We start from the raw sequence: 54,804 nt of genomic DNA, 5'->3' as shown, positions 1-54,804 counted from the left end.
CTGGACCCGGCACGCCGCCGGGTACGTCACCCCGCAGGCACCCGCCCGTCCCGACCCCGTGGACGTCTGGCCCCCGCAGGACGCCGTCCCGGTGGACCTGAGCGGCTTCTACCCCGAGCTCGCCGACCGCGGCTACGGCTACGGCACGGCCTTCCAGGGGCTGCGCGCCCTGTGGCGGTCCGGCGACGAGGCCCACGGCGAGGTCGAGCTGCCCGAGCGGGTACCGCACTCCGCGGACGGTTTCGCCGTCCACCCGGCCCTGCTCGACGCCGCGCTGCACCCGATCCTGGCGCTGGTCCTGCCCGACGGCCCCGGACAGGCGATGCTGCCCTACTCCTGGTCCGGGGTCGCGGGCCACGCCCGTGTCGCGGGCCGGGTCCGGGTCCACGTGGCCCGCATCAGCGACACCGAGGTGTCGGTGACGGTCACCGCGGCCGACGGCGAGCCCCTGCTCACCGTCGACTCGCTGGCCCTGATGCCGGCCTCCGCCGACCAGCTCACCCGGGGCTCCCTCGCCGACTCCCTGTTCGCCGTGCGCTGGACGCCGCTGGAGCAGGGCCCGCAGGGGGCGGCCGGTCCTGGCGACGTCGTGCACATCGAGACGCGCGAACACCCCGACACGCCCACGGCGGCCCGGGCGTACGCCCGTGAGGCGCTGGAGCTGGTGCAGCGCCGGCTGAGCGACCACCACGACCGTCCGCTGGTCCTCGTCACCAGGAACGCCGTGGCGGCCCTCCCCGGCGAGACGCCCGACCCGGCGCTCGCCCCGGTCTGGGGTCTGGTGCGCTCCGCACAGGGCGAGCACGCCGGCCAGTTCGTGCTCGTGGACACCGACGGCAGCCAGGAGTCGCAGCGCGCTCTCGACACCCTCGACGTCCTCGACCCGAACCTGCCCGAACTCGTGCTGCGCCGGGGCACCGCCCACGCGCCGCGGCTGACCCCGCTGCCCGCCCCGGCCGGCACGGCCCACACCTGGGACCCGGACGGAACGGTCCTGCTCACCGGGGCCACCGGCGGTCTGGGCGCCATGCTCGCCCGGCACCTGGTCACCGAGCACGGTGTGCGCAACCTGCTGCTGCTCAGCCGTTCCGGCGCCGCCGACCTGGCCGCCGAGCTGTCCGGGCTCGGCGCCCGCGTCACCCAGGCGGCCTGCGACGTCTCCGACCGCGACGCGCTGGCCGAGCAGCTCGCGCGGATCCCCGAGGAGGCTCCGCTCACGTCCGTCGTACACATGGCGGGCGTGCTCGACGACACCACCGTGGAGCTGTTGACGCCGGAGCGGATCGACCGCGTGTTCGCGCCCAAGGCCGACGCGGCCTGGCATCTGCACGAACTCACCAAGGACCGGAACCTGTCGGCCTTCGTGCTGTACTCCTCGGTCGTGGGCGTCCTCGGCAACGCGGGCCAGGCGAACTACGCCGCCGCCAACGCCTTCCTCAACGCGCTGGCCGAGCACCGCGCGGCGGCGGGGCTGCCCGCCCTGTCGCTGGCCTGGGGCCCGTGGCAGACCGGCATGGCCAGCACACTCGGCCACAGCGACCTGGCGCGCTTCCGCCGCCACGGCATGGCTCCGCTGGCGGCCGAGCGGGGCATGGCGCTGTTCGACGCCTCGCTCGCCGTGGACGAGACGCTGCAACTGCCCGTGCAGATCGACCGGGGCGCCCTGGAGCAGGACACCGTGCCCGCGCTGCTGCACAGCCTGGTCCGGCCCGCGGCGCCCGCCCCGGCCGGGCCGGCCGCCGCGGCCGAGCCGCAGGAGAGCGGGGCGTCACCGATGGCCGCCAAGCTCGCCGGTCTCTCCCCGGAGGAACAGCGGGAGGAACTCGTGGCCCTGCTGCTGGAGACGGCGGCCGTCGTGCTGGGCTACCCCTCCGCCGACGACATCGACGCCGACATGTCGTTCCAGGAGATCGGCTTCGACTCCCTCAGCGGCGTCGAGTTCCGCAACCAGGTCAAGCAGGACACGGGCGTCCACATCCCGGCCACGGTGATCTACAACTACCCGACGCCCGCCGCGCTGGCGGAGCGGGTGCGGGAGCTGCTGTTCCCCGAGCCGGAGCAGGACGCGCAGGACACCGCCGGCGACCCGGCCGACGCCACGGGCGAACCCGGCGGACCGGCCGGGCCGGCCGAGCTGGACGACCTGGACGACCTGGACGAGATCGACGACCTCGACATCGAGGCACTCGTGCAGCGGGCGAATTCCGAATGATCACGTCAGTGCCCGGTGTGCCTGACCTGGAAGTGGTGGAGAGATGAAGCCGGAAGACCTGAAGGCCGTGCGTACGTTCGTCAAGGAGCATCTCGACGGCCGGCACACGGAGTTCGACGCGCTCGAGGACAAGCCGACGGACGTCTACGAGAGGTTCCGCGAGACCGGACTGGCCAACTGGTGGCTGCCCGAGGAACTGGGCGGCCGCGGACTGACCCTCGAGGACAGCGTCGAGATCGTCAACGAGCTCTCCTACGGCGACGCGGGAGTGGCGTTCACGCTGTTCATCTCGGTCCTCGGCACCAGCATCGTGCAGCTGTACGGCTCGGAGGAGCTCAAGGCCCGCCATCTGGCGCCGATGGCCGAACGCGGCTCCTTCTGCGCGACGCTCGGCAGCGAGCGGACGGCGGGCAGCGAACTCGCCAAGATCGAGACGGTCGTGGCGGCCGAGGGGGACGAACTCGTCGTCACGGGAGAGAAGTTCTTCTCCACCAACACCGACTTCGCCGACTTCCTCGTCGTCGTCGCCCGCTCGGCCGAGGACCCCGAGGCGTACCACGCCGTGCTGGTCCCGCGCGACACCCCCGGCGTGGAGATCGTGAGGCGCTGGGACGTCATCGGCCTGCGCGCCTCGCACACCTACGAGGTCAGCCTCAAGGGCTGCCGCGTGCCGGCCGCGAACCGCCTCGAGGGCTCGGGCCTGCGGCTGCTGGAGATCGGACTGAACGCCAGCCGCATCCTCATCGCCGCCACCGCGATCGGGATCGCCCGCCGGGTCCGGGACCACTGCATGACCTACGCCAAGGGCAAGCCGTTCCGCGACGGCACCCTCCTGGACAGCCCCGTGTTCGCGCAGCGGCTCGGCCAGATGGAGATGCAGATCGACGTCATGAAGAGCCACTGCCTGCGCGCCGCGCGCGAGTACGACGCCGTCATGGCCGACCCCGGCGCCCCCGCGCTCTTCCACCGCCAGGGCACCCTCAAGTCGGCGCTGACCGCGAAGATGTTCTGCGGCCAGGCCGGCTGGGAGGTGGCCGGCACCGGCTCGGAGATGTTCGGCGGCCTCGGCTACACGCACGACCTGCCCATCGGCAAACTGCTGCGCGACATCCGCTACGTCTCCCTCGTGGAGGGCGGCGACGACGTCCTGCGCGAGCTCCTCTTCAGCCGCTACGTCATCCCCGTACCGCGCCGCTCCTAGGGGGCTCGCCGATCATGCCGGGCTCCCGGCGCCCGGCACCGCGCCCCGCCGCGTTGTCGCCAGTCGCCGCCCCCCACTCTCGGCTTCGCTCGAGCGGGGGAGTCGGCAACCGGCGACAACGCGGCAGACGTGCGTGCCAGACCCCGTGACGCCGACATGATCCAAACGACAGGCCCCAGCCCCCGGGCGGGTCCGCCGGCCCGGGGGCGGATCCGCCCCGGAGGCGCGTACCCCGGCGGCTGCGGACGATGTGATCTCCGCCCGCGGCCCGGCTCGGGGTGGCGTTGGAACGCCGTGCGGCCCGGACGCGTGGCACACTGCGGGCAGTTATGTTCCGAATGCCCGGTACACCCGAAGTGGCCGTCGACCGGTCGCGCGGGTCCGCTCGCCGGGCGGGTGCTTCCGGGAGGGCGTCCCGATGACATGGCTGCCGACCGTCGCGGGCATGGGACTCGTCCTGGGCACACTGCGGGACGTCTTCCACACCCTCTGGCATCCGACCCGGCACGGCGGGCTGAGCCGGCTGGTGATGACGTCCCTGTGGTGGCTCTCCAACCGTCTGGCCCGGCGGCACCGGGCCGCCGGGCTGACGGGCCCCCTCGGCATGGTCGCCGTCGTCGCCGTCTGGTCCCTGCTCCTGGCCGTCGGGTGGGCCCTGATCTACTGGCCGCACATGCCCGAGCACTTCTCGTACGCCACGGACCTGTCCCCGCGCGAGCACTCGGGCTGGCTCGACGCCTTCTACCTGTCGATGGTCACCCTCGCCACGCTCGGACTCGGCGACATCGCCCCGGCCACCGGCTGGCTCCGCGTCGTCGCCCCCGTGGAGGCCCTCACCGGGTTCGCCCTGCTCTCGGCGACCGTGGCGTGGATCCTCGGCATCTACCCGGCCCTGGCCAGGCGCAGAGCCCTCGCCCTGCGCCTGTCCCACCTGCGCCGCAGCCGCGTCCCCGCGCAGGCCCTCGACTCCGACGGCGGCGCCGCGCTCCTGGACGGCCTCGCCACCGCGGTCTCGGTCGTCTCCGTCGACTTCATGCAGTACCCGGAGTCCTACTACTTCTACGACGCCGACGACAACACCTCCCTGCCGCTGCAGCTCGGCCACGCGATCACGCTGTCCGCGCAGGCCGCGGCAGCCACCCACCCCGACGTGCGCCTCGCCGGGGCGATCCTGCGGACCGCCCTGGACGACCTCGCCGTGATCCTCGACGACCGGTTCCTCCACACCGGCGAGGACACCGGCCACGTCATGACCGCGTACGCCGCGGACCACGGACCCAGCCGCTCCTGAGCGGGCCCGCGCGCCGCCCGCGGGCAGCTCTGCGACCAGGCCCGCGTCCTGGCGCACACGGCGTGAGCGTGAGCGCGCGCAGGCCGGCCACGAAGTCGCTGTGGCGGACGTCAGTTGACGGGCGGTGCTTCCGCGGCAAGAGTTTCCGGGAGCCGGTGCGACACCGAGGCCCCGATACCAAGACCCACGCTCTCCGGCCCGCCACCCCCTCCACCCCCAAGGGACCCCCATGCCCGACGACCTCCTCCACTTCCGCGCCGCCGGCACGAGCCTCGTCCTGGACTTCACCGGTGCCCTGCTGCCTCGGGTCGTCCACTGGGGCGCGGACCTCGGTGACCTCGGCCGTGACGCCCTGGCCTGTCTGGCCCTCGCCGACGCGCAGCAGGTCGTGTCGTGCTCGATCGACGAGCCGGTGCCGCTCGGCGTGCTGCCGCAGCTGTCCGCCGGGTGGCTCGGCACCCCCGGGCTCACCGGCCATCGCGAGGGGCAGGACTTCTCGACGGCCTTCACCGTGCGGTCCGTACGCCCGGAGAGCGGCGAAGGCCCGGTCGCGCACAGGGTGGCCGTGGACGCCGTAGACGAGCACGCGCGGCTCGCCCTGGCCCTGGAGATCGAGGTGACCCGGTCGGGCCTGGTCCGGCAGCGGGCCACCCTCACCAACGGCGGCGGCCGCCCCTACACCCTGGACGGCTTGCTGCTGACCCTGCCCGTGCCCGGCCACGCCACCGAACTGCTCGACCTCACCGGCCGGCACCTGCGCGAACGCGCCCCGCAGCGCCATGAGTTCACGGTCGGCACGCACCTGCGGGAGAACCGGCGCGGCCGCACCGGGATCGACGCGACGCTCGTCCAGGTGGCGGGCGAGAACGGATTCGGCTTCCGCACCGGTGAGGTGTGGGGCCTGCATGTCGCCTGGAGCGGCAACCACCGCTCCCTGGCCGAGCGCACCCCGGCGGGCGTACGGCTGCTCGGCGGAGGCGAGAGCCTGCTGCCCGGCGAGATCCGGCTCGGCGCCGGCGAACGCTACGACTCGCCCTGGATCTACGGCTCGTACGGACGCGGCCTGGACGAACTCGCCGCGCGCTTCCACGGCTGTCTCCGCGACCGTGCGCACCACCCGCGCTCCCCGCGGCCGGTCACCCTCAACACCTGGGAGGCCGTCTACTTCCGGCACGACGTGGGCAGGCTGAAGGCCCTGGCCGACGCGGCGGCCGAGGCCGGGGCGGAGCGGTTCGTCCTCGACGACGGATGGTTCCGCGGCCGTCGCGACGACACCGCCGGGCTCGGCGACTGGTACGTCGACGAGGACGTCTGGCCCGGCGGACTGCATCCGCTGGTCGACCATGTGCACGCTCTGGGGCTGCAGTTCGGGCTCTGGTTCGAGCCGGAGATGGTCAACCCGGACTCCGACCTCGCCCGCGCCCACCCCGAGTGGATCATGGCCACGGGCGGACGCACCCCGCCGGCCGCCCGCCACCAGCAGGTCCTCGACCTCGGCCACCCCGAGGCCTACGCGTACGTACTGGAGCGCCTGGACGCGCTCGTCACCGAGTACCGCATCGCGTACATCAAGTGGGACCACAACCGCGATCTGGTCGAGGCGGGCCACTCTCCGCTCGGCACGCCCGGGGTGCACGCGCAGACCCTCGCCGTGTACCGGCTCATCGACGAACTGCGCGCACGCCACCCCGGCCTGGAGATCGAGTCCTGCTCCTCCGGGGGCGGCCGGATCGACCTGGGCATCCTGGAGCGCACCGACCGGGTGTGGACCAGCGACTGCATCGACGCCCTGGAGCGCCAGCAGATCCAGCGCTGGACCGGGCTCCTGCTGCCGCCCGAACTGCTCGGCTCACATGTGGCCGCACCCGTCGCCCACACCACCGGCCGGGCCCACACCCTGGACTTCCGTGCGGCGACCGCACTGTTCGGCCACTTCGGCATCGAGTGGGACCTCACCCTGGCCTCCGCCGGGGAGCGCGCCCGGCTCGCGGAGTGGGTCGCGGCGTACAAGCGGCTGCGGCCCCTGCTGCACTCCGGGACCGTCGTGCACGGCGACCACCCCGACCCCGCCCTGTGGCTGCACGGTGTCGTCGCGGCGGACCGGGCCCACGCGGTGTACGCCCTCGTCCAGACGGCCACGAGCGTGGAGTCCCCGCCGGGCCGCGTCCGCCTCCCCGGCCTGGACCCGGACGCCGTCTACCGCCTGGCCCCGCTCGCCCCCGGCGACCGCCCGGAAGGGCCGACCGGCTCGGAGCCGCCGTGGTGGGGGAGCGGCCGGGTGGAGCTGACCGGACACGTCCTGGAGACCGTCGGCGTCCAGGCCCCGGTGCTGTTCCCGGAGCGCGCGGTCCTGGTGGAGGCGCGCCGGGCCGGCACCTGAGGCGCCGGTGCGCGCTGTACGGCGCGCGTCTGTACGGCCCGTTTCCGTACGGCCGCGTCTGTTCGGCCCGTTTCCGTACGGCCGCGTCTGTTCGGCCCGTGTCCGTACGGCCCGTTTCCGTACGGCCGCGTCTGTTAGGCCCGTGTCCGTACGGCCCGCGTCCGTACGGCGCGCTCAGAGGGTCGCCGCGTGGTCCGGGACGTAGGTCTGCAGATCGCGCGGCGGGCGCTCGTAGCCGGTGGACTCCGGGCGCTCCGGCAGCTCGAGCACCGGCGGCGGAACCTCCTTGTAGGGCACGGAGTCCAGCAGATGGGCGATCATGTTGATCCGCGCGCGGCGCTTGTCGTCGCTCTCCACGACGTACCAGGGCGCCTCGGCGATGTCGGTGTGCACCATCATCTCGTCCTTGGCGCGGGAGTACGCCTCCCAGCGGGTGATCGACTCCAGGTCCATCGGGGACAGCTTCCACTGCCGCAGCGGATCCTCCAGCCGCTGCCGGAAGCGGTCCTGCTGCTCGGCGTCGCTCACCGAGAACCAGTACTTGCGCAGCAGGATCCCGTCCTCCGCCAGCATCCGCTCGAAGATCGGGCACTGGCGCAGGAACCGCTGGTACTCCTCCATGGTGCAGAAGCCCATCACATGCTCGACACCGGCCCGGTTGTACCAGGACCGGTCGAACAGCACGATCTCCCCGGCGGCCGGCAGCTGCTCGATGTAGCGCTGGAAGTACCACTGGCCGCGCTGGCGCTCGGTCGGCTTGGGCAGCGCCGCGATCCGCGCGACACGGGGATTGAGGTGCTCGGTGACCCGCTTGATGGTGCCGCCCTTGCCGGCGGCGTCCCGGCCCTCGAACACCACGACCAGGCGGGCGCCCTCCGTCCGCACCCACTCCTGCAGTTTCACCAACTCGGTCTGCAGCCGCAGCAGTTCACGCTCGTACGTCTTGCGGGGCAGCTTCGCCGTCCCCGTCGCCGCCTTCTTGTCGCCCATGACGCCGCTCCACTGCCGGTCGAACACCAGGACGCCACCGTACTTTCCCGCCCCGCGCCCCGCACCCGGACACCCCGCCTTCACCGGGACTTTGGGACAACGCCCCTTCCCGGCCGGTCACTTGGATCCGTCGCGTGCCGCCTCACGCCGGACTGTGCTGCCGTACGGCGGTGCCGGGCCCGGTCAGATGCGAGGTGAACCAGTCCCGGGCCAGCTCGGCGACCATGCCCAGCGTGCCGGGTTCGGTGAACAGGTGGGTCGCGCCGGGCACCACCGCGAGCCGGTGTTCGCAGTGCAGCCGGTCCGCCGCGAGCCGGTTCAGGCTGAGCACCTGCGTGTCGAGACCGCCGACGATCAGCAGCGTCGGCGCCCGCACCCGGGCCAGCGTGGCGGCGGAGGCGAGGTCGGGGCGGCCGCCGCGGGAGACGATCGCCAGGACGCCGTCGTCGTCGGCCGCGGCCTCCAGACACGCCGCCGCCCCGGTGCTGGCCCCGAAGTAGGCCACCGGCAGACCCGCCTCGCGGCGCAGCCAGTCGGCGCTGCCCCGCAGCCGCCGGGCCAGGAGCAGGGTGTCGAAGACATTGGCCCGGTCGCCCTCCTCGTCGTCGGTGAGCAGGTCGAGCAGCAGCGTGCCGAGGCCCGCCCGGTTCAGTTCGGCGGCGACGTACCGGTTGCGCGGACTGTGCCGGCTGCTGCCGCTGCCGTGGGCGAACGCCACGACGGCCGGGGCGCCGCCGGGCAACGCGAACCGCGCGGCGAGGCGCACACCGTCCAGGGGGATGTCCAGCTCGGGGTCGGCGGCCTCGCTTCGTCTGGGTGCGGGCCGCTTCTCGCGCTGTTCGGCGGCCCGTGACAGCAGCGTGGTGACCTCCGTGTCGGAGGTCTGGCCGAAGTCGCGGTACCAGGCGCCGACCGAGCCGAACGCGGCCGGCGCCTCCAGGCACAGCACGTCGTCGGCGACGTCGCGCAGCCGGGACAGCGTCCGGTCGGGGGCGACCGGCACGGCCAGCACGATCCGGGCGGCGCCCTGTCCGCGCACCACCCGGCACGCGGCCAGCGCGGTGGCGCCGGTGGCGAGGCCGTCGTCCACGACGACCACGGTCCGCCCGCGCACCGGGACGGGCGGACGCCCCACCCGGTAGGCGCCGACCCGCCGTTCCAGCTCGGCGCGCTCGCGCTCCTCCACCCGCGCCTGCTCGGCCGGGCTCACCCCGGTCGCGTCCAGCACGTCGTCGTTGAGGACCCGCACCCCGTGCTCGCCGATCGCGCCGAAGGCGAGCTCCGGCTGCCAGGGCACCCCGAGCTTGCGCACCACCAGCACGTCGAGCGGGGCGTCGAGGCCGCGGGCCACCTGGTAGGCGACCGGGATGCCGCCGCGCGGGAGCCCCAGCACGACCGCGTCCGCCCCGCGCAGGCCGTCGAGGGCGTCCGCCAGCCGGCGTCCGGCGTCCACGCGGTCGTCGAAGCGCATCCGGCCACCTCCTCGCGGGCCGGTCAGCCCGTCTTGTGGCCGCCCCAGCGCGGGCCGACCAGCTCCCATTCGCGGCCCCACAGGTCCAGGCGCCGCCTGTCCAGACGCCACCGCACGACGGCCCCGGCGCCCACGACCGTGCCGGAGAAGGCGATCGCGGCGGCCCCGCCGAGCAGACCGGCCTCGACGGAGGCCTCGGCGCTGGTGGGCGGTTCGGGGGCGAGCGTGCCCCGCGCGTCCTGCCAGACCACGACCGCGGACCCCGTCCTGTGCCCGCGCTCGACGAGGGCGACGCCGGTCCGCGTGGTGCCGTCCGGGGCGGTCCACCGCACCTTCGCCCTGACCCGGTCGGCGACGGTGCCCGCGTGCGGGCCGTCGGACGGGGCGTCGGCGAGGACCACCGCGCGTACGGGGGTGCGTTCGGCACGCTGCTCGGCGAACGAGGCGTCGGCGGCGCGGGCCACTAGGGCGCCGGTCACGATCCCGCCGACGAGGGCGATCAGCCACACGGCCAGCACGACCCAGGCCTCGACGAGGTCGTCACGCCGCCGCAGCGGATTCGTGCGCCACCGCCAGAGCCACCGCTTCGAGTACCCGCAGCCGTGCATCGGTTCGCACCTCTCTCCAAGGGTCACACTCCGCCGCGGCGGCGTCGAGCCCTGGCCCCGCTCCGCCGGGCGGGCCGGCGTGGCGGGGCCGGGTGTGCCGGGCCGGTGTTCGTCACCTGGTGACGGGTCCCGCCAGGTCCACGATGTCGTCGGCGGCCACGTCGTGCAGCCGGATGGCGAGGTCCTCCAGCGCGCGGCTCGCGGCGAGTTCGTCGCCGATCTCCGGGATGGGCCGGTCCATGGGGTTGCGCCGGGCGATGCCGCGCCCGATGACGCTGTCGGACTCGGCCGTGCCGCCCGTGGAAAGGACGGCCCGCGCCTGTGTGTCGTCGCCGCTCTCGGTGATGTAGATCTGCACGGTCCACTGCTTGGCTTCCATCGCGCTCACTCCTGTAGGGCCGCTCCCCCCTTCCCTCTCAGCGTGCGCCCCCGTGGCGCGGCGGTCCAGTTCCCCCGAACGGGTGTTGCGGACGCCCCGCCCCATGCGCTTAGACTGTCTGTACATACATTGGACTCACAGTCCAGACGGTGGGGGAGGAGGGCGGACAGCACATGGCCGGCGAGCAGGACCTGGAGCAGGAGCGGGACGCGATCATCGCCGCGCTCACCCCGGTCGTCGAAGGGATCGCGGCGACCTTCGGCCCCGTCTGCGAGGCCGTGCTGCACGACTACCGGCGGCCCGAGAAGTCCGTGGTCGCCGTGGCCGGTTCGGTGACGGGACGCACGGCCGGCGCGGCGATGAGCGAGATCGGCATGCGAGTCCTGGCGCGCGGCGACGAGGCCGCCGACGAGCTCGACTACCGCACCCGCACCCCCGACGGGCGGCTGGTCAAGTCGTCCACCGTCGTGCTGCGCGACTCCACCGGCGCGGTCTTCGGCGCCCTGTGCCTCAATCTCGACATCGGCGCGGTCTCCCAGGCCCACGCCCTGCTCGGCGCGCTCGCCGGACTGGGCGGCGCCCCCGCCGCCGACCTGCCCGTCACCACCTTCGCCCACGACATCGACTCCGTGATCGACGCCGTCGTCGACACCCACCAGCTCCACCGGCACCAGAACTGGGCCGGCCTGGACCGCGCCGCGAGACTGGACCTGTTCCGCAGCCTCGACGAGCGCGGCGTCTTCGCCGTACGCCGGTCCGTCGAGCAGGTCGCCGCCCGGCTCGGCATCTCCCGCGCCTCCGCCTACAACTACCTGTCCCAGGCCCGGGCCGCGGCACCCACCGACCCGGCCCCGGACCGGAAGGGAGCCCGCCCATGACGACCACCACCCCGCCCGTCACCCTCGACGACGTCCGCGCCGCCGCCACCCTCCTGGACGGCGTCGCCCATCGCACCCCCGTGCTGCGCTCACGCACCCTCGACGCCCTGACCGGCACCGAGGCCCACCTCAAGTGCGAGAACTTCCAGCGGGTGGGCGCCTTCAAGTTCCGCGGCGCCTTCAACGCCGTCTCACGCCTCACCGCCGGGCAGCGGGCGCGCGGCATCGCCGCCTACTCCTCCGGCAACCACGCCCAGGCCGTCGCCCTCGCCGCCCGTGAGCTGGGCACCACCGCGGTCATCGTCATGCCCGAGGACGCCCCGCGCTCCAAGCGGGAGGCGACCGAGGGCTACGGCGCCGAGATCGTCACCTACGACCGCTACAGCGGCGACCGTGTCGCCATCGCCGAGGCTCTGGCGGCGGAGCGCGGCCTCACCCTCATCCCGCCCTACGAGCACCCGCACATCATCGCCGGACAGGGCACCGCCGCCCTCGAGCTGCTGGAGGAGACGGGGCGGCTGGACTCCCTCGTCGTGCCGGTCGGCGGAGGCGGGCTGATCGCCGGGAGCGCCACCGCCGCCAAGGGGCTGTACCCCGGTACCCGGGTCGTCGGCGTCGAGCCGGAGGCCGGGGACGACACCAAGCGCTCCCTGGAGGCGGGCCGGCGCGTCAGCGTCCCGGTGCCGCACACCATCGCCGACGGACAGGCCCTGCACACACCCGGCGAGCTGACGTTCTCCCTCAACCGGCGACTGGTCGACGAGATCGTCCTGGTCACCGACGACGAGATACGGGCCGCGATGCGGTTCGCGTTCGAACGGCTCAAGATCGTCCTGGAGCCGAGCGGGGCCACGCCGCTGGCCGCACTGCTGACCGGCCGCATCGGCGGCGCCTCCCGCCGCACCGGACTCATCCTGTCGGGCGGCAACATCGACGCCGGCCGGTTCGCGCGGGTGTGCGCCGGAGGTGAGTGACCCCTCGTTCGAATGGCGGACTCGGGCTCCACGGGCGGACGATGAGAGGGAAGGGCCCGGCCCTCCGCGGAGCCGTTCCCGGCCCGGGAACGGGAGACGGGGACCGGACCCGGCCGTCGGGAGACGGCGGGAAGGAGGAGCGTCATGCTGGAGGCGAAGGCGCTCGACACGACCGATGATCGGCGCGAATTCCCCCACGGTCACCTCGAAGCGGTCCACCTGCAGGGGTGCGACTTCGCCGTGGCGACCTTCGAACCGGGCTGGCGCTGGTCCGAGCACATCGGCCCCCTCGCGGGCACCGACAGCTGCCAGATGAACCACAACGGCTACATCGCCCAGGGCCATCTGCACATCCGCATGGACGACGGCACCGAGAGCGACGTCGGCCCGGGCGACGTCTTCGTGTGCTCGCCGGGCCACGACGCATGGGTCGTCGGCGACGAGACCTGTATCGCCTACGACTTCGAGGGCCAGATGGCCAAGGAGTACGCCAAGGACAAGGAGGGCTGAGGCACAGGGGCGAGCCGGACAGGTGAGCCAGAGGGGCGAGACCGAGGTGCGATACAGCGGGGCCGGGCGGCAGTCCCTATGACCCCGGGTGTCCTCCGGCCGCTCACACGGGAAGCAACCGGCCGACCAGATCACCGAGTTGGCGCGCGGTGCGGCACTCGTGCATCTCCACCAGTCCGGCGTAGTCCGGCGCGGCCGAGTCACCCGTGCCCCACTGGGCGCGCGGCTCGGGGTTGAGCCAGTACACGCGGCGGGCCCGCCCGGCGATCCGGGAGAGCGCGGGGAGGTTCGGATCGGCCATGTTGGTCCGGGCGTCCCCCAGCACGAACACCGTCGTGCGCGGCCCGACCGCGTCGCCGTAGCGCTCCGCGAACTCGCCGAGCGCCATGCCGTAGTCGCTGCTGTCGTGCCAGCCGGCGATATGCGCCTCGGCGCGGATACGGGCGCCGAGCCCCTCGGGGTCGGCGCGGCCGTGCACCAGCAGCCCGGTCACCTCGTCGACCCGGTTGACGAAGGCGAACACCCGCACCTTGCTGAACTGGTCGTGCAGCGCCTGCACCAGCAGCATCGTGAAGTCCGAGAAGCCGGACACCGAACCCGACACATCGCACAGCAGCACCAGTTCCGGCCGGACCGGCCGGCGTCTGCGCAGCACCGGGCGCATCGGCACCCCGCCCGTGGACAGCGAGCCGCGCAGCGTCCGCCGCAGATCGATGCTGCCCCGCGCGGCCCGGCGCCGGCGCGCGGCCAGCCGGGTCGCCAGCTTGCGCGCCAACGGCCGCACGGTCCGGCGCAGTTCGGCGAGCCGGTCCTTGCCCGCGTACAGGAAGTCGACCCGGTCGGCGGTCGGGGCGACGGCCCGGCGGGCGATCTCGTCCCGGCCGCGCCGCTCGGCCACCCGGCGCCGTGCCTCGGCGGCCACCAGCCGGCGGAACTCCTCGATGCGCCGGCGGATCTCGTCCTCCAGCAGCCGGTCGGCGAACCCGGTCCGCGCGCCGCTCGCCCGTGCCTCGTCGCGGACCCGGGCCAGCAGCGTTTGCGGGCGCAGACGGTCCAGCGCCTGGGACGAGGACCAGCCGTCGGAGCCGGAGGAGCCGCCGTAGCCGCCGAAGCCGTCGACCGCCTCCACCGCGAGCCGGGCCATGGCCGCACGGTCGTCGGCCGCGAGCGCGGCGGCGAGCCGGTCGCGCAGCTCGTCCCGGTCCGCCGAGGACTCCTCGGGGCCGCCTACCGCCCGCGGGAAGTACAGGTCGAAGACCGGGTCGAACACCTGCCGCTGGGCGGGGGAGTGCAGCAGCGTGGCGGCCAGCCCCTCGCGCAGCACCTCGCGGTCGGTGAAGCCGAGTGAGGCCGCGGCCCGCGCGGCGTCCACGCTCTCGCCGGTGCCGATGCGCAGTCCGTGCGCGCGCAGCGCCGAGACGAGCCCGGTCAGCCGGGCCGTGACGTCCGCCGGGGCCGTCACACGGCGTCCAGGTCGAGCTTGGCGGCCGCCTTCAGCACGTCGTCCTGATGCTTGAGGACGACGCCGAGGGTGTCCCGTACGACAGTCTCGTCCAGGGTGTCCGCGCCGAGCGCGAGCAGAGTGCGCGCCCAGTCGATGGTCTCCGCGACCGACGGCACCTTCCTGAGGTCCATGGCGCGCAGCGCCCCCGCCACCCGCACCACGGACGCCGTGAGCGCCTCGTCCAGCTCGGGCACCTTCAGCCGGACGATGCGCCGCTCCAGCTCCTCGTCGGGGAATCCGATGTGCAGGAACAGACAGCGGCGGCGCAGCGCCTCGGACAGCTCGCGGCTGGCGTTCGAGGTGAGCACGACGAACGGGCGGCGGGTCGCGGTCACCGTGCCCAGCTCGGGCACGGTCACCTGGAAGTCGCTGAGCACCTCCAGGAGCAGGCCCTCCACCTCGACGTCGGCCTTGTCGGTCTCGTCGATCAGCAGCACCTTGGGATCGTCGCCCCGGATCGCGGTCAGCAGCGGGCGCGGGAGCAGGAACTCCTCGCTGAAGATGTCCGTACGGGCCTCGTCCCAGCTCTCGTCCCGGCCGGCGCTGATGCGCAGCAGCTGCTTGGCGTGGTTCCACTCGTACAGCGCGCGGGACTCGTCCACGCCCTCGTAGCACTGCAGCCGCACCAGCCGGGCACCCGCGACCGCCGCCACCGCCTTGGCCAGCTCGGTCTTGCCCACGCCCGCGGGCCCCTCGACCAGCAGGGGCTTGCCCAGCCGGTCGGCGAGGAACACCGTGGTGGCCACGGAGGGGGAGGCGAGGTACCCCGTCTCGGCGAGGCGGGCGGTGACGTCGTCGACGGAAGTGAACAACCGGGCCTCCGGCGGTCGGCAGCAGTGACTCCACCTATCTAAGCGCTTGTTCAGCACCGTGTCACTGCTTCACCGCCGCCGAGAGCGCCTACCCGCGCTCCAGGGCCGTGCAGACGCAGACCTTGTTGCCGTCCGGGTCGGCGAGCACCGTGTACGAGGGCGCGTTCGAGGTGTCGACGACCGTGCCGCCCGCGGCGACGGCCGCCGCGATCCGGGCGTCCGCCACCTCGGGCGCCAGCCACACGTCGAGGTGCCAGCGCTGGCGGGGTGTGTCATGTGGATCGGTGGGCTGGAACCACATACTCGGCACCCGGTCCGTGGGGTCGAAGACCGTGTCGTCCACGCTGTGGCCCGGCTCCCCGGTGAGCAGCGCGGACCAGAACGGCGCCAGCGCCGGCCGGTCGGCGGTGTCCAGCGCCAGCTCCACCTGCGCCACCTCACCGGGCACGGCCGTCAGTCCGTGCTCCTCGGCGAGGCCGCTGACCGTGCGGGCCAGCTCCACGTCCGCCGCGGTCACCCCGCGTGCCCCGGTCGTGCCGTCCACCGTGCACAGCGCGACGTCGACACCGCCCCGCCCCCAGCGGATCTCCGGCTCGCGCCCGGCATCGCCCGCCGCCTTCGCCACGGCGGCCACGAACACGGCCCCCGTCACCCGGTCCCCGACCCGGTACCGCGCGGCCAACGGCTGCGCCAGCTTCCGCCAGTCCCCGAGCCCTCCGGCCTCGATCTCCCGCAGCACTTCCCGATTGCTGAGCATCTCCATGGGGCCATGCTCCCAGCGAGGCGCTCCCGCGGTCGCCCCGACGCGGCGGGGCGGGGCTCATGGCGGGGGAGGGGCTGGGGGTGCGCGGGCGGCAGTGCTCCGGAGGCCGGGGGGAACGCTCGGGACGGCTGACCGAACGCCGGCGGCCCGCCTCCGGAAGTCGACGGCCACCCCTAGGGGACGTCTCGTCGATCAAGCCGGGCTCCCGGCGCCCGGCACCGCGCCTCGCCGCGTCGTCGTCAGTCGCCGACTCCCCCACTCCCGGCTTCGCTCGGGCGGGGGGACCCCCGTCGCGTCGACTCCTTCCTCCGCCTTGCGATGCACGGCACCGGACGCCGCTCGCTGATCCGGCCTGATCGACGAGACACCCCCCAGGCAGGACACCGGCGCGCCCCGCGGGCCGACGACGGCCGCGGATCAGCGGAACGCCTCCACATTGCGCAGCGCCCACTCCGCGTACGCCCGAGGCGCCCGCCCGAGGACCCTCTCCACGTCGGGGCTGATGCGCCGCTCCGCCTCGGTCGGTGCGCCGAGGATCGACAGGGTGGTGTCGACGACGGGCTCGGGCATGAACGCGGTCATCATCGCCCGAGCCGCCTCGCGGGAGAGCTCGACGAATCCCACCGGCTCGCCGAGCGCGTCCCCCAGCGCGGCCGCCTGCTGCCGGGGCGTGATGAGCGCAGGGCCGGTCAACTCATAGACGGCGCCCGCGTGTCCGCCCGAGCGGAGCGCCACCGCCGCGACCGCCGCGATGTCGTCCGGGTCCACCACCGGCAGCCCTACGTCCCCGAAGGGCGCGGCCACCGTCCGTGAGGTGCGCACCGGCTCGGCCCACGCGTAGGTGTTGGAGGCGAACCCGCCGGGCCGCAGGACGGTCCACTCCAGGCCGGACGCCCGTACGGCCTCCTCGACGGCGTGTGCGACCTGCCCGTGCGAGGCGGAGTCGGGGCGGGTCACCACGCCCTGCGACGACAGCAGCACCACCTTCTTCACCCCGCCCGCCGCGGCCGCCTCCAGTACCTCCGCCGTGGGCATGAGATGGGCGGTCGGCCCGCCGTTCTGCAGGAACAGTGCCGACGCGCCGTCGAACACCGGCCGCAGACTCGCCGCGTCCGTGAGATCCGCACGCCGGGCGAGGACGCCCTCCGGCACGTCCGCCACGGAGATCCCGCGCGAGGTCGCGGTCACCCGCTCACCGGCCGCCACCAGCTTCCGTACCAGCGACCGCCCCACGTTGCCGGTCGCACCCGTCACCACGATCATGTCCAACTCCCCTGTACCCAGCAGTGATCGATGGGCGGCCACCGGGGCGGGAACCGCTCCCCGTGGCGCCGGGGACGACGCTAACAGCGCCGATATAGTAGGTACCTAGAGGAAAGTGACTACCTCGGAGGGATGCGCATGGCCGCCGACCCGATGCCGATCGCGCCCGTCGGCGCCGACCCCCAGCTCGCCTGTCCGATCGCGCCGGTCGTGGACATCGTCTTCAGCCGCTGGACCACCCCGATCCTGTGGGCGCTGCACACCTACGGCCGCCAGCGGTTCGTCGAACTGGAGCGCCGCATCACCCGGATCACCCCGAAGGTCCTCACCCAGCGGCTGCGCCAACTCGAACGCGACGGACTGGTGGTGCGCACCTACCACCCCGAGGTCCCGCCGCGCGTCGAGTACGAGATCAGCGACCTCGGCCGCAGCCTCGCCCCGCTCTTCGCCCACCTCGCCGACTGGTCCGCCGAGAACCTGCCGGAGGTGGAACGGGCCCGCGAGGCGTACGACGCCGGCAGTTAGGGCCTGTCGTCCGGATCACGCCGGCGTCGACAGGCCCCCGTCCTCGACCAGCACCACTTCGAGTGTGCGCGGGCCGTGCACGCCCTCCACCCGGTCCAGTTCGATGTCGCTGGTCGCGGACGGCCCCGAGATCCAGGTCGACGGCCTTGCCGGATCGAGCCGTTCGAGGGCCTGCGGCACCGATCCGACGACCTGCTCGGGGACACGTACGACACAGATGTGATGGTCGGGGACCAGCGTGATCCGGCGCCGGCCCTGGTCGGGAGAGCCGTCCAGGACGATCGTGCCGGTCTCGGCGATCGCGACGGCGCAGCCGGTGACCACGCTGTCGACGCGGTCGAGTTCCTGCGGGGTGCTCTGCGCGCGGTCGGCGATCCGCTCGACGTCGGTCGCCGCCAGCCAGCCCGCGTCGAGACCGGGCGGCACCAGCACCGAGCCGGCCCCCCGCTCCGCGAGCAACCGGCCGATGAGCGAGGGAAGTCCGGCGGACGTGCAGCGGTGCACCACCGCACGGTAGTCCGCCAGGTTCTCCGCCAGCAGCTCCACCGTCTCCGCCACGCTCCGGTCACCGTGCTCCCGGAGATACCCCCGCTCGACCGGCGCGTCCTCGCCCGCCACATCGGCGAGCGCGCGCCGCACCCGGCCCAGGATCCGTTCCCTGCTGCTCACTCGGCCTCGTCCTTCCCGCCGTTCGTCCGCTGCCACCAGTCCCGGAACGGCTCCGCGGGTACGGCGGGCAGCTCACGGGACGCGCTCCACGCCCGCCCCGGCCCGGGCAGTGACCGCGGATGCAGCCGCCGGGTGGCCGAGGCCAGCCGCTGTCCGGCCCGCAGGGCGCCCGGCCGGGCCAGCGCCCAGCGGGCCGCCCGCATCGCGGCGCGCTCGGCGGCATGACCCTTGGCCGGCCTGAGCAGGACCCGGTTGCCCGCCCGGGTCACCGGACCGCCCTCGGCCACCCGCTCCCGCAGGTGCACCAGCACTTCGGGGATGTCGATGGCGACGGGGCAGACGTCGTAGCAGGCCCCGCACAGTGAGGAGGCGTAGGGCAGGGAGGCGTCGACGGCGCTTGCCGTGCCGCGGAGCTGGGGGCTGAGGATCGCGCCGATCGGGCCGGGGTAGACCGAGCCGTACGCATGCCCGCCGGCCCGTTCGTAGACCGGGCAGACGTTGAGGCAGGCGGAGCAGCGGATGCAGCGCAGGGCCTGACGGCCGACCTCGTCGGCGAGGGTGTCGGTGCGGCCGTTGTCGAGCAGGACGAGGTGGAAGACGCGCGGCCCGTCACCGTCGCTCGTACCGGTCCAGGTGCTCGTGTACGGGTTCATGCGCTCGGCCGTGGAGGAGCGGGGCAGGGTCTGCAGGAACACCTCCAGGTCCTGCCAGGTGGGGACGACCTTCTCGATGCCGACGACGGAGATCAGGGTGTCGGGCAGGGTGAGACACATCCGCCCGTTGCCCTCGGACTCGACGACGACGAGTGTGCCCGTGTCGGCGACCATGAAGTTGGCGCCGGAGACACCGACTTTGGCGCGCAGGAACTTCTCGCGCAGGTGCAGACGTGCCGCCTCGGCCAGTTCGGCCGGTGTGTCGGTGAGGCCCTCGGGGGCCGGGCGGCCCCACCGGCCCATCTCACGGACGAAGATGTCGCGGATCTCGGTGCGGTTGCGGTGGATGGCGGGGACGAGGATGTGCGAGGGCCGGTCCTCGCCCAGCTGCACGATGAGTTCGGCGAGATCGGTCTCGTAGGCGCGGATGCCGGCGGCTTCCAGCGCCTCGTTGAGCCCGATCTCCTGGGTGGCCATCGACTTGACCTTGACGACTTCCGACTCGCCGGTGGCCGCGACGAGTTCGACGACGATCCGGTTGGCCTCGTCGGCGTCGGCGGCCCAGTGCACGACGCCGCCCGCGGCGGTCACCGACTCCTCCAACTGCACGAGGTAGCGGTCGAGACGGCGGAGCGTGTGGTCCTTGATGCGCTTCCCGGCCTCCCGCAGCTCGGCCCAGTCGGACACCTCCGCCACCGCCCTGGCCCGCTTGGCCCGGATGGTGCGGGTGGCGTGCCGCAGGTTCCCGCGCAGCGTCTCGTCGCCGACCGCCTCCCGCGCGGCCGCCGGGAAGGCCGGCATCCCCAGATACGTCCCGCTCATGCCGCCGGCTCCTCCTCCGTGCTCGCCAGGATCTCCGCGAGGTGCACCGGCCGCATCCCGGTGCGCAGCCGGGCCATCGTGCCGCCGATGTGCATCAGACAGGAGTTGTCGGCCGCGCACAGCACCTCGGCGCCGGTCGACTCGGCGTTGCGCACCTTGTCCGTGCCCATCGCCGCCGACACGTCGGCGTTCTTCAGCGCGAACGTGCCGCCGAACCCGCAGCACTCCTCCGCGCCCGGCAGCTGCACCAGCTGAAGCCCCTTCACCGCCTCCAGCAGCCGCCGCGGCCGGTCCCCGAGACCCAGGCCGCGCAGGCCGTGACAGGTCGGGTGGTAGGTGACCCGGTGCGGGTAGTACGCGCCGACGTCCGTCACACCCAGCACGTCCACCAGGAACTCCGTCAGCTCGTACGTCTTCGGCACCACGGGCGCCAGCGTGGCCGCGAGCGCCTCCCCGCGGCCCTCGGCCCGTGCACGCTCGCCCATGCGCGGATACAGCTCCCGCACCATCGCCCCACACGACCCGGACGGCGTCACGATCGCCTCGTAGCCGCCGAAGACCTCCGCGAAGTGCCGGGCCAGCGGCTCGGCCTCGTGCCGGTAGCCGGTGTTGTAGTGCGCCTGCCCGCAGCAGGTCTGCCCCATCGGGAAGTCGACCTCCACACCCAGCCGGGTCAGCAGCTTCACCACAGCGCGGCCGGTGTCGGGATACAGCGTGTCGTTGACACAGGTCAGGAACAGGGCGACACGCATCGCGGCTCCTCGTGATCGGTCGTCGGACGGTTGCAGGTTAATGCGGCGGCCTGCCCCGGCCCACCGGCGGCACGAGCCCCGTGCGTTCGCGGACCGGTGGGGTCGCCCAGGCGTGGTCACCCCGCGGCGAGCCGCGCCTCCGCCTCGCGCCAGCGCGCCGTGCCGCCCTGGGGCTCGTACCGCGTGAGCGACTGCGTTCGGATGAGCAGCCGCCGCATGTCGGCGAGGTCGCCGACGAGCCCGTGCGCACGCGCCTGCACGAGTACGTTGCCCAGCGCGGCGCCCTCGGTCGGCCCGGCCACCACCGGCAGACCGCAGGCGTCGGCGGTGAGCTGGCACAGCAGGGCGTTGCGGGTGCCGCCGCCCACGACGTGGACGACGTCGACCGGGTGCCCGGCGAGCCGCTGGGCGTCCTTGACGGCCCGCCGGTGCGCCAGTGCGAGCGAGTCGAGGACGCAGCGCGTGACCTGCGCCGGAGTCTGCGGCACCGGCTGCCCCGACGCCCGGCAGGCCTCCGCGATCCGCTGCGGCATCCGCCCCGGCGCGAGGAACGCGGCGTCCCCGGCGTCCACGACAGACCGCAGTGCCGGCACTCCCGCGGCCTCCCGCAGCAGCCGCCCCAAGTCGTTCTGCCCCCAAGCGCGTTGGCACTCCTGGAGCAGCCACAGCCCCATGATGTTGCGCAGATAGCGGACGGTGCCGTCGAGGCCGAGCTCGTTGCTGAAGTTGGCCGCCCGGCTCTCCTCGGTCAGCACCGGAGCCTCCAGCTCCAGACCGGCCAGCGACCAGGTGCCGGTGCAGATGTAGGCGAACCGCTCGCCCGAGGCGGGCACCGCGGCCACCGCGGACGCCGTGTCGTGCGAGCCGACCGCCGTCACCGGCAAGGGACCGGCCAGCCCCGTCTCCTCCAGCACCTCCGCCCGCAACTCGCCCGCCCTGTCGCCCGGTTGCCGCAGCGGAGCGAACAGCCCGAGGTCGATCCCCAGCCGCCCGGCCACGTCATGGGCCCAGTCGCGGGTGCGCGGGTCGATCAGCTGGGTGGTGGAGGCATTGGTCAGCTCGGTGCCCTGCTCGCCGGTGAGCCAGTAGGCGATCAGGTCGGGCACCAGCAACAGGCGCCCGGCGAGGCTCAGTTGGCCGGTCCCCTGGGCGGCGGTGAGCTGGTACAGGGTGTTGAACGGCGCGTACTGGATCCCGGTGGCCGCGTACAGCTCGTCCGCCGGAACGGTCGCCCACACCTTCTCCGCGACCCCTTCCGTGCGGGAGTCGCGGTAGTGCACCGGGTTGCCGAGCAGGGCCCCGTCGGCGTCCAGCAGGCCGTAGTCGACGGCCCAGCCGTCGATGCCGACGGAATCCACCCGACCCGCTGCCCGCAGCCCGTCGAGCACTCCCGTGTACAGGCCGAGGACGTCCCAGCGCAGTCCCTCCGGCACCCGTACCGGCCGGTTCACGAACCGGTGCGCCTCGGTCAGCTCCAGCGAGTCGGGACCGACGCGGCCGACCATGACGCGCCCGCTGGACGCGCCCAGGTCGACCGCGGCGTACGCCTTCACGCGCGTCACCGCAGGAAGGCGGCGGCGACGCCGGCGTCGACCGGGATGTGCAGGCCGGTGGTGTGGGTCAGTTCCCCGCCGGTCAGGGCGAAGACGGCGTTCGCGACATGCTCGGGCAGCACCTCCCGCTTGAGGATGGTGCGCCGGGCGTAGAACTCGCCGAGCTTCTCCTCCTCGATGCCGTAGGTGGCGGCGCGCTGGGCGCCCCAGCCGCCGGCGAAGATCCCGGAGCCGCGTACGACTCCGTCGGGGTTGACGCCGTTGACGCGGACGCCGTGCTCACCCAACTCGGCGGCCAGCAGCCGCACCTGGTGGGCCTGGTCGGCCTTGGTGGCGGAGTAGGCGATGTTGTGGGGTCCGGCGAAGACGGCGTTCTTGGAGGCGATGTAGACGATGTCGCCGCCCAGCCCTTGCGCGATCATCACCCGGGCGGCCTCCCGGGAGACCAGGAAGGAACCGCGGGCCATGATGTCGTGCTGGAGGTCCCAGTCCCTGGCGGACGTCTCCAGCAGGGGCTTGGAGATGGAGATGCCGGCGTTGTTGACGACGAGGTCGACGCCGCCGAAGGCGAGCACGGCCGCCTTGAAGGCGGCGGCGATCTGCTCCTCGGACGTCACGTCGACGGTCACCGCGACGGCCCGGTCCGGCCCGCCCAGTTCCTCGGCGACCGCGGCGGCTTTGCCGCCGTCGAGGTCGGCGACGACGACACAGGCGCCCTCGGCGGCCAGCCGGTGCGCGACGGCCCTGCCGATCCCGCTGCCCGCCCCGGTCACCAGGGCGACCCGGGTGGCCAGTGCCTTCGGCTGCGGCATCCGCCGGAGCTTGGCCTCCTCCAGCGCCCAGTACTCGATGCGGAACTTCTCCGATTCCTCGATCGGCGCGTACGACGACACGGCCTCGGCCCCGCGCATGACGTTGACGGCGTTGACGTAGAACTCGCCGGCCACGCGGGCGGTCTGCTTGTCCTTGCCGAAGGAGAACATGCCGACGCCGGGGACCAGCACGATCGCCGGGTCGGCGCCGCGCATGGCGGGGGAGTCCGGCCGGGCGTGGCGCCGGTAGTAGGCGGCGTATTCCTCGCGGTACTCGGTGTGCAGTTCCTTCAGCCGCGAGACGGCCCGCTCCAGGGGCGCGTCCGGCGGCAGGTCGAGGACGAGCGGGCGCACCTTCGTGCGCAGGAAGTGGTCGGGGCAGGAGGTGCCGAGCGCGGCGAGGCGCGGGTGCTCGGCCCGGGAGAGGAAGTCGAGGACGGCCTCGGAGTCATGGAAGTGCCCCACCTGCGGGCGGTCCTGGGAGGCGATCGCCCGGATGTGCGGCGCGAGCGCGGCCGCCCGTTCCCGTCGCTCGGCCTCGGCGAGCGCCTCGTAGCCGTCGATCACGGGCCCGAACGGGTCGGCCCTGCCCTTCTCGGCGAGGAACCGCTCGGCCGTGCGGATGATGTGCAGGGAGTTGCGCTCGCACTCCTCGGCGGTGGCGCCCCAGGCGGTGATGCCGTGGCCGCCCAGAATGCAGCCGATCGCCCGCGGGTTGGCGGCCTTGACCGCGGCGATGTCCAGCCCCAGCTGGAATCCGGGCCGCCGCCACGGCACCCACACGACCTGGTCGCCGAAGCACTCGGCGGTGAGCTTCTCGCCGTCCGCCGCGCACGCGAGGGCGATGCCGGAGTCGGGGTGCAGATGGTCGACGTGGGGGGCGTCGACCAGTCCGTGCATGGCCGTGTCGATGGAGGGTGCGGCGCCGCCCCTGCCGTGCAGGCAGTAGTCGAACGCGGCGACCATCTCGTCCTCGCGCTCGACAACGGGGTAGACGTCGACGAGCGCCCGCAGCCGGTCCAGCCGCAGCACCGCGAGGCCGGACCCGGTGAGCGTGCCCAGGTCGCCTCCCGAGCCCTTGACCCACATCAGTTCCACGTCCCCGCCGGTCACGGGGTCGGTGGCGGTGCCCTTGGCGGAGGTGTTCCCGCCGGCGTAGTTGGTGTTACGGGGATCGGATCCGAGCCGATGCGAACGATCGAGCAGAGCGGCAGCTTCAGGGTGAAGCGTCATCGAATGTTCCTCACATGGGAAAAGGGACACGGACAGCCACGCCCTTCAGGGGCGCGCGGAACTGCGCGACGAGTCACGGACCGCCCGCGGTCCGAGGACGGCAGGAGGGGGCAGAGGTTCACGCCCCCCAACCGGCCTGCGACCCTCCCACCCGCTCGGCAACGATCTTCGAGGCCCACCCGGACCGGGCGTACGCGTCCAGGGGAGAGGGGTCCAGCCCCGACTCCTCCCGCACCTCCCGCAGCAGAGGCCGCACATCCGTGGCGTAGGCGTCCATGAGGACGGCGTTCGCCGCGAGCACATCACCGGAAGCCTGAGCCGCGGCCAGAGCCGATCGATCGACCAGCAGCGCCTTCGCCGTGGCCTCCTGGACATTCATCACCGAGCGGATGATCGCCGGGATCTTCGCCTCGATGTTGTGGCACTGATCGAGCATGAACGCGACCTCGGAGGTGAACCCCCCGCCCCGGACGACCTCGTACATGATCCGGAACAGCTGGAACGGATCGGCCGCGCCCACCATCAGGTCGTCGTCCGCGTAGAAACGGGAGTTGAAGTCGAAGCCGCCGAGCTTCCCCTCGCGCAACAGCGTGGCGACGATGAACTCGATGTTGGTGCCGGGCGCGTGGTGGCCGGTGTCGACGACGACCTGCGCCTTCGGCCCGAGCTTGAGGCAGTGCGCGTACGCCGTCCCCCAGTCGGGGACATCGGTCGTATAGAAGGCCGGCTCGAAGAACTTGTACTCCAGCAGCATCCGCTGCCCGTCCCCGAGCCGTTCGTACACCTCGGCGAGCCCCTCCGCGAGCCGGTCCTGGCGGGCGCGGATGTCGTCCTGGCCGGGATAGTTCGTGCCGTCGGCGAACCACAGCTTCAGATCTCTGGAACCGGTGGCGTCCATGATGTCGACGCACTCCAGCAGATGGTCGACCGCCTTGCGCCGCACCGCCGCGTCGGGATGGCAGATGCTGCCGAGCCGGTAGTCGTCGTCCTGGAACGTGTTGGAGTTGATCGCCCCGAGCCGCACCCCGCGGTCCTCGGCGTGCTCGGCCAGCGCCGCGTAGTCGTCGACCTCGTCCCAGGGGATGTGCAGGGCGACGGTCGGCGCCACGCCGGTGAACGCGTGGACCTGGGCGGCGTCGTCGAGCTTCTCGAACGGCGTACGCGGCACACCCGGCTGCGCGAACACCTTGAAACGGGTCCCCGAGTTCCCGTACGCCCACGACGGCGTCTCGACGGCCTGGGTCTTCAGCGCGGCCTTCACCGCGGCGAGGTCGGTCACTTCGGGCTCCTGCATCAGTCGGAAGACTCCTCGATGAAACGATTCAGAACGCGAAGCTATGGGCCCCCGAAGGGCGTGTCAACCCCTCTGTCCAGGCCCGTTCAACCGAGGCGGACCGGCCCTTCACCTTTCGAAAACTTTCGAGACGGACCCCATTGACGCCGTATGGCCGACGTGCCTAACGTCCCGGCCATCGGTTGAAACCTTTCACGGCGAAGGGTAGGGACGCTCGGCCTCGGTCGCCGAGGAGCCCCATGACCCAGGGGCAACGGCATATGGCCATCGGCAAGGACGGCGGGCTCGGCCTCGGCAGGCCCGCCGTCTTCGGCGCGAAGAGCATCGACCAGTTCAACTTCTCGCAGGGGGGCGGTACTTCACCATGCAGCGTGTCTGTTTCCTGCTCAAGGTCCGTGCGGACCGGCTCGACGAGTACCGCGAGCGCCACGCCGCGGTGTGGCCCGAGATGCTGGAGGCGCTGTCCGCCACCGGCTGGCGCAACTACTCCCTCTTCCTGCGCGACGACGGCCTCCTGGTCGGCTACCTGGAGACGGAGGACTTCCGGGCGGCCCTGGCCGGGATGGAGGCCACCGAGGTCAACGCCCGTTGGCAGCAGGAGATGGCGCCGTTCTTCGAGGCCCTCGACGGCGCACGCCCGGACGAGGCGATGAAGCCGCTGACGGAAGTCTTCCACCTCGCCTGAGCCGGAAGCCGGAAGCCGGAAGCCGGAAGCCGGAAGCCGGAAGCTGGAAGCCGGACCCGCCCTCCCGACCGTGCGGGACGACCCGGTGCCCGCCGGGCCCCTGAGGCGCAGCGCCCGGGGAACCACTCCGCGGGCCCCGCACGTCGTGGACTTCGCCCCGCCCGCCGGCCGGGGCCCGTCACTCCGGGACGGCGGTAGTGTGAAGGCCTTCCCGCCGCCCTCGTTCACCTGGAGGACTTCGCCCGATGGCCCAGTCGGTGGGTATCAAGGACGTCGCCCGAGCCGCCGGAGTCTCCGTCGGCACGGTGTCCAACGTCATCAACCGCCCGGACACCGTCGCCGCCGAGACCCGCGCACGGGTGCTCAGCGCGATCGACCGGCTCGGCTATGTGCGCAGCGAGTCCGCGCGGCAACTGCGGGCCGGCCGCAGCCGCATCATGGGGCTGCTCGTCCTCGACATGGGCAACCCCTTCTTCGTCGACGTGGCGCGCGGCGCCGAACGGGCCGCCCGCGAGGCCGGCCTCGGCGTGATGGTCTGCAACAGCGCCGAGAGCGTGAGCGAGGAGGCCGAGTACCTGTCCCTCTTCGCCGAGCAGCGCGTGCGGGGCGTCCTGCTCACCCCGGCGGACGCCACCGGCCGCAACATCGGCGCCTTCCGCCGGCACGGCATCCCGTTCGTGCTGGTGGACCGCGTGTCCGAGGGCACCAGCGAATGCTCGGTGTCAGTCGACGACGTGGCGGGAGGCGCGCTCGCGGTCCGCCACCTCATCGACGCCGGGCACCGCTCCCTCGCGTACGTCAGCGGCCCGCCCGGCTTCACCCAGGTCCGCGACCGCCGCATCGGCGCGCTGAACGCGCTCGCGGAGGCCGGGCTCGGCCCGGAACGCCTGCGTGAGATCCCCACCGAGCGCCTCGACGTCACCGCGGGCCGTGACGCCGGCGCCCGGCTGCTCGGCCTCGCCGACCGGCCCACCGCCGTCTTCTGCGCCAACGACCTGCTCGCCCTCGGGGTCCTCCAGGCGATGTACGCGGCCGGCGTCGACGTCCCCGGCGACCTCGCCATCGTCGGCTACGACGACATCGAGTTCGCCGCCGCGGCCGCCGTACCCCTCACCTCGGTCCGCCAGCCCGCCGTCACCATGGGCGCCCTCGCCGCGGAGCTCCTGCTGGAGGAGACCGAGGAGACCGGCAGCGCCCACGAGCACCGCCGGGTCGTCCTGCAGCCGGAGCTGGTGGTCCGCCGCTCCAGCCTCTCGGCCCGCTGAGCGGCGGTCCGGCGACCGTTCACGATCCCCGGGTGCGGCACCGGGCTGTCCGTGTGCTGGACTGGGGGTGACCTGCACGAGGAGCCTGCGATCCGGGCTCTCCGACCGCACCGGGAGCACCCTTGACCCTCAGCTACCGCCAGCCCGGCGTCGTCCTCACCGACCGCCGCTTCACCGTGCCGCTCGACCACGACGACCCCGCGGGCGAGACCATCGAGCTGTACGCCCGTGAGGTGGTCGCGAGCGACAAGGCGCACCAGGGCCTGCCGTGGCTGGTCTACCTCCAGGGCGGCCCCGGCTTCGGCGCCAACCGGTTCATCGGCAGGCCGGCCTGGCTCGGCCGCGCCCTGAAGGAGTTCCGGGTCCTGCTGCTGGACCAGCGCGGCACCGGCCACTCCACGCCCGCCAACCGCCAGACGCTCCCGCTGCGCGGTGGCCCCGCCGAGCAGGCCGACTACCTCACCCACTTCCGCGCCGACTCCATCGTCCGCGACTGCGAGGCCATCCGCCCCCAGGTCACCGGCGGCGCCAAGTGGACCGTCCTCGGGCAGAGCTTCGGCGGCTTCTGCACGGTCAACTACCTCTCCACCGCACCCGAGGGCCTGACCGCCGCCCTGATCACCGGCGGCCTGCCCTCCCTGCACGCCCACGCCGACGACGTCTACCGCGCCGCCTACCCGCGCGTCGAGCGCAAGGTCGCCGGCCACTACGCCCGCTACCCGCAGGACGTGGAGCGGGCGCGCGCCATCGCCGACCACCTCCTCCACCACGAGGTGACCCTCCCGGGCGGCTACCACCTCACCGTCGAGGCCTTCCAGTCCCTCGGCATCCTCCTCGGCGGCAGCGAGGGCAGCCACCGCCTGCACTTCCTGCTGGAGCACGCCTTCGTCCCCACCCCGCAGGGCCCGGCCCTCTCCGACGCCTTCCAGGAAGAGGTCCAGGGCCTCCTCTCCTACGCCGGCCACCCGCTGTACGCCCTCGTCCACGAGGCCATCTACGCCCAGGACGCCCGCCCCACCGCCTGGTCCGCCGAACGCGTCCGCGCCGAGTTCCCCCGGTTCGACGCCGCCAAGACCCTCACGGGTGACGGCCCCCTGCTGTTCACCGGCGAGACCATCCACCCCTGGATGTTCGACTGCGACCCGTCGCTGCGCCCCCTGCGCGAGACCGCGGACCTCCTCGCCGCGCGCACGGACTGGACACCGCTGTACGACGCCTCCCGCCTGGCGGCGAACGAGGTCCCGGTCGCGGCCGCGGTCTACCACGACGACATGTACGTCGACACGGCCCACTCCCTGGAGACGGCGAGGGCGATCCGGGGCCTGCGCACCTGGGTCACGGACGAGTTCGAGCACGACGGAGTGAGGGCGGGCGGCCCGAGGGTACTGGACCGGCTCCTGGCTCTCGTCCGGGACGAGGTGTAGAGCCCCGGGGGCGCGGGGGACTGCGCGACCAGCCACAACCAACCGGTGTCCGGCACAGGACAGTTACCCTACGGCGCTACTCTGCGCACATGACAGTGATCAACCAGCTCCAGCCGATGCCCGAGGACTGGACCCGCGCCCTCGCAGTGGTCGCCCACCCCGACGACCTCGAGTACGGCTGCTCGGCCGCGGTGGCCCAGTGGACGGACGCCGGCCGCGAGGTCGTCTATGTCCTGGCGACCCGCGGAGAGGCCGGCATCGACACCCTGGAGCCGGAGAAGTGCGGTCCGCTGCGCGAACAGGAGCAGCGGGCCAGTGCCGCGGTCGTCGGCGTCGGCACGGTGGAGTTCCTGGACCACCGCGACGGCGTCGTCGAGTACGGCACGGCCCTGCGCAGGGACATCGCCGCGGCGATCCGCCGCCACCGCCCCGAGCTGGTGATCACCCTCAACCACCGCGACACCTGGGGCGGCACCGCCTGGAACACGCCCGACCACGTGGCCGTGGGACGCGCCACCCTGGACGCCGCGGCCGACGCGGGCAACCGCTGGATCTTCCCCGAGCTGGCCGAGCGGGGCCTGAAGCCCTGGAACGGCGTCCGCTGGGTCGCCGTAGCGGGATCGAGCAGCCCCACCCACGCCGTGGAGGCGACGGCGGGCCTGGAGCGGGCGGTGCGCTCGCTGCTCGAACACCGCAGTTACATCGAGGCGCTGACCGACGAGGACCCGGAGACGTACGTCCGGAACTTCCTCACGGGCAACGCCGAGGCGGCCGCCGCCCGGTTCGGTGACCGGCCCGCGGTGGCCTTCGAGCTGTTCGGCCGGTGATAATCCGCGTACATCTTGATCACGAACGGGGGGAACGGTCGTGCACGACAAGGACGTTCAGGCGGCGGCGTTCGAGGAGCACCGCGGTCGTCTGCGCGCGGTGGCCTACCGCATGCTCGGCTCGCTGGCCGAGGCGGACGACGCCGTGCAGGAGACCTGGCTGAAGTACCACGGGGCCGACGTCACCGAGGTGCGCAACCTCGGCGGCTGGCTGACGACCGTGATCAGCCGGACCTGCCTCAGCATGCTGCGCTCGCGCGCCTCGCGGCGTGAGCAGTCCATGGACGAGACGTTCGTGCCCGACCCCGTCGTGCGGCCGCTGTCGGAGATCGACCCGGAGCGGGAGGTCCTGCACGCCGACTCGGTGGGTCTGGCCCTGCTGGTGGTGCTGGAGAACCTGGAGCCCGCCGAGCGCCTGGCGTTCGTGCTGCACGACATGTTCGCCGTGCCGTTCGACGAGATCGCCCCGGTCGTGGAGCGCAGCCCGGACGCCACCCGGCAGCTCGCCAGCCGGGCCCGGCGGCGGGTGCGCGGGGCCTCCCCGTCCGCCGACCCGGACCTGGGCCGGCAGCGCAAGGTCCTGGACGCCTTCCTGGCGGCCGCGCGCGGCGGCGACTTCGACGCGCTGCTCGCCGTCCTCGACCCGGACGTCGTGCTGCGCGCCGACTCCGGCCCGCTGGTGCGCGGCGCGGCCGCGTCCAAGGTCGTGCGCGGCGCCCGGACGGTCGCGGAACAGGCGATCCTCTTCCGGCAGTTCGCGCCGAACGCGCGCCTTCTGCTGCTCAACGACGGGGTCGGGGTGGCCAATGTGGTGGACGGGCAGGTGATCTCCCTGATGGGCGTCACCGTCTCCGACGGCCGTATCTCCGAGATGTTCATCCTGGCCGACCCCGAGCGGCTCGCCCGCCTCGACATCCCTTCCTTCGCCCGGGACTGAGGGGGCGTCAGACGGACTCCGGGGTGCGGTGCGGGTCCACCACCCGCCCGTCCGGCAGGAGTTCACCTGTGTCGTCGAAGACGATCGTGCCGTTGCACAGCAGGCTCCAGCCCTGCTCGGGGCGGGCCGTGACGACGGCCGCGGTGTGGTGGTGCGGGCTCTCGGCGGTGGGGCAGGGCGGCTGATGGCTGCACATGACGTCGTCTCCTCGATCCGGTGGGACTCCAGCGGCGACCCGGTTCCTCACCCCAGTGGTAGCGGAGCTTGTTTTCGCCCGGATGAGAGGACCCCCACAAGTGGGGAGACTCAGCGGTGAGTTCGCGCCTCGGCGGGCGCCGGGCCCGCCGCCGGAGCGGTCCTCCTGCGCAGCCGCAGCCGTAGCCCCTCGGGCATCAGGGTGAGCCGCTCGGCGACCCGCAGCCGGTAACCGGGGTCGGGCACCAGCTCGTAGCGGCGCAGCAGCAGCCCGAGCACCAGCGTGGCCTCGTGCAGCGCGAACTGGCGCCCGATGCAGGCCCGCGCGCCCGTGCCGAAGGGCTTGAAGGTGTGCGGGGGACGCGCGCGTACGGCCGCGGCGTCGAAGCGGTCGGGGTCGAACCGCTCGGCGTCCGGCCCCCACGCCCGCGGATCGCGGTGCAGGGACCCGGTGAGCACCAGCGCCCACGCGCCGCGCCGCATCGGATACGTCCCCGCGAGTACGGTGTCCCGCCGGGCCTCGCGGGCGAACGCGGGCGCCGTCGGCCACAGCCGCAGCGACTCGTCCAGCACCCGGCGTACGTACCGCAGCCTGGCCACCTGCTCGTACCCGGGCGTCCCGGCGTCACCCCACACCCGGTCCACCTCCGCGCGGGCGCGGTCGGCGATCCGGGGGTGCAGGGCCAGGTAATGCAGGGCGAAGGACAGCGCGCCGGAGGTGGTCTCGTGGCCCGCGACCAGGAAGGTGATCACCTGGCGCCGGACGTTCTCCGCGGACAGCCGCTCACCGGTCCCGGGATGCGCGGTGTCGAGCATCCGGTCCAGCAGGTCGCCCCCGCCGCTCGCCCCGGACGCCCGCCGGGCCCGCACCAGATCGTCGACCGTGCGGTTCAGGTACGCGATGTCGGCGGCGTTGCGCCGCGCGGCCCGTCGGACGAGCAGCGGCGAGGGCACGGTGTTCAGCCGCTGGGCGTGACTGAGGGTGCCCACCATCGCGGTGACGAAGGGGTGCGGCCGGTCGCGTTCGAAGGAGCCGAAGTCATGGCCGAAGCCGGTGCGGGCGATCGTCTCCAGCGTCAGCTTGGTCATGTCCCCGGGCACGTCCACGGACTCCCCGGCGGCCGCTCGCGCGTCCCAGTGGCCCGTCAGCCGCGCGGCCACGTCCAGCATCATCGGGTGGTAGCCCGCCATCGCCTCGCGGCTGAAGCCGGGCGCGAGCACGTCGTGCGCCAACTGCCAGTTCGGCTCATGGTTGTACGCCGTGAACAGCCCGTCCCCGGCGACCGGCCGCAGGTTGGCTATGCCGAGCCCCACATGCTTGGCGAACCGCGACTCGTCCGCCAGCTCGGCGACCAGGTCCGCGCCCCACACGAACACGAACTCCCGGCCGAACGCCCGCCGCCGGAAGATCGGCCCCAGCTCGCGGCCGATGCGCGTCGAGTCCTGGAGCGGCGTGCGCGGGCCGACCCCGAGGACATCGCCCAGCAGGGGGAGCCGGCGGGGCGGGTGCGGGATGCGGTGCAGCTCGGGCCAGCCCTGCTCGGCGCTGCGGAATCCCCGGGGCAGCCCGTCCGGTCCCCGCTCGGTCGCCGTCTCCGCCATGACGCGATCTCCCTTGATCCAACGACAGGTCGAGCCTGTTGTACGCGGGTTCAACAGGGAGTCCAGTCTCGGCCCGTTGTTGAACCGACGTCAAGTAAAGTGCGGCCATGGCCGCGAACCAGGGTGAGCGAACACGTCGTCGGCTCAGCACCGAGGAGCGCCGGGAGCAGCTGCTGTCGGTCGGGGCGAGGCTGTTCTCGGAGAACCCTTACGACGACGTCTGGATCGAGCAGGTCGCCGAGATCGCCGGGGTCTCGCGCGGGCTGCTCTACCACTACTTCCCGGCCAAACGCGACTTCTTCGCGGCCGTGGTGGAGCGCGAGAGCGAGCGGATGCTGCGGATGACGGAGGCGGTGCCGGGGGTTCCGGTGCGGGAACAGCTCGGCGCGGGCCTGGACGCCTATCTGCGGTACGTGGAGTCCCATGCCCACGGCTACCGCGCCTTCCACCGCGCCGACGCCGCCGGTGACCAGGCGGTCCGCCGTGTCTACCGGCGCGCCCTCGCCGCGCAGGAGCGGCAGATCCTCGCCGCCCTCGCCGCCGACCCGGAGTTCGGTCCGGCCTTCGCGCAGCGCCCCGATCTGCCCCTGGCGGTGCGCGGCTGGCTCGCCTTCACCACGGCCGTCTGCCTGGAGTGGCTGCGCGGCGCGGAGCTCGGCCGGGAGCAGGTCCGGGACCTGTGCGCACGGGCGCTGCTGGGGGTGGTGAACGTCTGAGCGGGTTGGCGGGAGCCGTCATCTCCGATAGGTTAGGTGAGCCTTACCTAAGGAGGAATGTATGGGTGACCCCTGGACGGCCCTGCCCGGCGCGGCGGAGCAGGCGCGGTCGGTGCTCGCGACGGCTTGGTCGTGCGCGGTGACGGCGGACGGCGTCCGCGAGGAGTTCGCCGGCGCGCACACCGTCACCGACGACGGCCGGGTGGTGCTGCGGCTCCCGGACGACAGCTCCCTGCTCGCGGCCGCGCTCTGCGCGCCCCGCGGCGAGCCGTCCGCGGTCCTGGAGTTCGCCGACGTCGCCCCCGTCCCGGTACGCAGCCGGATCCGCGCCCGGCTGTGGATCGCCGGCTGGTTCACCCCCGAGGACGGCGGCCTCGCCCTGCGCCCCACCCGTGTCGTACTGCGCCGCCCCGCCGGTGCCGAGCTCGTCGACGCCGGAGAGTTCACGGCCGCGGCCCCCGACCCGCTGGCCGGCGCCGAGGCACATCTGCTGACCCACCTCGCCGACGCCCACCCGGACGCCGTCGAGCGCCTCACCCGCCTCGTCGGACCCGACAGTCTGCACGGCGCCGTCCGTGTCCGGCCTCTCGCGGTCGACCGGCACGGCCTCACCCTGCGCATCGAACGCGTCCGCGCCCACGGCGACGTACGCCTGCCCTTCCACGCCCCCGCCGACACCGTCGCCCAGCTCACCGAGCGCATGCACGTGCTGCTCGGCCAGGCCGCGGCCGCCGGCTGCCCACGCTCGCTACAGCGGCAGCGCGCAGACGGCGACCGCTGACGCGAACGGCCGCCCCGCGGGCCGCAGCGCGCCGCTCGCCGCGTCCACGTGGAACACGCTCACGGTCCCCGACCGCTGATTCGACGCGAACAGCAGCCGCCCGTCCGGCGACAGCGCCAGATGCCGCGGGAAGTCCCCGCCCACCGGCACGGTGTCCAGCAGCCTGAGCCGGGCGCCCTCCGCCTCCACCGCGTAGCGCGTGACGCTGTTGTCGCCCCGGTTCGCGAGATACGCGAACGCCCCGTCCGCGGAGACCACGAACTGCGCCGGATAACTGGTGCCCTCGCCCGTCCCTGTGGACTGCGGCTCACCGATCGTCAGCCGACCGGTCCCGCGGTCGTACGCGCACACGGCCACCGTGTTGTCCACCTCGTTCGCCAGGTACGCGTACCGGCCACCCGGATGGAAGGTCAGATGCCGGGGCCCCGCGCCCGGCCGGGTGTGCGCCTGCCCGATCTCCGCCAGCGTGCCCCTGCGCAGGTCCAGCCGGTAGCTGTAGACGGTGTCCGTGCCCAGGTCCACGGCGAGGACCGTCTCGGGATCGGGCCCGGTGACGAACTGGTGGGCGTGCGGGCCCTCCTGCCCGGGCCCGGGCGCGGGGCGGGTGTGCGTGACGACGTCGGTGCGCTCACCGAGCGCGCCCGAGGCGTCGACGGGATGCACGGCCACGCTGCCCGAGCCGTAGTTCGCGCTCAGCAGCCAGCGCCCGCCCGGATGCACCGACACATGACACGGCCCCGCCCCGCCCGTGCCCCGACTGCCCAGCACCTTCCGGTCCGCGAGGCGCACCGCGGTCACCGTGCCGCGCTCACGCTCGTTCACGGCGTACAGCGTGCGCCCGTCCGGGTGCACCGCGAGATACGACGGGTCGGCGACACCCGGGATGGTCCCGGCCTGGCGCACCCGCCCGCTGCGCGGGTCGTACGAGGCCACCCCGATGCCCCGGCCGCCCCCCTCGGCGGAGGTGTACGTGCCGAGGTAGAGGGGGCGGGGACCGGCCGGCGCCGGACTCGACGAGCTCGGCGTACGTGTGGTCGCGGGACCCGCCGTGGGCGGCGCCGGACTGCCGCCGCACCCCGCCAGCGGAAGGACCGCCGCGGCCGCAAGGAACCCCCGCCGGCTCCAGTCACCCATACCTCGCACCCCGGTTCGTCGCCCGTGTCCCAGAGGCCACCATGACGCGGAGGCCCGACCACAGCCAAACCGGACCGGTCACCCGGCCCAGGGAAAACACCCCGGCGGAGCCCGACGGGGCAGGTCGCCGGCACGTCGTGGGTCGTCGTGGTCCTCGGGTTCGCCCGTCCGGTCGGCGGGTCCGGTGGGCACCTGATCGGGCCGGTCGCCGGCCCGTCATGGGTCACCGTGGTCCTCGGGCTCGCCCGTCCGGTCGCGGCGGGGCCGAGTGGGTCCCGCCCGTGCCGTCGTCGGCGCGTCACGGGTCGCCGTGGTCCTCGGGTGCGCCTCTGCGGTCGGCGGATCCGGGTGGGCAACCGACCGGACCCGTCGCCGGCACGTCACCGTTCGCCGTCGTCCACGGGCTCGCCCATCCGGTCAGCCGGTCCGGGCGGGCACCGGGCCTGCCGGCCGGCTTCCTCACCAGTCGCCGTCCTCCACCGGCTTGCCCGGGGCGTCGCCGAGGGGCTTGACCTGGTGGGGGGAGGGCGGCTGCCACGGCTCGTGGTCGTCGCCCAGCCAGTCGCCGACCGGCTTGACCGATGCCAGGGTGTCCGCCGGGGCCAGGTCCTGGGCCTCGTCGTCGTAGTAGTCGAACCAGGGCAGGCCCGCGCGGGTGTACGCCGCGCGGTCGACCGGCGACGGCGGCGGCTCCTCGCCGGTGATGCGGCGCCACTCCGGGGGAGTCACCAGGTGGACGAAGACCCGGCCGGAGGCCTCAGTGGACCAGTCCGACAGGGGGCGGTCGTCCGCGAAGACCTGCTGTCGCATCGAGCCGCCCACACCGAGGCCCATCGCCGCCGCCCGGCGCGGGCGTCCCGCCGGAGCCGAGGCCGGTGCGGCCGGTGCGCCCATCAGCGCGGGGCCGCCGAAGGCCGCGCCCGGCTGGGCCGGCCCGTTCGGCGGGATCCCGGCGGCGTACGCGGGCCGTGCGTCACGCCATGCGGCGAGCGGGCCCTCGGCCAGCGGGAACGCCCGCAGCTGCACCCCGCCCCAGACCTCCTCGCCGGTGACCTGCCCCTCGACGGTCGCGCCGAGGCCCAGCGGTACGGCGACGAACTGGCGGACCGTGGCCTTGCCGGAGTTGATGCCGTCCAGCCACGGCTGGCGCGGCAGCACCAGGTAGTTCTGCGGGTCCCGGACCAGCCGGTCGCTCCACGGCTTGCCCGACACCGCGCACACCTTGCCCACCCCGACCTGCAGCGCGGCCGGCTCGGTCGTACCCGCGAAGCTCAGCCACATCGCCTCGCGCAGGTACACCGGCAGCATCACACCGCCGCGCGCCAGCCAGTCGGCGGGCACGGTGTCGGGGTAGTCGCCGACGCGGCGCAGCGGGAACTCGCCGAGGCCCGGCGGCAGCCGGTGCGTGCCCGTCTCGGGCAGCCGCAGGGTGCGGATGAAACGCACCGCCACCCCGCCCGGAAGCCGCAGTGTGTTCCCGTCGATCCGCACGCCGCCGCCCGTGCCGCTCATACACGCTCCCCTGCTCGCCCTGGTGCTCGTCGTCAGGAAGAACGCCTGCGGCCGGCCCGCCGGTTCCACCGCGGCAGCTGCAGCCGCTCGCGCAGCCAGGTCAGCCACGGCCGCCGTTCGCGCTGCTCGCGGGAGACGCGGTCCAGCTCCTCCAGGAGACGGCGCGAGCGGTGCTCGGTGTCCATCTCGTCCAGGATCCGGTTGACCTCGGTGAGCACGGCCCCGCGCAGCTGCCACTGCGCCGCGTCCAGGCGTACGTCGTCCAGCAGCAGGCCGGCGAGCTTGTCGCGGGTCGTGGCGGCCTGCCGCAGCTGCGCGGTGAGGCGCTCCTCCGCGGACTCGGCGTTCTCGCTGACATGGGTGGTGACCAGCACGGCGAAACTGACCACCGCGTCGGCGATCTCCGAGAGCAGCTGCTCGATGACCGCTCCGGTCTCCTCGCGGAACAGCGGCTCCGGCTCGCGTTCCTTGGCGAGGTCGGTGAGGGTCCGGGCGAGCACGCGCAGGACGACCGTGACGATCTCCAGCGTGTCCAGGCCGGTGCGCAGCACGATCCGGTGCAGCAGGCCCTCGCGGACGCGCGGGTTGAGCCGCAGGCTGTCCTCGGCCTGCCGCAGGGCCGCGTCCACGCCGACGATGTCGTGGTCCAACTGGCGTGCCTCGTGCAGCCGGGCCGCCGCGCGCAGGAACGGGGTGCGGCCCGCGGCCTGCTCGCCGAGACGCAGCATCAGCTGGCGGACCCGGCGGGCCAGCCCTTCGATGGACTCGCCCGCCTCGCCGACCCATACCGGTGGGGGCAGCAGCACATTGATGGAGAGCCCCACGACCGCGCCGATCAGCGTCTCCAGGACCCGCGCCCAGGCGTAGTCGCCGACCGCGGTGACGCCGAGCACCAGCATGGCGCTGATCGCCACCTCGGGGACGTACTCGTCGACTCTGACCAGATGGCCCACGGCCAGCGACGCCACGATCAGCAGTGCCAGGCTCCACCAGGTCAGGCCGACCAGAAGGCTGAACGCGATGGCCACCAGGACGCCCGCGACCACGGAGTTCACCCGGCGGATGCCGTTGGTGAGGGTGGCGTAGAGGGTGACCTGGACGACCAGCAGCGCGGTCAGGGGAGCGGTGAGCGGGGCCGCCTCCGGACTGAGGTGCAGTGCGACGACGTAGGCGATCGTCGCCGCGGCCGAGGACCGCAGCGCTTGCACCACCACCGGTTCCCTGCGCCGCCTCGCCATACGCACGAGGGGCGCCGGCCACTCACGTACCACGCGCATCTTTAGGCCTGTTCCCCATCAAGAGGCAGGTCGAACGCCTCTCATCCGTACAGCTTGTCGAGGAAGGCGTAAAGGTTCCCCCTCGTCCGGGCGATCTGTTCCTCGACCGTCAGTGTCTCCTTGATGCGCGGTCCGGACTCCGGGAGCTTCTTGCCGCGTACGTACAGGGAGCATGCCAGGTCGGTGCACATGTACAGCCCGACGGAGTTCCCCTCCCGGCCGGCCACGCCCGCCTTGCGTGCCGTCATCAGTGACACGCCGTTGCCGGGGTGCACGGTCAGGCACAGCGAGCACATGCTCCGGTGCAGGAAGCCGCGGTGCGAGGACGGGAACCGCAGCGAGACGCCCGTCAGCCGCCCCTCCCGCTCGGAGACCAGATAGCTGCGGTCCGGCGCCCCCGGATCGCGCCACCCGAGGAAGTCGAGATCCTCCCAGGGGAGCGACTCCAGCTCCCGCGGCACCGCCAGCCGCTTCGCCTCGCCCTTCGAGCAGTTCACGAACGAGTTGCGGATGTCCTGCTCGGTGAGTGACCTCATGACACGCCTCCGGAAACCTAAACCTTTTAGGGACTCACCTAGGGTAGGCAGCCAAGGGGAGGGGATCCAATGGATTTCCCGGGTCCGCGATTGCCGGGAAGGCGCCGCGCGGCAGCCGTACGCGGGGCAGGATCGGAGGGCGGTGTGGCACCCGCCGGTGCGAGGGAAGGGTGCCCGGCTTTGCTCATAGCATGAATTAAGGGCTGTCGAATGTCGCGCGGCGGCCCGTCGCGAGGGTATGTTGCAGGTCGGGCAGGGGGCGGAAGGAGCCACATGGCGGGGCGCAACGGGCGTACGGTACGGGATCTGCGGCGGGCCAACCGCGCGGCCGTCCTGCAACGGCTCTACTTCGACGGACCGCTCAGCCGCTTCGAACTCGGCCCGGCCACCGGCCTGAGCTCCGGCTCCGTCAGCAACGTCGTCGCGGACCTGCTCGCCGACGGCCTCGTCGAGGAGGCCGGCAGCGTCGACTCCGACGGCGGCCGCCCGCGCACCCTGCTGCGCGTGGCACCCGGCAGCGGCCACATGATCGGCGTCGACGTGGGGGAGACCCGGGTCCGGGTCGAGCTGTTCGACCTCACCCTGACCGAACTCGCCCGCACCCAGCGCCCCCTCGCCCCCCAGCGGTACGACGTCGACGTGGTCGCCGGACACATCCGCGACGGCATCGACGAGGTCCTGGCCGAGGCCGGCATCGCCCCCGACCGGCTCCTCGGCGTCGGTATCGGCGTCCCCGGCATCGTCGAGCGAACCCCCTCCCAGGGCGCCGTCGTGTACGGCCAGACCATCGGCTGGGACGCGGTCCCGCTGGAGGCTCTGCTGCGCGAGGGCTCCCGGCTTCCGGAGACCGTCTCCTTCTTCATCGACAACGGCGCCCGCACCCTCGGCCAGGCCGAGATGTGGTTCGGCGGCGGCCGAGGCGCCCGCAACGCCGTCGTCGTCCTCTTCGGCTCCGGCGTCGGCGCCTGCCTCGTCACCCCCGAGGTGGAGCACAGCCGGGCCGTCGAGTGGGGCCATCTGACCGTACGGGTCCGGGGCCGGCGCTGCCGGTGCGGTGCGCTCGGCTGCCTGGAGGCCTACGCCGGCGCCGAGTCGCTGCTGGAGCGCTGGCGCGAGGCGGGCGGGCTTCCGCCCGAGGGCGCCGACGAGGAGACCGCTCTCACCGCCATGCTCGCCGCCGCCTACCCGCCCGAGGGCACCGAGCCCGACCCGGTCGCGGTGGGCGTGCTGGAGGAGACCGCCGAGTACCTGGGCGCCGGCCTGTCCGACCTCATCAACCTCTTCCAGCCCGAGCGCATCCTGATCGGCGGCTGGGCCGGCCTCCAGCTCGGCCCGCACTTCCTTCCCTCGGTCCGCCGGCACGCCGTCTCCTACGCGCTGCGCCACCCCGCAGAGAAGGTCACCGTCGACCTCGGCCGGCTCGGCCCCGACGCGGTCACCGTGGGCGCCGCGATCCTCCCGCTCGCCGACTTCTTCGCCGCCGGCGGCCGACGCCGCGAGCCCACCCCCGAGGAGCCCGCCCCGGCCTGGCGCGCGGCCCTGGAGGAGCGGGCCCTGCACTGATCGCGTTTCACCCGGTACGGCCCGCGGTACCCGCGAGGGGCTCGCAGGACGCCGGGCGAAAGGAGCACGCCATGGACGACCACCGGCAGGAGGCCCCGGGCGGCAACGGCACGCCGGTGCCCCACGACATGCAGGACCAGGAGGCCGCGGCCGGCACCGACGACCGCTGGGACGCGCGGCCCGACCCCGACCCGGCCGGCACCCCCGACGAGGAGGTCCCGGACACCGACGAGGCCGGCACCGGCCGCAGGGGCGCCCCCCACGCCGCCGGCACCCACCCGGACCAGCCGGTCCCGGACGAGCCGTCGGCGTAGCGGAACAGGGACGGCGCACCCACGCAGGACCACGACGCGGGAACGACGGAAGACGGCGAAGACGTGCCACTCCGGGCCGGGCTCCCTCACGAGAGCCCGGCCCGAGGCGTTCCGTCAGCCCACCTTCCGCCCCCGCAGCGGCACCGTGTCCGCGCCCGCTCCCTGCCTGAGCCCCTGCAGGAACTCCTCGATCGTCTCGGTGGCGGTGCGCCGCGGCTCCCAGCCCAGCTCGGTGCGCGCACGGGTGGAGTCCATCAGCGGCAGCCGCAGGACCGCGTCGAAGAGGTGCGGCGAGGCCGGCAGCAGCCGTACGCCCCACGCGGCGGCGATGGCCGAGCGGGCGGCCGTACGGGAGAGCCGTACCGGGCGGGCGCCGAACATCTCGCCGAGCAGCTCCGCGTCCACCGGCGGGTCCGCAGCCAGATTGAACGCCCCGCGGACGTCCCTGTGCACCGCGAGCCGGTACGCCTCGGCCGCGTCGTCGGTGTGCAGCGCCTGCACCCGCAGCCCCGGGATGTCGGGCAGGAACGGCAGCAGGTCGGGACGGGCCAGCGGACCCGGCAGGAAACGCCCGCCGAAGATGCGCCGCTGCTCGCTGGCCGCCTCCCGCTTGAACAGGAACGCGGGCCGCATCCGCACCACCCGCACCCCGGGATGCTCCCCCTCGAACGCGTCCAGCGCCCGTTCCAGATACGCCTTCTCCCGGCAGTACGCGGCGTCCGGCCAGCCGTGCGTCGGCCATGACTCGTCGACCGGGCGGTCCTTGGGGCCGGGCGAGTACGCGCCGACCGACGAGGCGTGCACCAGCACCGGCACCCCGGCCGCCGCCACGGCCTCGAACACCCGGATGGAGCCCAGCACGTTCGTCCGCCAGGTCTTCGCCGGGTCGTGGGTGGGCTGGAACGCCCAGGCCAGATGGATCACCGCGGACGCGCCCGCGAACTCCTCCGCCAGGTCCGTCCCCTCGTCGGCCAGGTCGACCGTCGACCACTCGGTCTTGGGGGGCGACCAGTCGGGAAGCCGGCGCGCGAGCCCGCGCACCGACTCCACCTGCGGATCCTCCGCGAGCAGGCGCACCACGCTCGTGCCCACGTTCCCCGTGGCCCCGGTGATGACGATCCTGCTGCCCGCTGTGCTGCTCACTGTCGGCTCCTCTCGGCCGTCGGCTCGGCGGGGACACCGAGTACCCGGCCAGAGCGCACCGAACGCGGACAGCTGCGCGGCGGGGCGGTCAGCGGCCCGCCCGTCAGGCGAAGGCGTTCACGCCCGTCAGTTCGGCCGACACGGTCCACAGCCGGGCCGCCTGCTCCGGGTCGACCGCCCAGTCCTTGACGCCGACCGGCCGTGAGCCGTCCGCGGGCGCCGGACCGGCGATGTCGCAGTCCTCCAGATAGACGCCGCCCATGCCGTCCAGCTGGGGCGAGGTCGCGGCCCACACCTGGGTCGCGGCGCCCTGCGGCGGGGTCTTGAAGGCGTCGGGGTCGAGCAGGTTGCCCTCCGCGTCGATCCAGCCGCGGTCGATCATCTCCTGCTGCGGCAGATAGCGCTGGAGCGGGGTGAGGATGCCGCCGGGGTGGAGGGAGAAGGCCCGGACGCCCCGGTCGCGGGCGAGCCGGTCCAGGTGCACGGCGAACAGCACGTTGGCGGTCTTGGCCTGGCCGTAGGCGCCCCACTTGTCGTAGCCCTCGCGCCAGTCGAGGTCGTGGAAGCGGATCGGGGAGAAGTGGTGGGCGAGGGAGGACACGGACACCACCCGGGCGCCGCCCGGCTCGATCGCCGGCCACAGCCGGTTGACGAGGGCGAAGTGCCCGAGGTGGTTGGTGGCGAACTGCAGCTCCCGTCCCGGCCCCACCCGGGTCTCCGGGCACGCCATGATCCCGGCGCTGTTGATCACCATGTCCAGGACGCGGCCGGAGGCCAGGAACCGCTCGGCGAAGGCGCTCACGCTCTCCAGGTCCGCGAGGTCCAGCGCCGCCACCTCGACCCCGTCGAGCCCGGCGAGGTTCTCCCGGGCCTGCTCGGGGCGGCGGGCCGGGACGACGACCCGGGCCCCGGCCCGCACGAGGGCGCGGGTGGTCTCCAGGCCGATGCCCGAGTAGCCGCCCGTCACGAGCGCGAGCCGGCCGCTGAGGTCGATGCCCTTCAGGACGTCGTCGGCGGTGCTGCGGGCGCCGAATCCGGAGTCGATGCCGTGTTGCGGGGTGATCGCTGAGGTCATGCCGGAACGCTACGGATTGGAGCGCGCTCGAAGTCAAGCCGCACCGGCCGACTCCGGCGACTGCGTCACCCGGCCGGGCACGGCAGTGGAAAGCCCCGGCCGCGACGGGGGAATCACGGCCGGGGCGGCTCTGTGGTGGGTGCGGACGGCGGTCGCCTCTCGGCGAAAGGCTCCACAAGGCTTCAGCCGGACGATCGTCCTTGTGGGCAAGAGGTGAGGCCCGGGGACACTGTCCCATCCGCACCCACGGTCTGTTCAACGGACAACCACCCCTCGGTGTTCCGGAGAAAGCCGACATCCCGGGTGATCCCCGTCACTGCGGCCGGACCGCCCCCGACCGCGTCCACTCCAGCAGCCTCTCCGCGGGCCAGGTGGTCACCACCCGCTCCGCGGGCACCCCGCACTCCTCCGCCCGCGCGCAGCCGAGGATCTGCCAGTCCAGCTGGCCCGGCGCGTGCGCGTCGGTGTCGATCGAGAACAGCACGCCCGCGTCCACGGCCTGCCGCAGCAGCCGCCGCGGCGGGTCCAGCCGCTCGGGCCGGCTGTTGATCTCCACCGCCGTACCGGCCTCGGCGCACGCGGCGAACACCTCCTGCGCGTCGAACTCCGACTCGGGCCGTCCCCGTCCGGTCACCAGCCGCCCGGTGCAGTGCCCGAGGACGTCCGTGTGCGGATCGGTGACGGCCCGCACCATCCGGCGGGTCATCGCGCGGGCGTCCATGCGCAGCTTGGAGTGCACGGAGACGACGACCACGTCGAGCCGGTCGAGCAGCTCCGGGTCCTGGTCCAGCGAGCCGTCCTCCAGGATGTCGCACTCGATGCCGGTCAGCAGCCGGAACGGCGCCCAGGTCCGGTTCAGCTCGGCCACCACCTCCAGCTGCTCGCGCAGCCGCTCGGCGGACAGCCCGCGCGCCACCGTCAGACGCGGCGAGTGGTCGGTCAGGACGGCCCACTCGTGGCCGAGCGCGGCCGCGGCCCGGCCCATCTCCTCGATCGGGCTGCCGCCGTCCGACCAGTCGGAGTGCAGATGGCAGTCACCGCGCAGCAGCGCCCGCAGCCCGGCACCCGCCCGGCCGGGCGCCGCCGAGGCCTCGACGGCCTCCTCCTCCAGCTTCACCAGATAGCCCGGCACCTGCCCGGCCAGCGCCTCCCGCACCACCTGGGCCGTCTTCGGTCCGACGCCCTTGAGCGACTCCAGCGTGCCCGCCCGCGCCCGCTGCCGTACGTCCTCCGGCCCCAGCGCGTCCAGCGTCCGGGCCGCCGTACGGAAGGCGCGTACCCGGTACGAGGGCGCGAGGGACCGCTCCAGCAGGAACGCGATCCGCTCCAGTGCCTGTACGGGATCCATGGCCACCTCCTCCTCCAGGGTTGCCCGGCCCCGGGCGGACCGCACCCGTTCGCGGGCCGGGGCGCCAGGACCGTCGGCTCCGAGGCTCAGGCCGATGGCGGGGGAGGTGTACCAGAATCGGCCATGGTGGCCGAATCCGCTCTACTCTCTATGACATGACCGAAATCGCGAGCCCCCACATCTCCCGTCCGCGGATCATGGTGCTCGGTGTCCAGCCGGGCACGCCGCCGTTCCGGATCGTGGAGATCGACGGAGAGGTGGTCGGTGAGGCCCGGGCCGTCACCGACGTGCTGGAGGCGGCCGCCGCCTTCGGCATCACGGTCCACGACCTGGACGACCCCGACGTGGTCCGCTGGGTCGGCGGCGACAAGTTCACCTGGACACGTCACTAGCGGCTGTCCGCGGACGCCGCCGCCGCGCGTGCACGGCCCGACCCAGCCGGCGTCCGAGCAGCAGGTGGCCGATGAGCGCGCCCGCGGTGTTCAGCAGGACGTCGTCGATGTCGAAGGCGCGCCCGGTGACCACGGCGCCCTGTGCCAGCTCCACCAGCAGCATGACCGTCGCGGTGAGCAGCAGCACGCGCAGCAGTCCGCGCGCGTGCGGCGCGAGCACCGGCACCAGCACACCGAACGGCACCCCCAGCAGCACGTTCCCGCCGATCTGCCGCAGCGCCTCGCCCGCCCGGGCGTGGTCGAGGTAGGCCCGCAGCGAGCGGCCCGGGTGCAGGTTGCTGTGCGTCAGCGCCTCCGAGGCCGGGGACGGCTCCAGGGTGAGCCGCGCCAGGACCACCGCGAAGGCCACCATGCACACGAACGCGAGCAGCATCGCCAGCAGCCGTATCGGCCACGGCAGGGGGTGCGTCTCGCGCGGCGGTTCAGTGGTGCGCGGACGCGCTCGCAGACGTAGCGGCAGAACAGCACGCGACATGGGTCCTCCTGCCCTCAACTTCCGTGCGTGCTGGGCCGGTTACCCACGGCACGCGGGCTCATGCCGTGGCCCGGGCGCACGCCGTTCTCCTGACCGCGGCGCGCGGGTCACCCTTCCCGCAGCGGCCCGTGCGCGGGAAGGGTGAAGGCGGCCCTGTTCCCCGACCGCTGCGCAGCGTCGGCCGGCACGCGCCGCACGGCCGCGCCCGTCGATCTGACGGGTCAGGGCCCGTAGGTGACGCGTACCTCGCTGAAGCCGAGGGAGTGCAGCAGCCCCTCCAGCATGTCGGTCGTGTTGCGTTCGGCACGTGCCGTCAGGCCGCTCTCCTTCGCCGCGTCCGCGATGTGCCGCACCGCGAGCTGCTGCACGGCCTGTTCGCCGTTGGGGTTGTCGGAGAACAGGTCGCCGAGCCGGTCCAGCAGGCCGCGCTGCTTGGACACGGCGTAGGAGCGGTCCGGGTCGAGGGCGGGCTTGCCGAGGGCGGCGTGCGGCAGGTGCAGGGTGGCCGAGGTGCGGTCCCCGTCGACCTGGACGTCGTCCGCGCCGACCCTGCCGAGATCGACGTAGGCGTCGACCGAGCCGGCGCCGACGTACAGCGTGCGCGTGCCGCGGATCGCGTCCGGCAGGAACCGCGTGTCCTTCTCCAGGTCCACGACCACCTGGAAGTTGCCCGAGGCGGCCTCGTAGCGGCTGATGTCCTTGATGGACTCCAGCAGGGCGGGGCCCGACCGGTCCCGGGTCTCGGTGCCGAAGACGTCCTTGAGTACGGGCAGCGCGCTCAGCGCGAGTCCGGCGGCCAGCAGCGCGAGCACCAGCACCACGGTGCCGGCCGCCCAGGCCCAGCCCCACCGGCGGCGGGGCGCGTGTTCAGGGGTGGTCGTCACAGGGGGCCTCCTTCCCTCCCTTCTCCCGGATGCCCGCCATCGGCCGTGGCAGACAGGCGAGTCGGCGCGTCCGGCGGCCGGCGCGCACGGGAGGGCGGAGGGCCCGCTCATAAGGTGCCGGAGGCGGTCTCCGTCTGCTCCAGGGCCGCCTCCAGCGTCGGCCGCGGAGGCAGCAGCCGGGCCATCCCGGTGACCCGCAGGACGCGCAGGGTCAGCGGGTCGGTGCACACCAGGTGCAGCAGGCCGTCCCCGTCGAGCACCCGGGTCCTCGCCCGCGCGAGCAGACGCAGTCCGGAGCAGTCGAAGAACTCGATGTGCCGGAGGTCGAGCACGACTCGGGCACCGGGCACTCCGGTGACGGCGTCCAGGTGCGGCAGGATCTCCGCCGCGGCGGCGATGTCGATCTCACCGCGGAACTCCAGGACGGTGTGGCCCCGTTCGGCCCGGACACGGAGATGCCCGGTGAGCGGCGCGGGATCCTGCTGCACGACGACTTCGCCTCCTGCCCGGGCGGTCCCAATTCCTCTTCCTGCCCCGCAAGTTACCCTCGAACGCATGTATTGCAGCATGTTCGATTGACATATGTCGTCGAATTGCGAGGGAGATCGCCCCCGGTGTTCGTCCGCGGTTCGCGACGGCCGCCGACGGGCCGGGACGCGGGTCGAACGCTTCCGGCCACTGCGGCGTCGTAGGAACGACACAGCGGCGCGGCGACAGGGGTGGGACATGCGGAGAGCGTTTCGGGCGGCGGGCACGGGACTGGTGCTGGCCGTCCCGGTGACGGGCCTGGTCACGGGGTGCGGGGCGGACGGCGAGGACGTCGTCGTCACCGGCACCCCGCCCGCCACGCCCTACCGCGGGCCGCTGCACGTTCCGGCCAGGGACCTCGACGGGGACGGCCCGCGGGCCCTGCGGATCGAGTCCGGGGCCGCGGGACGGGCGCTGGAGTGTGACGGGGAGATCTTCTCCGGCGGCGCGGGCGAGCGGTGGAGCGAGGGCGACGGCGGGGACACACCCGAGGAGGGTCTGGATGCCTACTTCGACATCGAGCAGCCGGAGGTCCCTCGCCACGGCTACCGGGTCGAGCGCGAGGAGGACGGCCGGGTGCTGTTCTCCCTCGACGTCGACGGCCGCACCAAGGTCGCCGTCGTGGTGGCCGAGGACCGTCCGCAGGCCCCCGGTTGGGGCCCGGAGACCAGCGCCGTCTGCGATCCCTCCGAACTCCCCGACAGCTATCTGGCGGACCGCCCCTACACCCTCTGGACCGACTCCGCCGGCCACCGCCTCCCCTACACGACCGTCCACAGCTACTCGGGCCCCGCCCACTGCGACTGGCAGTCCGCAGACTTCATCGCCCTCGGCCCCGACACCTACGCCCGCGACCCCCACACCGTCCTGCCGGAGGGCGCCCTCACCGCCCCCTACCTCCCGCGCACCCCCCTCCCCGCCGACGCCCGCCCCCTCGGCCACCACCACTCCGGTGACACCCTCTGGCGCACCCCCGACCCGGCCTACCTCTACGTCCGCACACCCGACGGCGTACAGGCCTGGCCGCGGGTGAGCGAGGATTTCGGATGCCGGTGAGAAGGGCACTGCGGGTGCGTCCGGCCGGCCTGCCCGTACGAATGGCCGAGAAGTGATCATCCGGCAGGCTGAACGCCGGGACGCACACGCGTTCCCGGCTCCGTCGAGGGCGGCCGACGGCTCGCCACGGCGGGGGAGGGACCGGACACCGCAACCGGTACCCCGCGCCGGTGCGTTCAGCTGGGGACGGGCCGACGTGCTCGCCGCCCGGAGAGCGTCTGCCGGCACGGCCGCAGGCGGTCCGAAGGCCCTGAGCCGACCGGCAGCGGGACGTGCCGCCGACCGACTGAAACCGCCGCCGGGGGATATCCGGGAGGGCAGGGCGCGACCGCGTCCGTCCCCCACCCATCCGAGGAGACGACCGCACATGGCAGCCGTGACCGCGGGCATCGTCGTGCTCGACTGTGCCGAACCTGAGAAACTCGCCGAGTTCTACAAGGAGTTACTGGCCGCCGAGGAGACCCACGCGACCGCGAACCGGGTCGAGATCCGCAGCGCCACCGGCACCCGGCTGGCCTTCCGACGCGATGTCAACGCCACCCCGCCGAGCTGGCCCCGCCCCGAGAACTCCCTCCAGGCACACCTGGAGTTCGAGGCGGACGACCTCGACGAGACCGAGCGCCGGATCGTGTCCCTCGGCGGCCGTCCCATCGACACCAAGGAACTCCCCGGCCCGCGCGAGGAGCGCGGCTACTCCGACCCCGCCGGCCACTCCTTCGTCCTGCGCCGCGTCCCGCCCACGGCCCCGAAGCAGGGCTAGGGCCTGTCGTTTGGATCATGTCGGCGTCGCGGGGTCTCGTGCGTGCGGCTGCCCGCGCCCCCTCAGGTACGTGCCTGAGGGGGCGCGGGCAGCCGCACGGTGACCGCGGGCCCGGCGAAGGGCGGCGTCTACGCGCGCCCCTCCTTGGGGTCGCCCGGCCAGACGCCGGTGGACCGCTCGATGGCCTTGGCCCCGCCCCGGTCCACCGCCGAGCGCACCGCCGCGAAGATCGCGCCCTGGATGGCGGCGGCGAGCAGGATCTCGCCCCAGCCGCGGTCGCGGTCCAGCGGGTCGGGGGCGTTGTCCTCGTGCCGCAGGGCCTTCCACGTCCGGCGGAAGGCGAGGCCGGACAGGGTACCGCCGGCATAGCCGAGGACGAAGCCGAGGGGCTTGTAGGCGAGCGGCAGCTTCTGCTTCTTCTGCTTCTTGGCCACGGAGGCTCCTTTCTGGGGTGGTTCAGGGCCGGCCGGCCGCGGGGACCTTCTCGGCGGCGGGGACCGGGCCGGGCGGTGTGCCGTCACCGAAGGGGCGTCCGCCCAGCTCCTGCCGGTGATGCGGAGTCAGCCAGCCGGACAGGTCCGGCCCGAGCGGCACGATGCGGGTCGGGTTGATGCCGGTGTGGACCTGGTAGTAGTGCCGTTTGATGTGGTCGAAGTCGACGGTGTCGCCGAAGCCGGGCGTCTGGAACAGGTCACGCGCGTAGGCCCACAGCACCGGGTTCTCCGCCAGCTTCCAGCGGTTGCACTTGAAGTGGCCGTGGTAGACCGCGTCGAACCGCACCAGCGTGGTGAACAGGCGGACGTCCGCCTCGGTGATCGTGTCGCCGACGAGGTAACGCTGCCGTTCCAGCCGCGCGGCGAGCAGCTCGAGCCGCCGGAACACTGCCGTGCAGGCGGACTCGTACTCCTCCTGCCCGGTGGCGAAACCGGCTCGGTAGACGCCGTTGTTGACGTCCTCGTAGACGTCGGCCATCACCGTGTCGATCTCGTCCCGCAGCCGCTCGGGGTACAGCTCAGGTGCCCCCTCGCGGTGCAGGGCCGTCCACTCGGTCGCGAGGTCCAGGGTGAGCTGCTGGTAGTCGTTGCCGACCAGCTTCCCGCTGGGCACGTCCACGAGCGCGGGCACGCTCACCCCGCCCGGGTGGCCGGCCTCCCGGCGGTCGTAGGCCTCGCTGAGGAAACGGATGCCGAGGACCGGGTCGCGTCCGTCCGGGTCGAGCGTGAAGCGCCAGCTGCGGTCGTCCTGGACCGGGTCCGCGATCGCCAGCGACAGCGCGTCCTCGAGCCCCAGCAGCCGCCGGGAGATCACCGCGCGGCTCGCCCACGGACAGGCGCGGCTCACCACCAGCCGGTAGCGGCCCGGCTCCACGGGCCAGCCGTCCCGGCCGTCCGCGGTGACCCGGTCGGTGAAGTGGCTCTTGGACCGCCGGAAGTCCCTTCTGCCGTACTCGCTGTTGCTCATCTCGGCCTTTCTCCCCGGCACACGGCTCCTGCCCGCCCCGGGTACCCCGTTTCGCCCCCGGCAACGGTGTGATCCGCACCCCGCGGGGCAAGCGGCGGGAGTGAGCGATACGTCCACGACAACGACCGCGTCCGCAACCGCATCCTCGACCGAGTCCACCGCCGCGTCCGAGGCCCGGAAGGCCGACCGCAGGACCCGCGTCACCGTGCTGGTGGCCCTCGCCGCCAACCTGGTGATCGCGGTCGCCAAGGTGGTGGGCGGCCTCGCCGCCGCCTCACCGGCGCTGCTGTCCGAGGCCGCGCACTCCGTGGCCGACAGCCTGAACGAGGTGTTCCTGCTCACCGCGCTGCGCCGCAGCCGCCGCCCCGCCGACCGGCGCCACCCCTTCGGCTACGGCAAGGAACGCTTCTTCTGGGCCCTCCTCGCGGCCGTCGGGATCTTCGTGACCGGCGGCTGCTTCTCGTTCCTCCAGGGCGTCGAGGCCCTGCGCGGCGGCTCCCGGCAGGACTTCGACGGCTACGCCGCCGGCATGATCGTCCTCGCCGTCGCGTTCGCCGCCGAGGGCGCCTCCCTGGTACGGGCCCTGTACCAGCTGCGCGTCCACGGCACGGCCGACGGCCTGCGCGACCCCGCCCTGCGCACGGTCGTCGCCGAGGACGGCACCGCGGTGGTCGGCGTGGTCCTCGCCCTCGCCGGGATGGCCCTGCACCGCGCCACCGGGCAGGCGGCGTGGGAGGGGGCGGCCTCGCTGGCCATCGGCGCGCTGCTCGTCCTCGTCGCGTTCCGGCTCGGCCGCGAAGCCCGCGACCGGCTGATCGGACAGGCCGCCGACCCGGAGGCGAGCGGCCGTATCCGCGCCCTGCTGGCGGCTCAGCCCGAGATCGACAGCGTGGAGGCCCTGTTCACCATGCAGACCGGCCTGGAATCGACGCTGGTGGCCGCCCGGGTCGATCTCATGCCGGGCATCGACAGCGAGCGCGTGGAGGAGGTCGCCGTGCGCATCAAGCGCTCGATCGCGCGGGCCGTGCCCGAGGCCGACCAGATCTTCCTCGACGTGACCGACCGGCGGGCCCGGGAGGCGTACGAGAGCCCCGCCGCGACGGGGGAACGCGGCGGGGCCTGACACCCGGATGCCCGGCACGGCGGCGTTCATGCGCGCCGCGCGCGGAAAACCACGGATCCGGCGTGATCAGTGCTGTCCGTCGACCGGTTCCAGCACGAAGACGGGGATCGTCCGGTCGGTGTTCCTCTGGTACTCGGCGTACTGGGGGAACGCCGCGACCGCCCGCTCCCACCACTCGTCCCGCTCGCGGCCGGTGACCTCGCGGGCCTTCATGTCCTGCCTGACCGTGCCGTCCTGCAGCTCGACGCGCGGGTCGGCCTTGAGGTTGGCGTACCAGACCGGGTTCTTCGGGGCGCCGCCCACCGAGGCGACGGCGGCGTAACTTCCCTCGTACTCGACCCGCATCAGGGGCGTCTTGCGCAGCTTGCCGCTCTTCGCGCCGACGCTGGTCAGGACGACCACCGGGAGCCCGGTGTCGAACAGGGTGGTGCCCTCGGTGCCGCCCGAGCCCTCGTACAGCTCCACCTGCTCGCGGACCCACTGGGTCGGGCTCGGTTCGTACTCGCCCTCAAGAGGCATGGAAACTCCGTCTCGTCGTCTGCCTGCACATGACCGGCGCCGTACGGAACAACCGCGGGCGCCGGAATCATCCCTACCGCGATGACCTTCGGCCGCGGCCGGTTTCGGCCACCGCCGCTGGCCGGGAGGACGCGGGGCACGGCGTGATTCCCACCGGCGTGATCGCGTCGTGCGGGCCGGTCGGGCACAGTCGTGATCCACCGCGTGCGACAGGCCGAAGGAGTGCGAACCCCCATGACCGCCACCCCCGAACCGGCGACCCGGTCCGTCGTCGGGGAACTCCTGCGCCGCATCGGGCAGGGCGACCCGGACCGCACCGCCGAGCTGTACGCCGAGCGCGTGGACTGGCGCCTCGACTGGCCGGAGGCCGAGCACGGGCGGGCCGCCACGCCGTGGATCAGACATCGCTCCACGCGCGCGGACGTGGCCGCGCACTACCGGGAGCTGACCGGGCACCATGTCGCCGAGCAGGCCGCGACACGCGTCGAGCGCATCCTCGTGGACGGGGCCGATGCGGTGGTCCTCGGTGAGATCCGGCAGACCTCCCGGGCGACGGGACGCGCTTACCGCGCGAGATTCGCGCTGCATCTGACCGTGGAGAACGGCCTGGTCGTGCGGCATCACGTCTACGAGGACTCGCTGGCGGTCGCGCAGGCGTTCGCCTAGCTGTCCGCAGGGCGCGGGCGCGGGCGCGCCGTGGTCTTCCGCGTCTCACGCGGGGGAGCCGCGTGTCACCCGCCGCTGCGCGCCCCCCGCAGCAGGGTCTTCGCGCAGTCCCTCGCGACCGCGGCAGGCTCCGCCGTGCCCGCGATGCCCGCCGTCACCATGGCGCCCTCCGCGAGGAGGAAGAGCTGGGGCGCCACGGCCTCCGGCAGGCCGGCGTCCTCCACCAGACCGGTCAGGTAGGCGCCGAACGCCTGCTTGTGCGCGCGCACCCGGTCCGCCACCGCGGGCGAGACCGCGCCCAGTTCGCCGTAGACGTTGATCCAGGCGCAGCCGCGGAAGCCGGGCTCGCGGAACCACAGTTCGAGCCAGTCGAAGACGGCGAGGAGACGGCGCTCCGGGTCGGAGGTGCGCTCGACATGGGTGGCGAGGCGGCCGCGCCAGCGGGTGTCGCGGCGCTCCAGACAGGCCACGACGAGCTGTTCCTTGGCCGGGAAGAGCTGGTAGAGGCGCTTGAGCGAGACCCCCGAGGCGGCGCGGACGTCGTCCATGCCGACCGCCTGCACCCCGCGCCCGTAGAAGAGGGCCTCCGCGGCGTCCAGGGCCTTCTCCCGGGCGGTCGCGCTGTCCATGGGGCACTCCTTGACGTGAGAACGAGCGTTCTCCTACGGTAGCAGCCAGCCGGAGAACGCTCGTTCTCCCTCAGTCCGCACCGGAGGACGCCATGACCGCCCGACCGCCCCTGCCGCCCTTCACCCGGGAGACCGCCGCGCAGAAGGTGCAGGCCGCCGAGGACGCCTGGAACACCCGCGACCCGCGCAAGGTCGCCCTCGCCTACTCGGAGGACTCGCTCTGGCGCAACCGCGACACCTTCCTCACCGGCCGCGCCGAGATCGTCAGCTTCCTGACCGCCAAGTGGGCGCGCGAGCGGCAGTACGCGCTGCGCAAGGACCTGTGGGCCTTCGACGGCAACCGCATCGCCGTCCGCTTCCAGTACGAGTCCCAGGACGCCGAGGGCCGCTGGTGGCGGTCGTACGGCAACGAGCTGTGGGAGTTCGACGAGCGGGGCCTGATGACCCGTCGGGAGGCGTCCATCGACGACGTGCCGATCGAGGAGGGCGAGCGCCGCATCCGGGGGCCGCGCCCGGATGCCGAACGCGGGCTGTCCTTCCCGCTCCAGTAAGGTCGTCGGGTGATCGGACAGTCCGGGGGGAAGCCCTTCCTCTACGTCGTCGTGTGCGCCGCGGGTATCGCCTCGGGCGTCACCGGGCTCGTGACCGCCGCGCAGGAGCGGGGCTGGGATGTCGGCGTCATCGCCACGCCCGTCGCGATGAACGGCTTCTTCGACGCCGACGCCGTCGAGGCCCTCACCGGCCGCCCGATCCGCTCGGCCTGGCGCTCACCCGCCGACCCGCGCCCCTTTCCGCCCCCGGACGCCGTGGTCGTCGCACCCGCCACCTTCAACACCGTCAACAAATGGGCCGCCGGGATCGCCGACACCCTCGCCCTGGGCACCCTCAGCGAGGCCTGCGGCCTGGGCGTCCCCGTCGCGGTCCTGCCCTGCGTGGCCGAGGCGCTCGCCGCCCACCCCGCCTACCAGGACAGCCTGATACGCCTGCGCGGCATGGGCGTGCGCTTCGGGGAGCCCTACTCCGGCGGACCCGGACCCGACGGCCGGCGCCCCGCGTTCCCCTGGGAGAGTGCACTGGACCTGCTCGGGCGGTGAACGCATAGGCTCCCTTCGAACATCCGTGCCGACGACGGGAGCAGCAACGATGCAGTACGTGAAGCTCGGTTCGACGGGCCTGGACGTGTCACGGATCTGTCTGGGCTGCATGACCTACGGCGTCCCCGACCGGGGCACCCACGAGTGGACGCTCGACGAGGAGGCGTCCCGGCCCCTGATCCGGCAGGCGCTGGAGGCCGGGATCACCTTCTTCGACACCGCGAACGTCTACTCCGACGGCACCAGCGAGGAGATCGTCGGCAGGGCGCTGCGCGACTTCGCACGCCGCGACGACATCGTGCTCGCCACCAAGGTGCACGGCCGCATGCGTCCCGGCCCCAACGGCGCCGGCCTGTCCCGCAAGGCGATCCTCACCGAGATCGACCACAGCCTCACCCGCCTCGGCACCGACTACGTCGACCTGTACCAGATCCACCGCTTCGACCCGCACACCCCGGCCGAGGAGACGATGGAGGCCCTGCACGACCTCGTGAAGGCCGGCAAGGTCCGCTACATCGGTGCGAGTTCGATGTACGCCTGGCAGTTCGCCAAGATGCAGCACACGGCCGAACTGCACGGCTGGACGAAGTTCGTCTCCATGCAGAACCACTACAACCTCCTCTACCGCGAGGAGGAGCGCGAGATGCTGCCCCTGTGCGCCGACCAGGGCGTCGGCGTCCTGCCCTGGAGCCCTCTCGCCCGAGGCCGCCTCACCCGCGACTGGGGCACGGTCACCGACCGCAGCACCACCGACGGTTTCGGCGCCACCCTCTACCAGGAGGGCGACCGCGCCGTCGTCGAAGCCGTCACCCGCATCGCCGAGTCCCGAGGCGTCCCCCGCGCCCAGGTCGCCCTCGCCTGGCTGCTGCACAAGGCCCCGGTCACGTCCCCGATCGTCGGCGCGGCCCAGCCCCAGCACATCGACGACGCCCTGGCGGCAACCGAACTCCACCTCACGGACAAGGAGTTGGAGGAACTGGAGCGCCCCTACGCCCCCCACCCGGTCGCCGGCCACTGAGGACGCCCTGCCGAGGCGTGGGAACGGCTCACTCCCTCGGCGCCCGCGCGGGTCGCCGTGCGCCACCTCACGACACCGCCGCCCCGGTCGAAGCCGCCGTCCGCACGGCACTGACGAACTGACCCGCCCCGAACCGGTGGCGGCCCGCCCCCCCCCGGCGCCCCCCCCCGAAACGGGCGGCGCCCAACCCCCCCCGTGCCCCCCCCACCGGTTGGCGGCCGCCCCGGGGGCGGGGCCCCCCCCCCGGGGGCGCGGG

General features: G+C 73.4%; 55 protein-coding genes (1 of these 55 only partly in view). 25 read left to right on the top strand and 30 right to left on the bottom strand.

The annotated features are described in order from the left end of the window. The 4 genes from ACIGXJ_RS36310 to ACIGXJ_RS36295 all read left to right on the top strand — a co-directional run. Window positions 1-2,212 carry the final stretch of a type I polyketide synthase gene (locus ACIGXJ_RS36310; RefSeq protein WP_399654962.1) on the top strand. Its footprint begins 5,984 nt before the window's first position, so only the last 2,212 of its 8,196 coding nucleotides appear in the window; its start codon lies off the left edge, out of view; its stop codon occupies window positions 2,210-2,212. A 43-nt stretch (window positions 2,213-2,255) separates the two neighbouring features. Beyond that, window positions 2,256-3,413: an acyl-CoA dehydrogenase family protein gene (locus ACIGXJ_RS36305; RefSeq protein ID WP_399654959.1), complete on the top strand. Its 1,158-nt coding sequence runs from the start codon at window positions 2,256-2,258 to the stop codon at window positions 3,411-3,413. A gap of 418 nt (window positions 3,414-3,831) precedes the next feature. Then, complete coding sequence (locus ACIGXJ_RS36300; protein WP_399654956.1) at window positions 3,832-4,704, top strand: potassium channel family protein; 873 nt, start codon at window positions 3,832-3,834, stop codon at window positions 4,702-4,704. A gap of 229 nt (window positions 4,705-4,933) precedes the next feature. Continuing rightward, window positions 4,934-7,084 (top strand): alpha-galactosidase, encoded by a 2,151-nt coding sequence (locus ACIGXJ_RS36295; RefSeq protein WP_399654954.1) that lies wholly within the window; start codon window positions 4,934-4,936, stop codon window positions 7,082-7,084. 174 nt (window positions 7,085-7,258) lie between these two features. On the opposite strand, the gene ppk2 is transcribed toward ACIGXJ_RS36295, so the two are convergent. The 4 genes from ppk2 to ACIGXJ_RS36275 all read right to left on the bottom strand — a co-directional run bounded on the left by ppk2 (window position 7,259) and on the right by ACIGXJ_RS36275 (window position 10,532). Next, a complete protein-coding gene (gene ppk2, locus ACIGXJ_RS36290; protein ID WP_399654984.1) occupies window positions 7,259-8,074 on the bottom strand; it encodes a polyphosphate kinase 2 in 816 nt (271 codons plus the stop codon). Between the two features lie 142 nt (window positions 8,075-8,216). Next, window positions 8,217-9,545: a phosphoribosyltransferase family protein gene (locus ACIGXJ_RS36285; RefSeq protein WP_399654951.1), complete on the bottom strand. Its 1,329-nt coding sequence runs from the start codon at window positions 9,543-9,545 to the stop codon at window positions 8,217-8,219. Window positions 9,546-9,568: 23 nt separating this feature from the next. Continuing rightward, a complete protein-coding gene (locus tag ACIGXJ_RS36280; RefSeq protein WP_399654948.1) occupies window positions 9,569-10,153 on the bottom strand; it encodes a hypothetical protein in 585 nt (194 codons plus the stop codon). Window positions 10,154-10,265: 112 nt separating this feature from the next. Next, entirely contained in the window at window positions 10,266-10,532 is a 267-nt protein-coding gene (locus ACIGXJ_RS36275) for a DUF1876 domain-containing protein (protein WP_399654946.1), read from the bottom strand. 173 nt (window positions 10,533-10,705) lie between these two features. Between ACIGXJ_RS36275 and ACIGXJ_RS36270 the strand changes: the two genes are divergently transcribed. The 3 genes from ACIGXJ_RS36270 (at window position 10,706) to ACIGXJ_RS36260 (ending at window position 12,894) form a co-directional block, all read left to right on the top strand. Continuing rightward, a complete protein-coding gene (locus ACIGXJ_RS36270) occupies window positions 10,706-11,410 on the top strand; it encodes a transcriptional regulator (RefSeq protein WP_399654981.1) in 705 nt (234 codons plus the stop codon). Next, window positions 11,407-12,384: a threonine/serine dehydratase gene (locus tag ACIGXJ_RS36265; RefSeq protein WP_399654943.1), complete on the top strand. Its 978-nt coding sequence runs from the start codon at window positions 11,407-11,409 to the stop codon at window positions 12,382-12,384. The genes ACIGXJ_RS36270 and ACIGXJ_RS36265 overlap by 4 nt, the downstream gene beginning before the upstream one ends. A 144-nt stretch (window positions 12,385-12,528) precedes the next feature. Further along, window positions 12,529-12,894 carry a cupin domain-containing protein gene (locus ACIGXJ_RS36260; RefSeq protein WP_399654940.1) on the top strand — a complete coding sequence of 122 codons (366 nt, stop codon included), beginning with the start codon at window positions 12,529-12,531 and terminating at the stop codon, window positions 12,892-12,894. Between the two features lie 103 nt (window positions 12,895-12,997). On the opposite strand, the gene ACIGXJ_RS36255 is transcribed toward ACIGXJ_RS36260, so the two are convergent. From ACIGXJ_RS36255 to ACIGXJ_RS36240, 4 genes are all read right to left on the bottom strand, one after another. Continuing rightward, window positions 12,998-14,356, bottom strand: coding sequence for a VWA domain-containing protein (locus ACIGXJ_RS36255; RefSeq protein ID WP_399654937.1), 1,359 nt, complete (start codon window positions 14,354-14,356; stop codon window positions 12,998-13,000). Then, a complete protein-coding gene (locus tag ACIGXJ_RS36250) occupies window positions 14,353-15,210 on the bottom strand; it encodes an AAA family ATPase (RefSeq protein ID WP_399654935.1) in 858 nt (285 codons plus the stop codon). The genes ACIGXJ_RS36255 and ACIGXJ_RS36250 overlap by 4 nt, the downstream gene beginning before the upstream one ends. 88 nt (window positions 15,211-15,298) lie before the next feature. Then, the gene (locus ACIGXJ_RS36245; RefSeq protein ID WP_399654932.1) at window positions 15,299-15,973 is read right to left on the bottom strand and encodes a VOC family protein; all 675 of its coding nucleotides are present in this window, start codon (window positions 15,971-15,973) and stop codon (window positions 15,299-15,301) included. A gap of 417 nt (window positions 15,974-16,390) precedes the next feature. Next, a complete protein-coding gene (locus ACIGXJ_RS36240; RefSeq protein WP_399654929.1) occupies window positions 16,391-17,236 on the bottom strand; it encodes an NAD(P)H-binding protein in 846 nt (281 codons plus the stop codon). Between the two features lie 138 nt (window positions 17,237-17,374). On the opposite strand from ACIGXJ_RS36240, the gene ACIGXJ_RS36235 reads away from it, so the two are divergent. Continuing rightward, window positions 17,375-17,761 carry a winged helix-turn-helix transcriptional regulator gene (locus tag ACIGXJ_RS36235; RefSeq protein ID WP_399654927.1) on the top strand — a complete coding sequence of 129 codons (387 nt, stop codon included), beginning with the start codon at window positions 17,375-17,377 and terminating at the stop codon, window positions 17,759-17,761. Window positions 17,762-17,776: 15 nt separating this feature from the next. Here the strand turns inward: ACIGXJ_RS36235 and ACIGXJ_RS36230 are convergent, their stop codons facing one another. The 6 genes from ACIGXJ_RS36230 to rhaI form a co-directional block, all read right to left on the bottom strand. Further along, window positions 17,777-18,430, bottom strand: a complete 654-nt coding sequence (locus ACIGXJ_RS36230; protein WP_399654925.1) for a lactate utilization protein C — start codon at window positions 18,428-18,430, stop codon at window positions 17,777-17,779. After that, entirely contained in the window at window positions 18,427-19,905 is a 1,479-nt protein-coding gene (locus tag ACIGXJ_RS36225; protein ID WP_399654922.1) for a LutB/LldF family L-lactate oxidation iron-sulfur protein, read from the bottom strand. The genes ACIGXJ_RS36230 and ACIGXJ_RS36225 overlap by 4 nt, the downstream gene beginning before the upstream one ends. Continuing rightward, window positions 19,902-20,657 carry a (Fe-S)-binding protein gene (locus ACIGXJ_RS36220; protein WP_399654919.1) on the bottom strand — a complete coding sequence of 252 codons (756 nt, stop codon included), beginning with the start codon at window positions 20,655-20,657 and terminating at the stop codon, window positions 19,902-19,904. Before ACIGXJ_RS36220 ends, ACIGXJ_RS36225 begins: the two co-directional genes overlap by 4 nt. A gap of 116 nt (window positions 20,658-20,773) precedes the next feature. Then, the gene (locus tag ACIGXJ_RS36215; RefSeq protein ID WP_399654978.1) at window positions 20,774-22,162 is read right to left on the bottom strand and encodes a rhamnulokinase family protein; all 1,389 of its coding nucleotides are present in this window, start codon (window positions 22,160-22,162) and stop codon (window positions 20,774-20,776) included. A 53-nt stretch (window positions 22,163-22,215) separates the two neighbouring features. Continuing rightward, the gene (locus ACIGXJ_RS36210) at window positions 22,216-24,255 is read right to left on the bottom strand and encodes a bifunctional aldolase/short-chain dehydrogenase (RefSeq protein ID WP_399654916.1); all 2,040 of its coding nucleotides are present in this window, start codon (window positions 24,253-24,255) and stop codon (window positions 22,216-22,218) included. Between the two features lie 118 nt (window positions 24,256-24,373). Further along, on the bottom strand, window positions 24,374-25,534 hold the full coding sequence (gene rhaI / locus ACIGXJ_RS36205) for an L-rhamnose isomerase (RefSeq protein ID WP_399654975.1): 1,161 nt from the start codon (window positions 25,532-25,534) through the stop codon (window positions 24,374-24,376). Between the two features lie 379 nt (window positions 25,535-25,913). On the opposite strand from rhaI, the gene ACIGXJ_RS36200 reads away from it, so the two are divergent. From ACIGXJ_RS36200 to ACIGXJ_RS36180, 5 genes are all read left to right on the top strand, one after another. Continuing rightward, a complete protein-coding gene (locus ACIGXJ_RS36200; protein WP_399654913.1) occupies window positions 25,914-26,234 on the top strand; it encodes an L-rhamnose mutarotase in 321 nt (106 codons plus the stop codon). 245 nt (window positions 26,235-26,479) lie between these two features. Further along, window positions 26,480-27,499 carry a LacI family DNA-binding transcriptional regulator gene (locus ACIGXJ_RS36195; protein ID WP_399654909.1) on the top strand — a complete coding sequence of 340 codons (1,020 nt, stop codon included), beginning with the start codon at window positions 26,480-26,482 and terminating at the stop codon, window positions 27,497-27,499. Window positions 27,500-27,621: 122 nt separating this feature from the next. Further along, window positions 27,622-28,923 (top strand): alpha/beta fold hydrolase, encoded by a 1,302-nt coding sequence (locus ACIGXJ_RS36190; protein ID WP_399654906.1) that lies wholly within the window; start codon window positions 27,622-27,624, stop codon window positions 28,921-28,923. 89 nt (window positions 28,924-29,012) lie between these two features. Further along, window positions 29,013-29,750, top strand: a complete 738-nt coding sequence (locus ACIGXJ_RS36185; protein WP_399654903.1) for a PIG-L deacetylase family protein — start codon at window positions 29,013-29,015, stop codon at window positions 29,748-29,750. Between the two features lie 40 nt (window positions 29,751-29,790). Then, complete coding sequence (locus tag ACIGXJ_RS36180; protein ID WP_399654900.1) at window positions 29,791-30,687, top strand: sigma-70 family RNA polymerase sigma factor; 897 nt, start codon at window positions 29,791-29,793, stop codon at window positions 30,685-30,687. 7 nt (window positions 30,688-30,694) lie between these two features. Here the strand turns inward: ACIGXJ_RS36180 and ACIGXJ_RS36175 are convergent, their stop codons facing one another. Together ACIGXJ_RS36175 and ACIGXJ_RS36170 are read right to left on the bottom strand one after the other, a co-directional pair. Continuing rightward, entirely contained in the window at window positions 30,695-30,883 is a 189-nt protein-coding gene (locus tag ACIGXJ_RS36175; RefSeq protein WP_399654897.1) for a DUF5999 family protein, read from the bottom strand. 110 nt (window positions 30,884-30,993) lie between these two features. Beyond that, complete coding sequence (locus ACIGXJ_RS36170; protein WP_399654894.1) at window positions 30,994-32,484, bottom strand: cytochrome P450; 1,491 nt, start codon at window positions 32,482-32,484, stop codon at window positions 30,994-30,996. Between the two features lie 107 nt (window positions 32,485-32,591). Between ACIGXJ_RS36170 and ACIGXJ_RS36165 the strand changes: the two genes are divergently transcribed. Then, on the top strand, window positions 32,592-33,200 hold the full coding sequence (locus ACIGXJ_RS36165; RefSeq protein ID WP_399654891.1) for a TetR/AcrR family transcriptional regulator: 609 nt from the start codon (window positions 32,592-32,594) through the stop codon (window positions 33,198-33,200). A 61-nt stretch (window positions 33,201-33,261) separates the two neighbouring features. Then, window positions 33,262-33,981, top strand: a complete 720-nt coding sequence (locus ACIGXJ_RS36160) for a DUF2470 domain-containing protein (protein ID WP_399654887.1) — start codon at window positions 33,262-33,264, stop codon at window positions 33,979-33,981. On the opposite strand, the gene ACIGXJ_RS36155 is transcribed toward ACIGXJ_RS36160, so the two are convergent. The 4 genes from ACIGXJ_RS36155 to ACIGXJ_RS36140 form a co-directional block, all read right to left on the bottom strand. Beyond that, the gene (locus ACIGXJ_RS36155; protein ID WP_399654884.1) at window positions 33,949-35,115 is read right to left on the bottom strand and encodes a lactonase family protein; all 1,167 of its coding nucleotides are present in this window, start codon (window positions 35,113-35,115) and stop codon (window positions 33,949-33,951) included. The two genes, ACIGXJ_RS36160 and ACIGXJ_RS36155, sit on opposite strands and share 33 nt — an antisense overlap. 459 nt (window positions 35,116-35,574) lie before the next feature. Continuing rightward, window positions 35,575-36,627: a hypothetical protein gene (locus ACIGXJ_RS36150; RefSeq protein WP_399654881.1), complete on the bottom strand. Its 1,053-nt coding sequence runs from the start codon at window positions 36,625-36,627 to the stop codon at window positions 35,575-35,577. 32 nt (window positions 36,628-36,659) lie between these two features. After that, window positions 36,660-37,904 (bottom strand): aromatic acid exporter family protein, encoded by a 1,245-nt coding sequence (locus ACIGXJ_RS36145; RefSeq protein WP_399654878.1) that lies wholly within the window; start codon window positions 37,902-37,904, stop codon window positions 36,660-36,662. Window positions 37,905-37,945: 41 nt separating this feature from the next. Further along, window positions 37,946-38,440: an FBP domain-containing protein gene (locus ACIGXJ_RS36140; protein WP_399654875.1), complete on the bottom strand. Its 495-nt coding sequence runs from the start codon at window positions 38,438-38,440 to the stop codon at window positions 37,946-37,948. 273 nt (window positions 38,441-38,713) lie between these two features. On the opposite strand from ACIGXJ_RS36140, the gene ACIGXJ_RS36135 reads away from it, so the two are divergent. After that, window positions 38,714-40,003, top strand: a complete 1,290-nt coding sequence (locus tag ACIGXJ_RS36135) for an ROK family protein (RefSeq protein WP_399654872.1) — start codon at window positions 38,714-38,716, stop codon at window positions 40,001-40,003. 71 nt (window positions 40,004-40,074) lie between these two features. Beyond that, complete coding sequence (locus ACIGXJ_RS36130; RefSeq protein ID WP_399654869.1) at window positions 40,075-40,317, top strand: hypothetical protein; 243 nt, start codon at window positions 40,075-40,077, stop codon at window positions 40,315-40,317. A 114-nt stretch (window positions 40,318-40,431) separates the two neighbouring features. On the opposite strand, the gene ACIGXJ_RS36125 is transcribed toward ACIGXJ_RS36130, so the two are convergent. From ACIGXJ_RS36125 to ACIGXJ_RS36115, 3 genes are all read right to left on the bottom strand, one after another. Further along, window positions 40,432-41,460, bottom strand: a complete 1,029-nt coding sequence (locus tag ACIGXJ_RS36125; RefSeq protein WP_399654866.1) for an SDR family oxidoreductase — start codon at window positions 41,458-41,460, stop codon at window positions 40,432-40,434. Window positions 41,461-41,563: 103 nt separating this feature from the next. Then, entirely contained in the window at window positions 41,564-42,535 is a 972-nt protein-coding gene (locus tag ACIGXJ_RS36120) for an SDR family NAD(P)-dependent oxidoreductase (RefSeq protein WP_399654864.1), read from the bottom strand. A 313-nt stretch (window positions 42,536-42,848) separates the two neighbouring features. Continuing rightward, window positions 42,849-43,883 (bottom strand): PHP domain-containing protein, encoded by a 1,035-nt coding sequence (locus ACIGXJ_RS36115; RefSeq protein WP_399654861.1) that lies wholly within the window; start codon window positions 43,881-43,883, stop codon window positions 42,849-42,851. A gap of 155 nt (window positions 43,884-44,038) precedes the next feature. On the opposite strand from ACIGXJ_RS36115, the gene ACIGXJ_RS36110 reads away from it, so the two are divergent. Further along, on the top strand, window positions 44,039-44,275 hold the full coding sequence (locus tag ACIGXJ_RS36110) for a hypothetical protein (protein ID WP_399654858.1): 237 nt from the start codon (window positions 44,039-44,041) through the stop codon (window positions 44,273-44,275). Here the strand turns inward: ACIGXJ_RS36110 and ACIGXJ_RS36105 are convergent. The 3 genes from ACIGXJ_RS36105 to ACIGXJ_RS36095 all read right to left on the bottom strand — a co-directional run bounded on the left by ACIGXJ_RS36105 (window position 44,256) and on the right by ACIGXJ_RS36095 (window position 46,182). After that, on the bottom strand, window positions 44,256-44,810 hold the full coding sequence (locus tag ACIGXJ_RS36105; protein WP_399654855.1) for a VanZ family protein: 555 nt from the start codon (window positions 44,808-44,810) through the stop codon (window positions 44,256-44,258). The two genes, ACIGXJ_RS36110 and ACIGXJ_RS36105, sit on opposite strands and share 20 nt — an antisense overlap. Before the next feature lie 221 nt (window positions 44,811-45,031). Beyond that, entirely contained in the window at window positions 45,032-45,694 is a 663-nt protein-coding gene (locus ACIGXJ_RS36100; RefSeq protein ID WP_399654852.1) for a DUF4230 domain-containing protein, read from the bottom strand. 107 nt (window positions 45,695-45,801) lie between these two features. Continuing rightward, entirely contained in the window at window positions 45,802-46,182 is a 381-nt protein-coding gene (locus ACIGXJ_RS36095; RefSeq protein ID WP_399654849.1) for an anti-sigma factor antagonist, read from the bottom strand. 238 nt (window positions 46,183-46,420) lie between these two features. Between ACIGXJ_RS36095 and ACIGXJ_RS36090 the strand changes: the two genes are divergently transcribed. Together ACIGXJ_RS36090 and ACIGXJ_RS36085 are read left to right on the top strand one after the other, a co-directional pair. Further along, entirely contained in the window at window positions 46,421-47,278 is an 858-nt protein-coding gene (locus tag ACIGXJ_RS36090; RefSeq protein ID WP_399654846.1) for a hypothetical protein, read from the top strand. 367 nt (window positions 47,279-47,645) lie between these two features. Continuing rightward, entirely contained in the window at window positions 47,646-48,038 is a 393-nt protein-coding gene (locus ACIGXJ_RS36085; RefSeq protein WP_399654844.1) for a VOC family protein, read from the top strand. Between the two features lie 128 nt (window positions 48,039-48,166). Here the strand turns inward: ACIGXJ_RS36085 and ACIGXJ_RS36080 are convergent, their stop codons facing one another. Both ACIGXJ_RS36080 and ACIGXJ_RS36075 read right to left on the bottom strand, forming a co-directional pair. Beyond that, a complete protein-coding gene (locus tag ACIGXJ_RS36080) occupies window positions 48,167-48,472 on the bottom strand; it encodes a DUF4235 domain-containing protein (RefSeq protein WP_399654841.1) in 306 nt (101 codons plus the stop codon). A gap of 22 nt (window positions 48,473-48,494) precedes the next feature. Beyond that, on the bottom strand, window positions 48,495-49,499 hold the full coding sequence (locus ACIGXJ_RS36075) for a glutathione S-transferase family protein (protein ID WP_399654838.1): 1,005 nt from the start codon (window positions 49,497-49,499) through the stop codon (window positions 48,495-48,497). 100 nt (window positions 49,500-49,599) lie between these two features. Here ACIGXJ_RS36075 and ACIGXJ_RS36070 point away from each other — a divergent pair, with 100 nt between their 5' ends. Beyond that, window positions 49,600-50,622 carry a cation diffusion facilitator family transporter gene (locus tag ACIGXJ_RS36070; RefSeq protein WP_399654835.1) on the top strand — a complete coding sequence of 341 codons (1,023 nt, stop codon included), beginning with the start codon at window positions 49,600-49,602 and terminating at the stop codon, window positions 50,620-50,622. Window positions 50,623-50,688: 66 nt separating this feature from the next. On the opposite strand, the gene ACIGXJ_RS36065 is transcribed toward ACIGXJ_RS36070, so the two are convergent. Continuing rightward, complete coding sequence (locus ACIGXJ_RS36065) at window positions 50,689-51,141, bottom strand: nitroreductase family deazaflavin-dependent oxidoreductase (protein ID WP_399654831.1); 453 nt, start codon at window positions 51,139-51,141, stop codon at window positions 50,689-50,691. Window positions 51,142-51,375: 234 nt separating this feature from the next. Between ACIGXJ_RS36065 and ACIGXJ_RS36060 the strand changes: the two genes are divergently transcribed. Next, a complete protein-coding gene (locus ACIGXJ_RS36060) occupies window positions 51,376-51,807 on the top strand; it encodes a nuclear transport factor 2 family protein (RefSeq protein ID WP_399654828.1) in 432 nt (143 codons plus the stop codon). Window positions 51,808-51,872: 65 nt separating this feature from the next. Here ACIGXJ_RS36060 and ACIGXJ_RS36055 read toward each other — a convergent pair whose 3' ends face one another. Beyond that, a complete protein-coding gene (locus ACIGXJ_RS36055) occupies window positions 51,873-52,436 on the bottom strand; it encodes a TetR/AcrR family transcriptional regulator (protein ID WP_399654825.1) in 564 nt (187 codons plus the stop codon). A gap of 92 nt (window positions 52,437-52,528) precedes the next feature. Here ACIGXJ_RS36055 and ACIGXJ_RS36050 point away from each other — a divergent pair, with 92 nt between their 5' ends. Genes ACIGXJ_RS36050 through ACIGXJ_RS36040 form a run of 3 tightly spaced genes read left to right on the top strand, consistent with a single transcriptional unit; the run spans window position 52,529 to window position 54,548 of the window. Next, on the top strand, window positions 52,529-52,987 hold the full coding sequence (locus ACIGXJ_RS36050) for a DUF1348 family protein (RefSeq protein ID WP_399654822.1): 459 nt from the start codon (window positions 52,529-52,531) through the stop codon (window positions 52,985-52,987). A gap of 9 nt (window positions 52,988-52,996) precedes the next feature. Continuing rightward, window positions 52,997-53,530, top strand: coding sequence for a flavoprotein (locus tag ACIGXJ_RS36045; RefSeq protein WP_399654819.1), 534 nt, complete (start codon window positions 52,997-52,999; stop codon window positions 53,528-53,530). Window positions 53,531-53,579: 49 nt separating this feature from the next. After that, on the top strand, window positions 53,580-54,548 hold the full coding sequence (locus tag ACIGXJ_RS36040) for an aldo/keto reductase (protein WP_399654816.1): 969 nt from the start codon (window positions 53,580-53,582) through the stop codon (window positions 54,546-54,548). Window positions 54,549-54,804 lie beyond the last annotated feature (256 nt).

This window comes from Streptomyces sp. NPDC053367, assembly GCF_044545925.1.
Classification (GTDB): domain Bacteria; phylum Actinomycetota; class Actinomycetes; order Streptomycetales; family Streptomycetaceae; genus Streptomyces.
This window is presented reverse-complemented; position numbering and strand designations above follow the sequence as displayed.

Coding starts and splice junctions, on each gene's coding strand:
- ACIGXJ_RS36305 (WP_399654959.1), top strand. CDS start 2,256: ATGAAGCCGGAAGACCTGAAGGCCGTGCGTACGTTCGTCAAGGAGCAT.
- ACIGXJ_RS36300 (WP_399654956.1), top strand. CDS start 3,832: ATGACATGGCTGCCGACCGTCGCGGGCATGGGACTCGTCCTGGGCACA.
- ACIGXJ_RS36295 (WP_399654954.1), top strand. CDS start 4,934: ATGCCCGACGACCTCCTCCACTTCCGCGCCGCCGGCACGAGCCTCGTC.
- ppk2 (WP_399654984.1), bottom strand. CDS start 8,074: ATGGGCGACAAGAAGGCGGCGACGGGGACGGCGAAGCTGCCCCGCAAG.
- ACIGXJ_RS36285 (WP_399654951.1), bottom strand. CDS start 9,545: ATGCGCTTCGACGACCGCGTGGACGCCGGACGCCGGCTGGCGGACGCC.
- ACIGXJ_RS36280 (WP_399654948.1), bottom strand. CDS start 10,153: ATGCACGGCTGCGGGTACTCGAAGCGGTGGCTCTGGCGGTGGCGCACG.
- ACIGXJ_RS36275 (WP_399654946.1), bottom strand. CDS start 10,532: ATGGAAGCCAAGCAGTGGACCGTGCAGATCTACATCACCGAGAGCGGC.
- ACIGXJ_RS36270 (WP_399654981.1), top strand. CDS start 10,706: ATGGCCGGCGAGCAGGACCTGGAGCAGGAGCGGGACGCGATCATCGCC.
- ACIGXJ_RS36265 (WP_399654943.1), top strand. CDS start 11,407: ATGACGACCACCACCCCGCCCGTCACCCTCGACGACGTCCGCGCCGCC.
- ACIGXJ_RS36260 (WP_399654940.1), top strand. CDS start 12,529: ATGCTGGAGGCGAAGGCGCTCGACACGACCGATGATCGGCGCGAATTC.
- ACIGXJ_RS36245 (WP_399654932.1), bottom strand. CDS start 15,973: ATGGAGATGCTCAGCAATCGGGAAGTGCTGCGGGAGATCGAGGCCGGA.
- ACIGXJ_RS36240 (WP_399654929.1), bottom strand. CDS start 17,236: ATGATCGTGGTGACGGGTGCGACCGGCAACGTGGGGCGGTCGCTGGTA.
- ACIGXJ_RS36235 (WP_399654927.1), top strand. CDS start 17,375: ATGGCCGCCGACCCGATGCCGATCGCGCCCGTCGGCGCCGACCCCCAG.
- ACIGXJ_RS36225 (WP_399654922.1), bottom strand. CDS start 19,905: ATGAGCGGGACGTATCTGGGGATGCCGGCCTTCCCGGCGGCCGCGCGG.
- ACIGXJ_RS36220 (WP_399654919.1), bottom strand. CDS start 20,657: ATGCGTGTCGCCCTGTTCCTGACCTGTGTCAACGACACGCTGTATCCC.
- ACIGXJ_RS36215 (WP_399654978.1), bottom strand. CDS start 22,162: ATGGTCGGCCGCGTCGGTCCCGACTCGCTGGAGCTGACCGAGGCGCAC.
- ACIGXJ_RS36210 (WP_399654916.1), bottom strand. CDS start 24,255: ATGACGCTTCACCCTGAAGCTGCCGCTCTGCTCGATCGTTCGCATCGG.
- ACIGXJ_RS36200 (WP_399654913.1), top strand. CDS start 25,914: ATGCAGCGTGTCTGTTTCCTGCTCAAGGTCCGTGCGGACCGGCTCGAC.
- ACIGXJ_RS36195 (WP_399654909.1), top strand. CDS start 26,480: ATGGCCCAGTCGGTGGGTATCAAGGACGTCGCCCGAGCCGCCGGAGTC.
- ACIGXJ_RS36185 (WP_399654903.1), top strand. CDS start 29,013: ATGACAGTGATCAACCAGCTCCAGCCGATGCCCGAGGACTGGACCCGC.
- ACIGXJ_RS36175 (WP_399654897.1), bottom strand. CDS start 30,883: ATGTGCAGCCATCAGCCGCCCTGCCCCACCGCCGAGAGCCCGCACCAC.
- ACIGXJ_RS36170 (WP_399654894.1), bottom strand. CDS start 32,484: ATGGCGGAGACGGCGACCGAGCGGGGACCGGACGGGCTGCCCCGGGGA.
- ACIGXJ_RS36165 (WP_399654891.1), top strand. CDS start 32,592: ATGGCCGCGAACCAGGGTGAGCGAACACGTCGTCGGCTCAGCACCGAG.
- ACIGXJ_RS36160 (WP_399654887.1), top strand. CDS start 33,262: ATGGGTGACCCCTGGACGGCCCTGCCCGGCGCGGCGGAGCAGGCGCGG.
- ACIGXJ_RS36155 (WP_399654884.1), bottom strand. CDS start 35,115: ATGGGTGACTGGAGCCGGCGGGGGTTCCTTGCGGCCGCGGCGGTCCTT.
- ACIGXJ_RS36150 (WP_399654881.1), bottom strand. CDS start 36,627: ATGAGCGGCACGGGCGGCGGCGTGCGGATCGACGGGAACACACTGCGG.
- ACIGXJ_RS36145 (WP_399654878.1), bottom strand. CDS start 37,904: ATGCGCGTGGTACGTGAGTGGCCGGCGCCCCTCGTGCGTATGGCGAGG.
- ACIGXJ_RS36140 (WP_399654875.1), bottom strand. CDS start 38,440: ATGAGGTCACTCACCGAGCAGGACATCCGCAACTCGTTCGTGAACTGC.
- ACIGXJ_RS36135 (WP_399654872.1), top strand. CDS start 38,714: ATGGCGGGGCGCAACGGGCGTACGGTACGGGATCTGCGGCGGGCCAAC.
- ACIGXJ_RS36130 (WP_399654869.1), top strand. CDS start 40,075: ATGGACGACCACCGGCAGGAGGCCCCGGGCGGCAACGGCACGCCGGTG.
- ACIGXJ_RS36120 (WP_399654864.1), bottom strand. CDS start 42,535: ATGACCTCAGCGATCACCCCGCAACACGGCATCGACTCCGGATTCGGC.
- ACIGXJ_RS36115 (WP_399654861.1), bottom strand. CDS start 43,883: ATGGATCCCGTACAGGCACTGGAGCGGATCGCGTTCCTGCTGGAGCGG.
- ACIGXJ_RS36110 (WP_399654858.1), top strand. CDS start 44,039: ATGACCGAAATCGCGAGCCCCCACATCTCCCGTCCGCGGATCATGGTG.
- ACIGXJ_RS36105 (WP_399654855.1), bottom strand. CDS start 44,810: ATGTCGCGTGCTGTTCTGCCGCTACGTCTGCGAGCGCGTCCGCGCACC.
- ACIGXJ_RS36090 (WP_399654846.1), top strand. CDS start 46,421: ATGCGGAGAGCGTTTCGGGCGGCGGGCACGGGACTGGTGCTGGCCGTC.
- ACIGXJ_RS36085 (WP_399654844.1), top strand. CDS start 47,646: ATGGCAGCCGTGACCGCGGGCATCGTCGTGCTCGACTGTGCCGAACCT.
- ACIGXJ_RS36075 (WP_399654838.1), bottom strand. CDS start 49,499: ATGAGCAACAGCGAGTACGGCAGAAGGGACTTCCGGCGGTCCAAGAGC.
- ACIGXJ_RS36065 (WP_399654831.1), bottom strand. CDS start 51,141: ATGCCTCTTGAGGGCGAGTACGAACCGAGCCCGACCCAGTGGGTCCGC.
- ACIGXJ_RS36060 (WP_399654828.1), top strand. CDS start 51,376: ATGACCGCCACCCCCGAACCGGCGACCCGGTCCGTCGTCGGGGAACTC.
- ACIGXJ_RS36055 (WP_399654825.1), bottom strand. CDS start 52,436: ATGGACAGCGCGACCGCCCGGGAGAAGGCCCTGGACGCCGCGGAGGCC.
- ACIGXJ_RS36050 (WP_399654822.1), top strand. CDS start 52,529: ATGACCGCCCGACCGCCCCTGCCGCCCTTCACCCGGGAGACCGCCGCG.
- ACIGXJ_RS36040 (WP_399654816.1), top strand. CDS start 53,580: ATGCAGTACGTGAAGCTCGGTTCGACGGGCCTGGACGTGTCACGGATC.